Genomic DNA, 57,671 nt, shown 5'->3' on the forward strand with positions numbered 1-57,671 from the left:
ATAGATTTATTTACTGTGCTTGGTGGTGCTCCTGAAACTGGTGGAACATGGTCGCCTGCGCTTACTAGTGGCTCTGGAATTTTTGATCCTGCGCTAGATGCAGCTGGTGTATATACTTACACACTAATTGGTACAGCGCCTTGTGATGACCAATCGGCAACAGTAACTATTACTTTTATTCCAACGGCTAATGCTGGAACTGATGGTGCTATTGATTTATGCTTAGATAATGACCCAATAGATTTATTTACTATTCTTGGTGGTGCTCCTGAAACTGGTGGAACGTGGTCGCCTGCGCTTGCAAGTGGATCTGGAATTTTTGATCCTACTATAGATACTGCTGGTGTGTACACTTATACGATTGATTCAAATCCGCCTTGTGAAGATTCAACGGCAACGGTTACGGTGACTACAAATATCCCTCCAGACCCTGGAACCGATGCTACTGTCGATTTATGTAATAACGATGGGCAAATAGATTTATTTACTGTGCTTGGTGGTGCTCCTGAAACTGGTGGAACATGGTCGCCTGCGCTTACTAGTGGTTCTGGAATTTTTGATCCTGCGCTAGATGCAGCTGGTGTATATACTTACACACTAATTGGTACTGCACCTTGTGATGACCAATCAGCAACTGTATCTGTTATTGTTATACCTCCTCCTAGCGCTGGAGATGATAGCAACGCTATAATTTGTAGTGATGATGGTGCTCAAGACCTATTTAATTATATCAACGGAACTCCAGATGCTGGTGGAACTTGGAGTCCAACGCTCACTAGCGGAACGGGTGTTTTTGATCCTGCTGTGGATACTGCTGGAGTATATACATATACCGTTACTGGTCCAATAGCTTGTAACCAATCTGACAGCTCCTTAATTACAGTAACAATAGAAACTAATCCTGACGCAACAGGGTTAGAAATTTCATCTGAAGATATCTGTTTGGGACTTTCTAATGATATATCTATTACAAATGCGACCCTTTTAACTGATGGCTCATATACTGTGAGTTATAATATTTCCGGAGCAAATCAATCTGATAACACCATTACAATTACTATGCTCAATGGTATTTCGGTATTTAATATTCCTGCTGATCTATTAACAAACACAGGAATAACTACTGTAACATTAACTTCAATTACAATGGTAGGCTCAATTTGCAGTGCAGATGTTTCTGCAATTTTGCCAACTAGTTTTAATGTTCTTAATAGCCTAACACCTGAACTTATTGAAAATGGTCATATTTTTTGTCTCCAAGATGAACCAACAATAGAAGATTTATCAAACAACATTACAAATACAGAACCTATTACTTGGTATGATGCTTTAACTAATGGTAATAGTTATGACACTACAGATGCATTAATAGATGGTCAAACATATTACGCATCGGTTTTGTCTGATGATGGTTGTGAAAGTACTATTAGACTAGAAGTTACTGTTCTGATTGAGGATTGCCCTTTAGATATTGAAATACCTGACGGATTTTCACCTAATGACGATGGCATAAATGATGTATTTGAAATCGAAAATATAAGAGAATTATATCCTGATTTTACATTAGAAATTTATAATCGCTACGGAAATATTTTATACAAAGGTGGCACTAATACTCCAGATTGGGATGGCACTTCAGATAAAGGAGTAACCCTTGGAGATTCTAGATTACCAGTTGGAGTATATTTCTTTATTTTAGAATTTAATGATGGTATTAGAAACCCAATTCAAGGTAGGGTGTATTTAAGTAGATAGTAATGACTAATTATGATGATTAAAAAACTCTTAACATATAGCATAAACATTATACCTCTATTAATTGGTGTTTTGGCTTTTGCTCAACAAGATGCTCAATACACTCATTATATGTATAATATGAGTGTCATTAATCCTGGCTACGCAACTAATGATCCTGATGTCATTAACCTTGGGTTGTTACATCGTGCACAGTGGGTAGGATCTGTAGGAGGTCCAACAACTAGTACCTTCTTTGCTCACACAACATTAGGTAATAGAATGGAAGGCGGTATCTCTGCAATACATGATCAAATTGGAGATGTTGTAAAAGAAACTAATGTCTTTGCAGATTTTGCATATGCCATCCCTTTAAGTGAAAACACAAAACTTTCGTTTGGTGTAAAAGCTGGAGCCACGTTTTTTAGTACGAACTTTAATGGGTTTGTTTACTCTGATGATTTACCCGATCCTGCCTTTGCAGAAAATATAAGCAAAACATCTCCTAATATTGGTGTTGGTGCTTTTTACTTCGGAAAACAATTTTACGTAGGACTATCTGCACCTAATTTATTGGCATCTGAGCATCTAGATAACGATAGTGGTATTGTGACCTCAAGAAAGGAAGAAACGCATTTGTTTTTCACAACAGGTTATGTTTTCAATATAAATGAAAAACTAAAAATTAAACCCGCTTTAATGGCAAAAGCTGTTACTGGTGCTCCAATATCTTTAGACCTTACCACCAACGTTTTAATAAATGATACTTTGGAGTTTGGCGCTGGTTATAGGTTTGATGATTCTATAAGTGGTTTATTTAATATCAAAGTAATTGACTCACTACGCATTGGATATGCTTATGACTATACACTCTCAAACTTAGGTAAATTTAATTCTGGCTCACATGAAATTATTTTACTTTTTGACATTGGAAAATTAGGTAACGGATACGATAAATCTCCAAGATTTTTCTAAACTCATTATTATGAACAAAAATTACATTCTTATATATCTTTTATGTGTTTGCAGTTTGAGCTTTGGACAAAAGAAAAGTTTAAAACGAGCAAATAAATTGTTTGACAATAAAGCTTATGTTGAAGCTGCCGAAATCTACAAACAATTAGATGATAGTCAAGAATCACTTAAAAAGTTAGGAGATTCATATTACTATAATTTTGACATGAAAAAGGCAAGTGATGCCTATAAAAAATTATTAGCAAGTTATAAAGACAGTTTAAACCCTGAAGTTTATTTTAGATATGCTCATGCTTTAAAAGGAATTGAAGATTATGATACTGGAGATCAAATAATGAGCGAGTACTCAAAACTACTAGAAGATACACCTCAATTTATTGAAGACCTAACGTCATTGGTTCCTTATAATTATACCATTAAACAAGTTGAAAGTGGTTCTAATATTGGTGACTTCGGAATAAGTTACTACCAAGACAACGTGGTATTTGCATCTTTACGTAATACTAAAAACCCTAAATATGCTTGGAACGAAAATCCATATTTAGATTTATATAAAGCTTCTGTTTCTGAAGATAAAAACCTAGAAAATGTTGAGCCTTTTTCCGAAGATATAAATAGTAAAACTCATGAAAGCAATGCCACATTTAGTCGTGACGGAAAAACCATGTACTTTTCAAGAACTAGTAAAAAACGTATAAAAATAGAGAAAGAAAAAATTGCTGTGGTTAAAATCTATCGTGCAGAATTAATTGATAGTATTTGGACCAACATTACTGTGATGCCATTTTCTAGTGACTTATACTCTACTCAACATCCTGTATTAAATAAGGAAAATACCAAACTTTATTTCTCTAGTGATATGCCAGGATCTTTAGGATCATTTGACATTTATTATGTTGAAATTTTTAATGAGAGTTTTGGTAATCCTATAAATCTTGGTAATACTATAAACACTAAACATAGAGAGCAATTTCCATTTATAACTCAAGATAGTACATTATATTTTGCTTCAAATGGTCACAAAGGACTTGGTGGTTTAGATTTATATAGTAGTAAGTATAAAGACAATGCGTTTGAAGAGGCTTTAAACCTTGGAAACACCATTAACTCTAGTATGGACGATTTTGGTTTTGTTCTAAAAGATTCGCTACATGAAGGATTTTTATCATCAAATAGAAGTGGAAAAGACCGTTTATATTCATTTACCAGAGAACCCAATAGAAAAACGTACTTTGTAGAAGGAGAAGTGCGCGATAAAAACTCTAAAGAGATTTTACCTGGATCATTAGTCACGTTACTTGATGAAAACGGTACTATTGTGGACCAAATAATTGTTGGTGATGATGCAAAGTACAAATTTGAAACTGAACCAAATAAAAAGTATCAAATTGAAGGTTATAGAAGCTTTTATATACCTGCTACAGAAGACATCAATACCAATGATGAAGGTAAAATAGAATTTGATCTAGAACTAGAAATTGAATCTTATGATGATGCCGAAGAAATTGTTGTTACTAAAACAGACGGATATATTTATATAGAACTAGAAAACATCTATTTTGATTTAGACAAATGGGATATTAAACCTGAAGCATCAAAAACACTCGATGTGCTTGTAAATCTTTTAAAGAAATATCCTAGAATGGAAGTTCAATTAGGAGCGCATACCGATTCTCGTAGTAGTTATGATTATAACTTAGTACTTTCTAATAATCGTGCTAAAGCAACCTTAGACTATTTAGTAGCTAATGGTGTTGAAAAAATTCGTTTAAAATCTAAAGGTTTTGGTGAAACGCAACCCTTAGTTAATTGTGGTGATAATTGTACTGAAGTAGAACACTCTATCAATAGACGTTGTGAATTTATTATTCTTAAATAACATAAAAGTTAATTAGCTTAATTTAAGTGCATGTCTAAAACTTGAATTCCGTTATATTCAACAAGATACTCTTGGTTTAAATAAATTGGTAGCGACTCACCTTCTGGGTTACCCAAACCTACGCCTGCATACAAAACTTTTGCATCTTTTTCATAGGCATGTTTTTTAAATGTCTCCATCCAAATAACATCATAATTATTAGGGTTTTCAGGAAGTTTCACAGCTCTTACAATCACAAAAAAATACTGACTGTTTTTATCAATACACACAAACTGTGGATGCTTTTTAAGCTTGCTATTAATGGCTACAAATTCAAAACCACGTTTTTCTAAATCTTTACCAACTAGGTTCATGGCCAAGTTGTGAAGTTCCTGTTTTGTTAAAGGTTTACTCATGCTACAAAGATACAAAGTTGTACATAACCTAAGTGGTATTGGAGTTTTAAAGTTTCCGAAGAACACATGATGACCTTAAAAAAAAGTAACATGTCATTATCTCGTTACTACACAAAGCCACAATATTGCACCTCAATATTGGGCTGTATCAATGCATATTGGTACTCCAATTTTAATAGAATTAAATATCAACTACTCGCACTTTGCATTTGCCTAATCATTACAGCTGTTCTAGTGTTAATACTTGGTATCTTAAAATGAAAACAACGTAGCGTTTAAAAAAATAGAATTAAAATCGGTCAAAAAACCAATAGCTCTAAAACTGATTACTTTACATTAATAGTATCATAAAATATGAGCAGAAGTTTTCGAATTTATTTAAACCTAACAAACTTAGCACTTGCAAAGGTGTAATTAGAGACAGGAATCACAGCATCATTTTCTAATTGATACCAAGGTGAAATTTTAGTATCTTCTAGATTTTTAACTACATGTACAGATTGAGCAGGTGTATTACCTTGAAATAACAAATACAACTTATCTCCTCTCTCATTTATGACCTCGTCTGCGATCATAACAATATGACCTGGAGAACCGCCTTTAATAAGCATATCTCCAATTTGTAAATCTTTTGCATCAATAGATTCTAATTCATTGTACAATGATAAAGTCCCTGAGTACATATAGATTAGATTGAGGTATTTATAAAAGTTTTCTTCGGAAGGGTTAGCGCTTGCAGTTTTGTGAAAACTAACTTTATTGCCATTAATTTTAGGTCTGTAACCTTCGGCATATTTTTGCCAGGAACAGTAATGACCAGAGGTAAAGTTAAAGCCTATTTCATCTTTACGATTATGGTTCCATAAGTATTCACTTCTTATTCTAATGAGTGCATCTGCACATTGTTGGAGGCCGTTTTTTGGAACCGGAATGTCTAAAACACCAATATGTCCACCTTGCCAGAAGTATTCCGAATCATCATAATTGATAATCTTACTTCCAAATGGTTTTAGTTTATAATCCCTAAGGTACGCTTCATAGCTTCCTTCGTTATAGGATACGCGTTTATAACCTTCAGGACTATTCACTCTAGAGTGTATGGTTAAACTATCTTTATCAATAAGACTTGGAGTATCAATTGTTGCTTTAACCGTATTTACAACTTTTTTTACAGGTTTAAACTGAAATGCTAAAACTACAAGCGATGTTAAGATTAGAGTGATAAGTAGAACTTTTTTCATATTTTAAATAACGCAAAAAAAATATGATTTCGTATTTAAAAGAAGTAATTAAAACTCGCTATTGTAAGAGTTCTTAATCGATTCTGCTTTACTATTTATCTCTAAAACTTTGTAAACATTTTTAATATGACTTCGGGCTGTATCACATAACACGATCAAATATTAAAAATTATGTTGAAGTTTGTAGCTAGTCTAGCACTGTAAACATTCGAAGTTTTACGAAAAAACAATACATGTTCAACCTAATCTGGTAAGGTTACATTTCCGAAGAGCAAACTAAACCTTTTAAGTAAACAGGAAATCAATTATTAAATCCTGCTTGGTTCTACTTTAATAAGAACACTATCTTTAATAATTTAAAGCTGCTACTCATGAAATTATTATCTTGCTAGAAATTGATTGTAATGAAAATTAGCACTCTAATACTTTTAATATTACTTACAAGTTGCCATGAGAAAAGGACATTGCCAGATCCATTAGAAGCAGGTTGGAAAGGAGAAGCAGTTTGCGAAGTCTTAAAGGACAATGACGAACTAAGAGTCCTTAAATGTACTTTTAAACCTGGCGTAGGTCACGAAAAACATTATCACAATCCGCATGTTGGTTATACGTTAGTTGGCGGTAGATTTAGAATTACCGATGCTACAGGAACTCGCGAAGTCAATGTCCCTACAGGTTATACATTTAGCAAGGATTCCATCACCTCTCATGAGGTTTTAAATATTGGTGAGACCACTTCTGTGTATTTAATAATGGAATATAAATAAGCGTAATGGACGGGTTTAACGTTATCGTAGATATTGCTATTGTCCTTTTTGCTTGATTGGGAGTGAGACCTGTAGCAGGATATATTAAGATAAAAAAGGAAGACCAAGACGCCATTGAAGATGCCGATGACCTTGACACTACTCGTTCAACCATTTTAAAACTACATTAAAACAAAAAAACCAACTCAAATTGAGTTGGTTTTTTTTTATTATAAAGATTCACGTATTACATACGGAATGCTAAGTTTTGGACTTCTAATATTCTCTAGCCTCCAAAATCATCAAATCGAATGTGCTCATCTGGAATCCCGAAATCTTCACCCATTTTTTGAACAGCTTGGTTCATTAATGGAGGACCACAAAAGTATAATTCTATGTCTTCTGGAGCTTCATGCTTAGACAAGTATTGATCTATTACTACTTGGTGAATGAAACCTGTAAAGCCATCTCCTGCTTCATCATGGATATCTTCTTTAACTTTCCAGTTATCTTGTTCCATTGGCTCTGATAAAGCTAAATAGAATTTAAAGTTTGGAAAATCTTGTTCTAGGGCTCTAAAGTAATGAATATAGAATAATTCTGCTTTAGAACGTCCACCATACCAATAGGTTACTTTACGACCTGTTTTTAAGGTTCTAAATAATTGGTATAAATGAGAACGCATTGGAGCCATTCCTGCTCCACCACCAACGTATAACATTTCACTATCAGACTCGTTGATAAAGAATTCTCCATAAGGTCCAGAGATTGTTACTTTATCACCAATTTTCTGGTTAAAAATATAAGACGATGCAATACCTGGATTCACATCCATCCAGCCGCCTTTAGCGCGATCAAAAGGAGGTGTTGCTACACGTACGTTTAGCATAATTTTACGTCCTTCAGCAGGATAAGAAGCCATAGAATAAGCTCTTTCAACGAGTTCATCGTTTTTCATGACTAAAGGCCATAAACCAAATTTTTCCCAATCTGGTTTAAACTTATCTGGTTCACCTGGATGATCTTCTGGGTGAGCAGAAACATCCATATCTGAATATTTAATCTCACATTGAGGAATCTCAATTTGAATATATCCACCAGCTTTGTAGTTCATATCCTCTGGGATTTCGACTACAAATTCCTTAATAAAGGTTGCTACGTTATAATTTGACACTACCGTAGCCTCCCATTTTTTGATACCAAAAACTTCTTCAGGAATTGTAATTTCCATATCCTGTTTCACTTTCACTTGGCAAGATAAACGAGCACCATGTGCTAATTCTTTTCTACTGAAATGAGGCGTCTCTGTAGGTAATGCTTCACCACCTCCTGAAAGGACGTGACATTCACATTGTATACAGGTTCCACCACCACCACAAGCCGATGGTAAAAATATTTTCTCAGAACCTAAAGTACTTAATAAAGTACTACCAGATGCTACTTCTATTTCGCGTTCACCATTTATCTTAATCTTTACTGGACCAGATGGTGATAATTTTTGTTTTACAAACAATAACAAACTAACAAGTATCAATGTTACAAGTAAAAACGCTGCTACTGTGGCTAAAACTGTTCCTAAAGTTCCTGCTGCTAAAATCATACTACTCTTCTATTTTAGTGTTATTAGCTAATTCTGTATTTTCAGTTGGTGTGACTTGCACTTCAACTGTTTTTTCTTCTGCTGTGTCTTCATCACCTCCTGTTAACATACCACCAAAGCTCATAAACCCGATAGCCATTAAACCTGTAATGATAAACGTAATACCTAATCCTCTTAATGCAGGAGGCACATTAGAATATCTAATTTTTTCTCGTATCGCTGCAATAGCTAAAATAGCTAAGAACCATCCAATACCAGAACCTATACCATAGGTTGTTGCTAAACCTAAGGTTGCTATTTCACGAGATTGCATGAATAAAGAACCTCCAAGAATAGCACAGTTTACTGCAATTAAAGGTAAAAATATACCTAATGAGTTATATAATGAAGGAGAGAATTTCTCTACGACAATTTCTACTAATTGTACCATGGTTGCGATAGTTGCAATAAACATGATAAATGATAAGAAACTTAAATCATAATCTGCATAATCAGCTCCCATCCAAGATAAAGCTCCTGGCTGCAATACATATTGATCTAACAACCAGTTTAAAGGTACTGTGATTGCCAATACAAAAATTACAGCAGCACCAAGACCTACAGCTGTAGACACTTTTTTAGATACAGCAAGGTAAGAACACATTCCAAGGAACGTGGCAAATACCATGTTATCTATAAATATTGATTTGAAAAATAATTCTAAATGTTCCATATTTTAAAATTTTCAGTTGCGGTTTCAGTTAGCAGTTACGAGTCTCTACTGTAACTGTAAACTCTACACTGATTTTTAGTCTTCGATTAAGTCTTTATTTCTACTACGTTGTACCCAAATAATGATTCCAACTACTATTAATGCCATTGGAGATAATAACATAAATCCGTTATTTTCATATCCAAAGCCATATAATCCAGTTTTTTCAATAGGATCTCCTAAAACAGGTATACCTAATAATGTTCCTGAACCTAAAAGTTCTCTAAAGAAACCTACTATAATAAGTATTACTGCATAACCTAATGCATTTCCAATACCATCTAAAAATGATCTCCATGGTCCGTTTCCTAAAGCAAACGCTTCAAAACGTCCCATAATAATACAGTTGGTTATAATTAATCCAACAAAAACCGATAGTGTTTTACTCAACTCATAAGCAAAAGCTTTAAGGACTAAATCCACTATGATCACTAATGTTGCAACAACAATTAGTTGAACAATAATTCTAATTTTTGACGGAATGATATTTCTCATTAAAGAGATGACAACGTTACCAACACCTAGTACAAACAATACCGATATTGACATTACAATTGATGCTTCTAATTCAGCCGTAATTGCTAGAGCAGAACAAATTCCTAATACTTGAATAGTAATTGGGTTATTATCTGCTAAAGGATCTTTTATTAAAGCTGCGTCTTTTTTTGAAAGTAGTCCCATATTAGTTCGCTTGTTTTTTTAAATTATCAAAATAAGGCTTATATAGTTTCAAGTCGCTTTTAATCATTGCTGAAACTCCATCACCTGTAATAGTTGCTCCTGCAATAGCATCTACTTCGTTATCAGTTTTATCGTTATTTACTGGATCTGCATTTCCTTTTGCAACAGTAATTCCTTTAAAAACTCCTGATTCAGATAATAAATGCTCTCCATAAAAATCATCCATAAAATAGCGTTGCTTAATATTTGCACCAAGTCCTGGTGTTTCTCCTTTATGGTCAAAATAAGCTCCTTGAACTACCATGTTTTCATCTACTGCAACATATCCCCAAATAGCATCCCAAAGTCCTTTACCATATATAGGAGCCACATATACTGTTTTACCTTCTTCGTTTTTACCAACAAACAAAGGTAATTTTCTAGGCTCACCATTTTTAGCATTAGATTTTTGTTTCTTTATATCAATTAAATAAGGTTCTTGACCATTATTAGAATCCATATATTCTTGTCTCGTTTTCTGGCTAGTAATTTTACCTCCAGAAACTTCAAGTACTAATTGCTCACTCACCTTATCTTCAAATAATTTAGGTGCATCGACTGTAGATACGAAGTTTGCGCTAGTACCTTCATTTTCATTAACACCCATTGCATAGAGAATATTTTGTTGTTTCTCTAAACGTTGATTTTCTGAAATCATAGGTTTTAACGAAGATGCTAAATACGCTAGCAATGCTCCTACTACCAATACCATTATAATAGCAAATACTATGGTATACGAATTTTTATCTGTTCTCTTTTCCATCGTTAAGCAGTTTTAACTTTTAGACGTTTTAATCTTTTCTTTACATTTCCTTGAACCACGTAGTGATCAATAGTTGGTGCAAACACATTCATTAATAGAATAGCTAACATCACACCTTCTGGATATGCTGGATTAAACACACGAATCATTATAGATATGAAACCTACTAAAAATCCGTAAATCCATTTTCCTTTATTTGTTTGTGAAGCAGTTACAGGATCTGTCGCCATAAATACAGTACCAAAAGCAAATCCACCGATAAGTAGGTGATGCCAAAATGGAGTACTCATTAATCCATAGAACTTACTACTAGAGCTAATCCATTCAGAACTAACGACACCATTAAATATTAATCCCATGACTAGAGCTCCAATTGCTGAAGACAACATAATTCTCCAGCTTCCAATTTTAGTAAATACTAAAAACAATCCTGCTAAGAGTATTAATAATGTTGATGTCTCTCCTATTGATCCAGGAATGATACCATAAAAGGCATTCCATAAATCACCAGCAGAATCTAACATACTAGAATTATTTTGAGCAAGGCTTCCTAAGATAGTTTCACCAGAAATAGCATCTAAACCATCTAATGATGTTCCTGCTTCTTTTGCAACTGCAATGGCTTCATCTCTTCCTTTAGCTCCACTCACCCAAACTTTATCTCCAGACATCCATGTTGGATATGCAAAGAATAAAAAGGCTCTAATGGTTAATGCTGGATTTAAGATATTCATACCTGTACCTCCAAACACTTCTTTACCTATTACAACTCCAAAAGCTACTGCTACAGCAAGCATCCATAAAGGTGTATCAATTGGCACTATTAAAGGTACTAACATTCCTGTTACTAAGTAGCCTTCTTCTACTTCGTGCTTATTTTTCATTGCAAATAAAATCTCAATGAGTAATCCTACTCCATAAGATACAATGACTAAAGGAAGTACTTTCCAGAAACCAACCATGAAGTTATCCATAGTCCAAAATTGTGAACTAAAAAAACCTCCTGTAGCTTGTTGAATATCTCCAAATGCTAAATGATGTTGGTAACCAGCGTTAAACATACCAAAGAGTAAACAAGGCACCATTGCCATAATTACAATGTTCATGGTACGCTTTAAATCATCGGCAGCTTTAATATGAGTCCCATTATGGGTTGTCTCATTAGGCAAGTATAAAAACGTGTGTATTGCAGAAAATGCAGGTAACCACTTTTTGTCTTTATTCTTTTCTCTAAAATTATGTAAGTTACTTTTTAAACCCATTATCCTATCTCTTTAAGCATTAAGTCTAATCCTTTTCTAATAATATCTTGATGCGGTTGTTTAGACACACAAATAAATTCTGTTAAAGCGAAATCTTCAGGTGCAACTTCGTACATTCCTAGAGCTTCCATTTCATCTAGATCTTCATACTTACAAGCTTTTAATATTTGCATTGGATAAATATCTAACGGAAACACTTTTTCATAAGAACCTGTAACTACAAAAGCACGATGTTCACCATTGGTATTGGTATTAAGCTCATACTTTTTCTTAGGGTTTAACCAAGAAAATGTAAATGCTCTAGATGTCGAAATTTTATTAAAAACGGGCTTGTTCCATCCGAAAAACTCATAATCATCACCTTCTGGAATCACTGTAAGGACATTGTCATAAAAGCCTAAACTTCCATCTGGTTTTAACTGTTTTCCTGACAGCACATTTCCGGAGATAATACGATCATTACCACCTTTTTCTACACCATTATCGTAAATCATAGTAGCAACTTCACTACCTATAATTGTTTTAAAATATCTTGGTTTTTTTACTGACGAACCTGCAAGGGCAACAATACGCTCTGCATTAAATTTACCAGTAAGCAACAGTTCTCCAATAACCACTAGATCTTGTGCATTGACCGTCCAAACAGTTTCTCCTTTATTAACAGGATCTAATTTGTTGATATGCGTACCAACGTTTCCTGCTGGATGTGGACCAGACACATTATGAATTGTAGCGTCATTCATAGATGCTAACGGTGAGTTGTTAGACCCAACACCAATATGAACTTGGCCTTCTGTTAATTTTGATAATGCAGATACGGCAGCTTGTAAAGCCTCCTCTTTGCCTGCAAGTACAAAATCTAAATCTGCAGCTAATGGAGCCGTAGATAATCCAGAAATAAAAATCGATTTTGGCGATTTCTCTGGGTTTGCTATGACATCATAAGGTCTTTGCTTAATAAAGGCCCAACATCCTGAAGCTAATAAATGAGCTTTAGTTGATGCGGCATCAGAATTCATGTTAAACTTACCAAAATCTTTATGAGATTGTGGCTTGTCTGCTTGAATTTTAATAGCATCAATACGACGTCTTGGTCCTCTTTCTATTTCAACTATTTCTCCAGAAACAGGTGAAACAAATTTCATAGCTTCTATATCCTTATTATAAAAAAGAACGTCTCCCGCTTTTACACGAGTACCCTCTTTGGCTATAAGTTTTGGAATAACGCTATGAAAATCTTCAGGTCTTATCGTGCAGAAATTACTTACAATGGCTTGTTCTACTGTTTTATCAGCTTCGCCTACAAGTTTTATATCCAGACCTTTTTTAATCTTAATGTCTTTTGACATACGCTTTATATTGAAATTAGTTGTCTAAAAATCGGTGCAAAAATACGAATTAATTGAGTAATATTATAGTGTGGTTTTTGAAGTTTATTATTTTTAAGGATTCTAAATAAGCGAAACAATATTAAGGCACAGAATTTGTTTATCTTTACGAAACAAACCATTATTAATGATTAAGATTCTATCAATTTTTGTTTTCGCATTATGTATTTCTATAAACGGGTTTTCTCAAACCGAAGAAATCAATCCGCCAGAATATATCAAAACAGTCACTTTTAAAAGCCGAACATACTCTCAAGGTCAATTACCTATAATTCGATTAGGCGAAGCTTTTAATTTAGAATTTGATGTGCTCACCACAGATGAACCTGATTTCTATTACACTATCGAGCATTATAATTATGATTGGACACAATCAAACCTCGTTAAAATGGAATACATGAAAGGTTTTGATAATTATAGAATTGTCAATTACGAAAACTCGTTTAACGCCTATCAACTCTATTCGCATTACGATTTGCAAATCCCAAATGAACAAACGCGCGGATTAACAAAATCTGGCAATTACATCATTTCAATATATAACGAAGATGAAGACATTGTTTTTACTAGAAAGTTTATGATCTATAAAGAGCAAGTTACTGTAGGTGTTTCTGTAAAACGACTTAGAGATGTAAAATATATTGAAAGCAAACAAAGTATAGATATAGAAATAAACTCAGGAAGTTTAAACTTAAACAATCCTAAACAAAATATCAAAACACTAATCATTCAAAATAACAACCTCAGCACAGCAATTACAAACGTAAAACCTCAATACACCATTGGAAAAGAACTTATCTATAAATACACCAACGAAACGGCTTTTTGGGCAAGTAATGAATACCGATTTTTTGAAACTAAAGATGTGAGAGGCGCAAATGTTGGCGTTCAATTCATTGACTTAAAAGACATTTATGAAAGCTACCTATATATTAACAACCCTAGAGACAAAAGACCTTACACCTATAACCCAGACATTAACGGTAATTTTTTGATTACGGCATTAGACACAGACAATGTAGACATCGAAGCAGACTATACTAATGTACATTTTGCATTACAATATCCAGAATTAACAGATGGCAGCTCTATTTATGTCTACGGAAATTTTAACAACTACGCACTAAACAACCAAAACAAACTCACATTTAACAAGGCTGAAGGACGCTACCAAACCAAAATAAAACTAAAACAAGGATTTTACAACTACAAATATGTGGTTGTTGACGCCAAAGGTCAGCTAGAAGAAGGAAAAATTAGCGGCAATTTTTGGCAAACAGAAAACAACTATAAAGTACTTGTTTATTACAGAGATTTAGGAGCGCGTTACGATGCTCTTATAGGTTTTGGAGAAGCGTCATCGGTAGATATTTCTAATTAAACTTATTACGACAACTTTACAAACACGTTTTTAACTACTTAACGTACTCAAAGTGCGTATCATAACTTAATTTTTTCTCTACAAACGTTTGAGACACCTCATCATAAGACACACAATTCTCAATAGGTTTTGCGTAAAGATGTAAACTCATGGATTTACCTTTACAACTGTTTTTTAATTTATGAAAACCAATCTTGTCATTCATAAAAGTAACCTGATTAGATTTTATGGTGCGCGCACCAACTTCAATTAAACTTTGATGATCATTTAGCTTAAAGTACACCTCTTGCATTTCTCCTTGAAGCAAATACACCCAACAATCTTCACCATCATGACCATGAATAGTCGTTTGTTGGCCTTGTTGCCAACACAATAAAATGAGTTCAAATTGCGCATCACGATACAAACAGTTTCTCGTATATTTTTTATTAGACCAATTCTCAAAAGGAGAAAAATCTATAATCCCAAAATCAAAAGTTTTAAAAATCGTATTGTAATCTGCAATAGAAGATTGCGACAATAACTTGATTAATTCATAAATAGTCTCAGAAGATTTCAATAGATGTATTTGATTTTTAAAGGGATTTTAACAATTTGTCGAGAAAATAGGAATAAATTTACAAAAAGCCAAAATTAAAGAACAACGATAACACATGACTAAAGACCTTACATTGTTTACAGAACTTGTGGACTATCTCATTTCCGAAGAAAAAAACAATCCAGTAGCCACTCCAATTGATTCCTCATTACTTTATGACACGTTGGATCTTAGTTTCAACGAAGACCCAATGATTGATGAAGATTTTACAAAAACATTAAAATCGATTATAAAGAGCACGCCAAAAACGGCTTCTACCTCTTTTTTTAATCAGCTTTTTGGTGGTAGAATTAACCGAGCAACACTTGGAGACTTATTAGCTGTGATGCTTAACAACAGTATGTATACTTACAAAGTTGCAGGTCCGCAGGTTGGCATAGAAAAAACCATTCTCAAAACCATATGCAATAGCATTGGTTACCCTAATACTGCAGATGGTACTTTTGCTCCTGGAGGATCTATGAGCAATTACATGGCAGTTTTAATGGCTAGAGATCGCTATAATCCTGCAGCAAAAACACAAGGTATCACGCATAAAATGACACTTTACACCTCAAAAGCGTCACACTATTCTATAGCAAAAAACGCCTCTTTTATTGGTGTAGGAAGAGACCAAGTACGAGCCATAAAAACTAACGATAAAGGCGAAATGCTAGCTTCAGATCTAGATGCGCAAATTGCAAAAGATTTAGAACAAGGTTATCAGCCATTTTTTGTGAACGCTACAGCAGGAACCACCGTTTTGGGTGCTTTTGATGATGTTACAAGCATTAGCAAAGTATGCAAAAAGCATGACATTTGGCTGCATTTAGATGGTGCTTATTGCGGTTCGGTGATTTTTAGCGATGACTATAAACACTTAGTAAAAGGGATTGAGCACACCAATTCGTTTAGCGTTAACGCTCACAAAATGCTAGGCACACCTCTTAGCTGCTCCATAATTGTCACTAAAGACAAAAAACACTTATACCAATCATTTTCTAACGAAGCAGAATACCTATATCAAACCAATGATGATGATTTTAATCTAGGAAAAACCTCTTTACAATGTGGTCGAAGAAATGACGCTTTAAAACTATGGACATTATGGAAATCTGTTGGCAATAAAGGCATAAAAAATATTGTAAATCATCAATTTCATCTAGCAGATATCGCCAGAGATTACATCAAAAAACATCCAGACTATACCTTATATAGTTTTGACAACTCCATTTCTGTGTGTTTTAATTATAAAGATATTCCTGCAAATAAATTATGTACAGCACTTTATAACGATGCAGAATTGATGGTTGGCTTCGGAAATTTTAATAATCAAGAATTTGTGAGAATGGTGACCATAAATAGCTGTTTACAAGAAAAAGACATTATCAATTTCTTTAACAATATCGAAAAATTTGTAAGCTCAACCGATTTTTAAAACAATTAATCGATACTAGATTAGTAAAGTGTTAAAAATTTGCATTATTCTAAAAAAGTAACCATTTTAGTAGAAAAAATAGGCTATTTTTGTAGACTATTGCATAAATTGAATGGTACAACAAGTTACAAGTGGAATTAAAATTTCTGTCGAAACTTCTTTCGAAGGCACATTTTATAAAAATTATAAAGTGCACTTTGCTTTTGGATATAAAGTAACAATTGAAAACCAAAGTAAAGATTCTGTTCAATTAAACTCAAGACACTGGAAAATTCTTGACGCATTGAACAATGAAGAAATTGTTGATGGTGAAGGTGTTATTGGCAAAAAACCAGTTTTAAAACCTGGCGAATCTCATACCTATAATTCTGGTTGTTTATTAACATCTCCATTTGGTGCCATGCAAGGACATTATAATATGATCAACTTCACCAATACTAATAAATTTAAAGTGATTATCCCTTCGTTTAAATTGAGTGCTCCTTTTGCGCTTAATTAGATTTTTCAGTAACTAACCAACTTAATGTGCTATCATCTCAACACGTTTCACTCTGTTACACCATAAGCTTTTAAGTAATTAAATGTATAGATTTCACCTTGTTGCTCTACTTTAAAGCTTAAACAGTTAGAGTCATGACAAAATCGATAATAGTGTTGAGAATCAAATCCTGAGGTCGATATCTCATACAAACCATCAACATCTATAGTTCCGTAGGGAGAAATTCGTCGGCATCGAAATTGAGACGCATGATTTATAGAGTACAACTCAAACCAAGCTCCTGACCCAATTCCCGGTAACCATTGGGCTTTAGAACTTAATAGGTCTAAAAATTTAGGCTCTAAACTACCAACCAAATTAGGTTGGTAGTTTTTTAAACGATCTAAGAAGCAACGTAAATTTTCAGATTTTGGTGAGCCTTTAAATTTTGATATTTCACCTTTGTCACTAACGCAGAACGCCTGCTTTTCAGTATTAGAAAGTAACACATTACCAACTGTACTTGGTGTAAACCATTTCGATTTAATGAGCTTTTTCCGTATACCATCATTTGTCACAGATGCAATTAATGTTTCTGTTACAAAACGCGAGCAATTACTAGCCGCTTTTTGAAACACGGCATACTTTACAAAATATTGCTGTTGCAAAGCATCAATATAAGTTTTTGCTTTATTGTAATCCACGGCTTTACAAACAGAAGCAACTAATTTACCTTCACCATGTGTTAACCTAGGATTTGTGGCTAAAAATCTAAGTATTTCATCAAGATTTACAATCGTATTATTTTTAATTTGAGCACGAATAGAAAAATTCAACTCAAAATCTGTGTCTTTACTCCTCACTCTACCGCTAGACATTGGCGTGACATAACGTCCAAAATCAAAATATTCTAACTCACCAGTAGCCTTATTAATAAGTACTAAAGCTGCATGACCTGCTCGTACATAGCCTTTTTTACCAATACCAATAAACCTTAAATACGATAAAAATCGTTCATCAGGAATTTTAACAATAGTGTCAGGATAAGCTAAGCTAATTATAATACCGTTATTCATACTAGGTTTAAAGTTGAGTAGGTCTAAAACACATGGAGCAACTTACAAAAAATTACTCATTTTTTTTAACCTTGTTTTAATACTTGTCAATCTATAAGTCGTCAAAAAATCGTAACTTTGCAGCTTCAAAATAATAACCAAATTATAAATATATATTAAGATGGGAAAAGGATTTTTCAACGTACCAGTAGCTATAAATGAGCCTGTTAAATCGTATGCTCCAGGATCTCCTGAGCGTGATGCAGTTTTAGAGGCTTATAAAAAAATGTTTAATGAAACTATTGATGTACCAATGTACATTGACGGTAAAGATGTTAAGACAGGAAACACTAAAACCATGTCTGCACCTCACGATCATCAACATGTTGTTGGCACGTATCATGTAGCCGAAAAATCAAATATTGATGATGCTATTGCGACAGCTTTAGAAGCTAGAAAAGAATGGTCTCAATTACCTTGGGAACAACGTGCTGGTATTTTTTTAAAAGCTGCTGAATTAATCGCAGGACCTTACAGAGCAAAAATAAATGCTGCAACTATGATTGCACAGTCTAAAACAGTGCACCAAGCAGAAATTGATGCCGCTTGTGAATTGATAGATTTTTTAAGATTCAATGTACAATTCATGACAGATATTTATCATGAACAACCAGAAAGCACAAGTGATGCTTGGAATCGATTAGAATACCGTCCGCTTGAAGGTTTCGTATACGCTGTCACACCTTTTAACTTTACTGCTATTGCTGGAAACTTACCAGCTTGTATGGCCATGATGGGTAATGTAGTGGTTTGGAAACCTAGTGATAGTCAAATCTATTCTGCAAAAATCATTATGGATGTGTTTAAAGAAGCTGGAGTTCCTGCTGGTGTTATAAATGTTGTATTTGGTGATCCTGTAATGATTACAGATACTGTGATGGATAGTCCTGATTTTTCTGGATTACATTTCACAGGTTCTACTTATATCTTTAAAGAACTTTGGAAAAAAATAGGAAACAATATCCACAATTATAAAACATACCCAAGAATTGTTGGTGAAACTGGCGGTAAGGATTTTATTGTGGCTCACAAAAGCGCAAACCCAATTCAAGTAGCTACTGCAATTTCTAGAGGTGCTTTTGAATTTCAAGGTCAAAAATGTAGTGCTGCCTCAAGAGCTTATGTCCCTTCAAATATGTGGGACACAGTTAAAGAACGTGTGATTGCAGATGTAAAATCTTTTAAAATGGGTTCTCCTGAAGATTTAAGCAACTTTATTACAGCTGTAATTCATGAAGGATCTTTTGATAAGCTAGCAAAATTTATAGATCAGGCTAAGTCTGATGCAGATGCCGAAATCATCGTTGGTGGAAACTACGATAAGAGTAAAGGCTACTTTATAGAGCCAACTGTTATTGTTACAAGTAACCCAAAGTATACTACGATGTGTACTGAGCTCTTTGGACCAGTAATCACAATTTACGTTTATGATGAAAACCAATATACCGAAACTTTAAAACTTGTTGACGAAACAAGTGAATACGCATTAACAGGCGCTATTTTATCTACAGATAGATACGCTATTCAAGAAGCTACAAACGCCTTACAAAATTGTGCAGGTAACTTCTATATCAATGACAAACCTACAGGTGCAGTTGTTGGCCAGCAACCATTTGGAGGTGCTAGAGCATCTGGAACAAATGATAAAGCAGGTAGCGCATTAAACTTATTGCGCTGGGTATCTCCTAGAATGATTAAAGAAACATTTGTAACTCCTACAGATTATCGTTATCCTTTTTTAGGTTAAAAACCACTGTCAAATTCATAAAAAATCCTCAAGCCTAACGGTTTGAGGATTTTTTTTGCCTTTCAACCTAAAACATTAGACAACATCTAATTAACTAAATCAAACTTTGTATATTGGTATCCAATATTATATAAATTGATCCACTATGAAAAAACATTACTTTTTACTTTTATTCCTATTCCCTCTGTTAGGTTTAGCTCAAACCATTGAGTTTGAATCTACGCTGACTTCAGATTTATCAGGCTACTCTGGAGTTACTGAATTTGCAGGTTTAGGTGAATACGAAATATTTTTAGACACAGACACTGGTGTTTTAGACAAGCCAATAATCTTGCTAGATGGTTTTGACCCTGGAGACACTAGAACAATACCTGGCATCTATAGCTTACTAGATTTCACAGGTTCTCAAGGAAATCAAAATTTAGCAGACCTAGTTAGAACAGAAGGCTTTGATGTTGTGATATTAAACTTTCCGCAGTATTTCAAATTGGCAGATAACTCAGTATTAAATATGGATGATGCTACAGATGTTAATGCTGATATGGTAATTGATGAATTAGATTATCCTGGAAGTACCTTAGTTGATGGTGGTGCAGATTTTATGGAGCGTAACGCGATGCTTTTAGTTGATTTAATTAATACGCTTAATACGGATAAAGTTGGAGATGAAGATCTTGTTATAATTGGCCCAAGTATGGGAGGATTGATTTCTAGATTTGCTTTAAATTATATGGAAAGTAACGCTATAGATCATGAAACAAGATTATGGATTTCTTTTGATGCACCTCATAATGGAGCTAATGTACCTTTAGGGTTTCAACATCAGTTTAATTTTTTAGCTAATGGTTTAGGTGACGACTTAAATATTGTAGAATTACAACCTATAGTAAACGGACTTTTAAAATCTCCAGCAGCTAGACAATTGTTGGTAGATCATTTTGAAGCTCATTTGCTAAACGGAAGTGATGTAGAATTTGACCCTACAAAATTATTACCAGATGCGCATCCTTATAGAGACGTTTTTCTGAGTAACATAGGCGGTTATCCTCAAAATACGCGTAATGTATCAATGATTAATGGTAGTGGTATTGGTACACCTTATCAATCTACTTCTAACACTCCTGTAACTCCAGGTTTCACAGTAATTAATGACACATTCGATGTTCCTGATTCTCCATTGCCTACGACAGCACAAATAGGCATTAACCTAACACCTGCCACTCTTGATAATAGTCAATTGATAAGTAAAATATTAGTACAAGTTAATTTTATAGGAACTATAGACCTTGTTGACGTTGAAATTAATGCGCAAGCACCAACTTTTTCTGATGGTGTTGATGCTGCTTCGGGAGGTCTTTTTGATTTAAGTGGTTTCACAGCAGACTTAGGATCTGAAGGTTTAATTGGCGACTTCTTAACTTCTTTACAACTTGATAAATTTAGTTTTATCCCTTCTGTAAGCGGTATGGCTCTACAAATTACTAATGATGAAATAGATTGGTACCATGATATTAATTTAGGAACTCCTGAAAGTTCTGGAGACACAACCAATAATACGCCTTTTGTAAACTGGTATATGCCAGACAATAATGAAAATCACGTGGAATTAACTGAGCAAAATGTAACTTTCGCGCTTAGTGAAATTATGCCAGAAACATTATCAAACGTCGATTTTGAAAACTTTGCAACACTTAAAATTGAGAAAAACCCTATAGATTCTCAATTAACAATTTTAAGTAACACGGTTGTTGATAATGCTAGAATATCATTAGTTGACATCACAGGCAAAATAGTTCATCAATCTATCCAAACTTTAGATAGACGATTAACTATACCATTACATTTAGATTCTGGAATGTACATTCTTAATATAGAAACACAGCACAATCTCAAGTATAGAACTAAGGTTATAGTAAAGTAAATTATAATCTATTTACAACACAAAAAAGAGACTGGAATTATACTAGTCTCTTTTTTTTGTGCTCTATACTATTTTATACTGAAATGTGCCAACTCCAAAACCGTCAAGGCAATAACTATAGTGATGCACATACCAAAACCATCACAATAGCCACTTTCAGCCTTAGCATTTACAAATTATCAGTATTCAAAAAACAGACGTCGTCTAACACTAAACCCACGCAACACAAAAACGAATTATAGACATCCTACTACACTTCCATTATATAATGATGATCTTGAACGAGATATTTCAGCAAAACTTATAAATAAAAAAACCTGAACACTATAAATAATGTTCAGGTTTTAATTTTATTTAAAATTCTAATATAACCGCATTCGATTATATTAAGATAAGAGATTAGTCAAAATCTTTATTCTCTCCTAAATCTGCTTTTTGAACATTTAACACAGTATTATCTGGTCCAACAACAAAAGCAACAAGCTCTAAATTAGCTGTGTTTTGAACACTTGCAGGCACTGTTAAGGTATAATTCCCTGTAAACGTACTATCCGTATCAGAATCTTCATAAGGGATCGCATCACCATAAACATCAGTAAACGTTGCTCTAGCCGTATGATTATGTACAAAATCTTGGATAGGATTTCCTTGTTGGTAATAAGGGCTAGAAGGATCTCCATTGTAAAAATTAACCTGAGGATACACTAAACCATTTTCTAATAAATACACTACTATTCTGTTTTCAGACGTTGTTTTTAAGTCATAATGCACTCTTACTTCCGCAGTAATTGTATTACCCGAAATTGAAGAGTTGATTGCTAATCCCATTTTTTGTCTTGCACTCAAAAGTCCAACAGGCTGGCTAGTTGATTCATTCCAATTCATCGTTCTATTAACTCTTCCTGAAGGGAAACCTGTAATACCATAAGTATTTAACATCGAAATTACTGGAGTAAAATGCAATGAATAACCTGGATCTCCAGCATATTCTCTATGTAAAGCGACAGGAATAATATTATCATCTGTTGCAACGGCTTGTTCTAAAGCATAAGCTAATCTTGGGCAATATTGACACCAAGAACCTGTATAATCTTCTACCATCACCTTAGTTGTATGTGTAGACTCAACAGCTTTTAACTCTAAAGTATTAGAAGTCAATACACTACCATCTTCTAAAGTATATGTTGCTACAACATTATAAGTACCAGGATTTGCAAACGCAACAGGATTAGTTACTACACCTGTATCTGCAGTTAATGTTGAATTTATTGTTACTTCATTACCTAAATCTGTAACCACCAATAATAAGGTTTGACCATCATCATACCAAAAAGAATCTGTAGCCGTAGATAGTGTAATTGCTGTTGGCACTGGTATAGGTTGCACAGTGATCGTTGTAGTGCTTGTTAACCCACCATTAGTAGCTGTAACCTCAAAGCTACCTGCTGCACTAAATGCATAAGGATTAGAAATTACGACACCACCAACTGTTAATTCAGAACTGGTTGTAACATTAGTCCCTAAATTATTTGTCACTGTGAACGACACAGATTCTCCAACAAAAACAGTAGAGGAGTCTCCCGACACTGTAATTGAAGATGCTGCTGCTCCATCATCAGAGCTACTACATGCAAAAGCAAAAACCACAAAGGTTACTACTGCTAATTGTTTTAAAATACTTTTAATTTTCATTTCGGAATGTTTTTTGATTTAGTTAATTTAAAGTCAGACTGTCTAACCTTTTTTTGTCAATAAGCAGCGATTTATGATTTTATTCTTAAAATTTTTAAGAATAAAACACTAATTTTAACAAAAAATTAAAAATTTACCTAATGAAACAACTTATCTATTTATTATTACTTACTTTGAGTTTTAATCTTTCAGCTCAAGACAATTTACCAACCGCAGAAATTAAAACTTTAGACGGTGATACTACTACATTAGAAAAAATAAGCCAAGATAACGACCTTATTATAGTCTCACTTTGGGCAACTTGGTGTGTGCCTTGCAAAAATGAATTAGATGCTATTAACGAAGTTTACGTGGATTGGCAAGACGAAACAGATGTGAAATTATATGCAATTTCTGTTGATGATTCAAGAACCGTAAGTCGCGTAAAACCTTTAGTTAATGGAAAAGCTTGGGATTTCAACATTTTATTAGATACTAATAATGATTTGAAAAGAGAATTAGGTGCAGCTACAGTTCCACTCACATTAATAATTAAAAACGGCAAAATTGTTTATAGACACTCTGGATACACACCTGGTGCTGAAGACGAGCTTTTTGAAGAAATCAAGAAACACTCTTAACCCTACATTTTTATTTAAACCAATCAACCTCTTTAACATGAAAAAAACTACGGTTTTATTTTTGCTAATACTTCCTATATTAAGTTTTGCACAAGAAACAGAAGACGATAAAAACACAACCTTTGATCAATTTTTAAACAATTTAACTGGTAGCTTTGAGACCAATGCGCAATGGTACGTTAATGATAATGTATTAGGTGAATTTAGTGATCCCATACCTGAGTTTGATTTAGAAAACAAACATGTAAGAGCAAATAGCTATTTGCGATTAGATTATAATTTTCTAGAACACTTTACTGTTGGTTTACAAGTAGAAAGCTATGAACCGTTACCTCTATTAAGTTTCTATCCAGAGTATAAAGGCACCGAACTTTCTAACTACTACATCAATTTTAGAAATAAAAAACTAGATATCACAGCAGGTCATTACTATGAACAATTTGGAAGTGGACTGTTATTAAGGGCTTTTGAAGAACGACAACTAGGTTTAAATAATGCTTTAAGAGGTGGACGCATAAAATACATGCCTACAAATTATTTAAATTTCACTGCCTTATACGGAAAAAATAGAATTGGTTTTGAGCATTCTGAAGGAGAAGTTTTTGGCTTAGATGCTAATGTAGATTTAAAAGATGTATTAGGTATTGAAAGCGTATCTAGATTTAATTTTGGTGCGAGTTACGTTGGTAAAAGTGAAGATTTCACAGCTCCTATTGATGAGTTTGATCCAGAAAACACTTTTGATGACACAGATTTCCCAGAATTAATCAATTCATTTGCATTTAGATTTGATGTTGACTTTGGTAAATTCTTTGTAAACTCAGAGTATTCTCTAAAAGGTAAAGATATTTCGTATACTTCTGCTTCTGTAGGTCAACCAGAAATCATTGAAGGCAAATATTTTGATGGTAGTGCACTTTTGTTCACAACAGGTTATACTGTTAAAGGCTTTGGAGTTTCAAGTACGTTTAGACGTCTAGAGAATATGGCATTTTTCTCTGATAGAGATTTAATAAAACCAGGCAACAACCCATTTGGAATGGGCAGCATCAACTATACTCCTGCATTAACAAAACAACAAGATTACTCGTTATCAAATATTTATTTATACCAAGCGCAATCACCATTGATTATTCAAAATTATGGAGGTCAAGCTGGAGAAATAGGAGGACAAATAGACATGTACTATACCTTTAAAAGAGGCTCATCTATTGGAGGTAAATATGGTACAAAACTTACGATGAACATGTCATATTGGTCACTTTTAGATGCTACGTTTGATCAAGACAATTCATCTTATGAAACCGAAATGTTCAAATTTGGTGAAAAGCTCTATAAAGATATCAACTTTGAAGTTAAGAAAAAGTGGTCTAAAGATTGGAGCAGTGTGTTATTCTACCAAAACTTATCGATCAATAAAAACTTAGCAATTGAAGGGTCTTACATACCAGATGACGAACATATAAACTCTAATATTATCGTTGCAGAAACGACTAGAAAATTTAGCAAAGGACGTTCTATACGTTTAGAATTACAACACCTATCAACCAAAGAAGATAGAAAAAATTGGGCTGGAGGTACATTAGAATATGTTGTGAATCGCAACCTAGCTTTTTATGTTGCAGACATTTATAATTACGGTAATGATATTGACGAGGAGCAACTGCACTACTATAATTTTGGAGGTAGTTACACAAAAGGAGCAACTAGAGTGGCTTTAAATTATGGACGACAACGTGGCGGATTATTTTGCGTAGGAGGTGTATGTAGAATTGTACCAGAAAATGTTGGGTTATCTTTAAACTTAACAACAGCATTCTAATTAACCACACTATATATAATCAAAAAAGCTTCATGACAATCATGAAGCTTTTTTTCGTTATCCACGCCATTTTATGGGCAAGTGCACTACTTTTTTTGTTTCAAAGAAATCCTCTTTAAAATAATCTTCTAATTGATATAGCGTTGTCGTTTGATACGATTGTAATTCTTCACTAAGGTCTCCTCCTTTTAAGTATAAAATTCCATTCTTGAGATCGTGTTTTTGTTCTTTTGCAATTTTACCTTTCACCCAATGTACAAATGTTGGCATTGCTGCCACTGCTCTACTTACAATAAAATCAAACTGCTCATCTATCTCCTCAACTCTACTATGGGTTGTTTTAACATTGGTTAAACCTAAACCTTCAACAACTTCATTAACCACCTTTAATTTTTTAGCAATACTATCCACCAAATGAAATTGACTTTCTGGATGTAAAATAGCTAAAGGTATTCCTGGAAAACCTCCTCCTGTACCAACATCTAATATGTTAGAATTAGGCTTAAACCTTATAACTTTGGCAATCCCTAATGAATGTAGTACATGACGTAAATACAACTCGTCGATATCCTTACGCGACACTACATTTATTTTCAAATTCCAGTCCTTATATAGTTCCTCTAATTTTTTAAACTGAAGAATTTGTTCTTCGGTTAAATCAGGAAAATAATATTGAATGAGCTCCATTTTTTAAAATTTTGACAAAAGTATGTATTTTTATGTGGATATTTTTAAGATTTTATTATCCCTATCACAGCATTTATTAATTATCTTTGCTTTTCATACAAAAACGAGATTTTTCACGTTATATTGAAAATTAATAGCATGAGTAAACAAACATTAACCTTCTCACGAACAGATTCTGCAAAATTTTTCAGAACGCTTAACAAGCGAGTTAATAATTATTTCAAAGAAAACAACATTAAAAAAACAGGAAACTGGAAGCTTTATATTAAAGCTATAGTCATGTTCACATTATTACTTGGACCTTTAGTATTACTGCTAACAGTTGAGTTACCAATTTGGCTACAAATTATTAGCATGATGGTTATAGGTATTGGTATGGCAGGTGTTGGCATGAATGTGATGCACGATGCCAATCATGGTTCTTTTTCTAGTAAAAAGTGGGTCAATAAACTTATGGGAAGCAGTATCCACATATTAGCTGGTAACGATTACAATTGGAAAGTACAACACAATGTATTACATCATACGTATACAAACATTCAAGGACATGATGAAGATATTGATGCAGGACGAATTATTCGTTTTTCTAAGCATTCTAAATGGTTAAAAATTCATCAATACCAAAAATATTATGCCTTTTTACTATACGGTTTATTAACTGTTAACTGGGCGATTACAACCGATTTTAAACAAACCTATGTTTACCTTAAAAGAAAATTATCATATGGTGATTTTCCTAATCCAGCAACACAATGGACCAAGTTAATTATTGGTAAAATCATCTATTACTCTATTTGGGTTGTATTACCAATGGCTTTAGGTTACGCTTGGTGGCAAGTTTTAATTGGGTTTTTAATTATGCATTATACAGCAGGTATAATTTTAAGTGTAATTTTTCAATTAGCACATGTTATGCCAAATACAGAAATGCCTTTACCAGATGAAAATGGAACCATGAAAAACACATGGGCTATACATCAATTATTTACAACTTCTAACTTCTCACCTAAAAGCTGGATGGTAGAATTTTACACTGGAGGTTTAAATAGACAAGTAGAACACCATTTGTTTTCTAATATAAGTCATGTACATTATAAACACATAGCTAATATAGTTAGAGAAACTGCACATGAATTTAGCTTACCTTATAACGAATACAATTCTATTTGGACAGCCATTTCAGAACATTATCAACAACTAAAAGAATTAGGTAAAAATCCTAGTTTGGCTTAATTTATTGTAAAGTTTAACAGCAACCAACCTCACACAATGACACAACTTTCAAATAGAGTTCTTAATATGGCAACATCTGCCACACTAGCAATGGCAGCCAAAGCAAGAGAACTAAAAGCAGAAGGCAAAGATATAATTGGTTTAAGTTTGGGAGAACCAGACTTTAATACACCAGATTTTATAAAAGACGCAGCAATACAAGCTGTTAATGACAACTATAATTCATACACTCCTGTTGATGGATACGTAGAGTTAAAAGATGCCATAATAACAAAATTTAAAAGAGATAACAATCTCACATATAAACACTCTCAAATAGTCGTATCTACAGGTGCAAAACAAGCTTTAGCTAATATTGCCGCAGTAATGCTAAACAAAGGAGATGAAGTAATTTTACCTTGCCCTTATTGGGTTAGTTACAGTGACATTGTAAAACTTAATGAAGGTGTACCTGTTGAAGTAAAAACATCAATAGATAACGATTTTAAACTTACACCTCAACAATTAGAAGCGGCTATTACACCAAAAACAAAAATGATTTGGTACAGTTCGCCTTGCAATCCAAGCGGATCTGTTTACAGTAAAGACGAATTGAGAGCATTGGCAGATGTACTTCAAAAACACCCAAACATTACCGTTGTTTCAGATGAGATATACGAACACATCAATTTTATTGGTGGTCATGCAAGTATGGCTCAGTTTGACGATATGTTTGAGCGCACAATAACCGTTAACGGTGTTTCAAAAGCCTTTGCCATGACAGGTTGGAGAATTGGATATATTGGAGCTCCAGAAACCATTGCAAGAGCATGTAACAAAATGCAAGGGCAAATCACAAGTGGTGCTAATTGTATTGCACAACGTGCTGTGATTACTGCGCTAAATGAGTCACCATCTCGCGTACAATATATGGTAGATGAGTTTAAAGTAAGACGAGAATTAATTCTTGGTTTATTAAATGACATTGAAGGATTTAAAACCAATGTACCTGAAGGTGCTTTTTATGTATTTCCTGATATTTCTTTTTTCTTCGGAAAAACCCTAAAAGGACAAAACATTGAAAACGCAACCGATTTTTCACTCTTCTTATTAGAACACGCCAATGTAGCAACTGTAACTGGTGTTGCTTTTGGTAATCCAGGCTGTATTCGTATTTCTTATGCTGCTTCTCAAGAGCAAATCATTGAAGCTATTAAGCGAATAAAGGAAGCGGTTAGCTAAACCTATAACAACAAAAATTAAAAAGACCTTTTAGTAACATTGCTGAAAGGTCTTTTCTTTTTAACCATATTGAAGTCTATAAAACCAATACAAAACAATTGATCCCACTATAGTCCCAATAATAAGCTGCTTTATAAGTAAACGTTTTTGCTCTCGTTTTGTTTTCATCCTAATACGTCTCAACACATGAGGTGATACTTTAGGCATTACATAAGGTTTATAACCTAATGGACGATTTGAGCCACCATTCATTTTTGTAAATGGTATGCGTTTACCGTTTTTTAATAATCTTCTATTATTATTAATTGTAGTATTCATTGATCCAATTGAGCTCATAATATCTTTTTTTATACTGAAATATCTTCCAGCAGTCCAACCGTTAAAATTGAAGTATATCAAACCTTTCGAGATCATTAAACGATGCCGAAAACGTATTGAATAAAAGTGTAAAAGATAGTTTTAGGTGCGCCCTAATCGTACCAGTTAAAAAGGTCGTTTATAATATAAAGCCAAGAACGATGGCAAAAACAGACAATTTTAAAAGTGTTTCGATACTTGAAGTAAATTGATATTGTCTGCCTTTTAAGCGTTGCTTAATACCAAAAATTGATTTAGAATTTGTGTGTTGTAAATTACAGTTTACAATAGACTTATAATTTGAATTTAATAACCCTTGAGGTCTAACAAATGTTGTCTCTAATCTAGGTTTGGGTGAAGGCTCTAATTTTTGTGATGCTAATACTAATTCCATGATTGATTGATTTAATTGATTATACTAGTAAGACGTACTTATCTAATAATTGTTACAAAAAATCGCAACCATAACTCGTTAGTAACCAAGATGAAATTCTCGAAATACCTATGGATATTAATATTTCCGAAGAAAAAATATTTTGAAATTATTTTTAAAATCTATCTATTTCTCCAGAAAAAAGGAGTCAATAATATTAAAACTGTGAAGAGTTCTAATCGGCCAATAAGCATCAAAAATGCCGACCACCATTTTCCTAGAGCAGGCAATTCTGCATAGTTATTTACTGGTCCGTAATTACCCAACGCAGGACCAACATTTCCTAAACTAGAAGCCGATAAACCTATGGCAGACTCAAAATCTATGTGCATCATAGAAAACACTAAAGCACCAACAATAAACGATAACATGTATAGGATAAAGAATCCTAATATGTTAAAAACAATAGTACCTGTAACCGCTTTCTTGTTATAGCGCACAGGCAAAATTGCATTAGGATGTAATGCACGTTTAAACTCTAGAAATCCGTTTTTAATCATAATCATGTGCCTTACTACCTTAACACCTCCTGAGGTACTTCCTGCCGAACCACCTAAAAACATAAGACCAAAAAAGAACACCACCAAAAATGGTGTCCACAAGGTATAATCTGCCGTTACAAAACCGGTTGTTGTTATGATGGCTATTACCTGAAAAAGTGCATGTCTAAATGAGGCTTCGGCTTTTCCAAAAACCATGGGATGATCAATAGATGAGATTGAAAAATCTGCTCTAAAATAGATGATTACAGCCGCTATAATTGTAAATAAGGCTACGAATTTAAAATACAATTTAAACTCTTCATCTTGGATGGCCTTTTGCACTTTACCCTTAAATGCAAAGTAACTTAGTACAAAGTTTGCACCTGCCAAAAACATAAAAACAATGATAATATATTGTATTACAGGTTGCCCATTCCAATAGGCAACACTTGCATTTTTTGTTGAAAACCCACCTGTAGACAACGTACATAGCGAATGGTTTATGGCATCAAAAAATGTCATTCCTGCCACTTGAAGTAAAATGGTTTCGGCAGCAGTATAACCAAAATAGATAAGCCATAGTCGTTTTGCTGTATCTGTAATTCTTGGGTGTAATTTATCGGCATTAGGTCCTGGAGCTTCTGCGGCAAAAAGCTGCATACCTCCAATTCCTAACAAAGGTAAAATAGCAATAGCGAGAACGATAATTCCCATACCACCAATCCAATGTGTCATACTTCTCCAAAATAATATCCCTTTTGGAACGGCTTCAATATCATTTAAAATACTAGCTCCTGTGGTTGTATAGCCTGACATGGTTTCAAAAAAGGCATCTGTAAAACTAGGTATGGCTCCAGATATTAGATAAGGAATTGTTCCGGTAAGCGCCATGACAATCCAACCAAAGGCTACCACAATATAACCATCTCTTTTATTGAGTTCTTTTTTATGCTCTTTAGTAGTTATCATTAAAACACCTCCCAATAAAAGCACTATAAGACCAGAAGACAAAAGCTCTAAGGTTACACCATCCTCATAAACAAGACTTATAACTGTTGATAGTAACATAAAACCTCCATTAAAAAGGCATAATAACCCGAAAAAATGACAAATGATTTTGTAGTTAAGTTTCATAGATGAGATTAGAAAAAGAAACGTTCTACTTGAGTGATTGATCTAGGTAATGAGCATACAACAACCTTATCTCCTAATTGGATTTGAAAATCTCCTAACGGAATAACACCTACATCATCTCTAATAACACCTCCAATTATCGCAGATCTAGGAAAATCTAAATCTTTAATTTTCTTTTTAGTGATTTTAGAATTCGAATTAACCTCAAACTCTAATAACTCGGCATTCATATTAGTTAATTTGGTCATCGCCACAACTTCACCACGACGTATATATCTAAAAATATTATTCGCAGCCAATAGCTTTTTATTGATTAAGGTATCAATACCAATAGATTGAGACAATTGGTAGTAATCCATATTCTCAACTAATGCAATCGTTTTTTTAACGCCTTTTGATTTTGCTACAAGGCAGGACATAATATTGGTTTCAGAATTACCAGTAACCGAAATAAATGCATCCATGTCACTAATATTTTCTTCATCTAGCAATTCTACATTTCTTCCATCTCCATTAATAACTAGAGCTTTTGCTAAGTCATCGGCACATTCAAAAGCAATTTCGCTATCTTTTTCAATGAGTTTTACTCTAAATTTACTTTCACAAAGATCTTTGGCTGTTTTATAACCAATTTTACTTCCGCCTAAAATCATAATGTTTTTAAGCTCTGTTTTTACTTTTCCAGATAATTGAAATAGCTCTTCATCACCACCTTTTGAGGTCATAAACACAACTTTATCACCTTCTTTAAATTCAGTATCTCCTCTAGGGATTATTGTATATTGCGTTCCAAAACGTTGTATTGCGATGGGAACAAAGTGTAATTCTGGAAACACTTCAGCAGCTTCTCTCACGGTTTTACCAACAAAGCTAGCTGTTCTTGACAATCGTAAACTAAGCATGGTTAGTTTCCCTTCTTCAAACTCATACGTATCATTAAAACCGTACTGATTAAGAAGTAATTCTATTTCTGAGGCTGCTAAGTTTTCTGGTGAGATTAATTCGTCAATACCAAATTTTGCAAATCCTATATCGTCCGTTTCATCTAAAAACTCTGAATTGGATATTCTAGCAATTGTTTGTTTGGCACCTAATTGCTTAGCAAGCACACACGCTGTAATGTTGGTAGTTTCCGAAGATGTTACAGCAATAAATAATGCGGCTCTATTAATTCTTGCATCTCTTAAAATTGAAATCGATGTAACATCACCCTTAATTACTCTAATATCTAAATGATCACTAGCATAAGCCAAACTATTTTTGTCTGTATCAATTAATGTGATCTCTTGAGACTCGTATGATAAAAGCTTGGCGAGATGAAATCCTACTTCTCCAGCACCTGCTATAATTATTTTCATAGAAATTTTTGTTCGAAATAACATGCAAATATACTATATTATTATGTGATAAAGCTATTTACAAATAAGAGCTACTATTATTTAATGCTATTAGAATTAAGTATATTTGCAAAAAAAGAAATGTCCTCAAAAGTTACTCCATACAAGGATAGTGATTTGAACAAAAAGCAACAAGTCGCTCAAATGTTTGATAATATATCAAAAGAATACGATGGTTTAAATCGTGTTATTTCTTTTGGCATTGATATCAAATGGCGAAATAAAGTGGTTGATATTGTTACTAAAACCAATCCGCAACGTATTTTAGACATCGCTACCGGAACCGGTGATTTAGCTATTAGTTTAGCCAAAACTAATGCTAAAGAAATTATAGGTTTAGATATTAGTGACGGCATGTTAGAAGTAGGTCGGCAAAAAATAAAACATAAAAATTTAGACAACCTCATCTCTATGGTTGTTGGAGACTCTGAAGATTTACCCTTTGAAGATGATAGTTTTGATGCTATTACGGTTGCTTTTGGTGTTAGAAATTTTGAAACCCTTGAAAAAGGATTGGCCGAAATACTTAGAGTTTTAAAACCTAATGGCACATTTGTAATTTTAGAAACCTCTGTGCCTACAAAAACACCTTTTAAGCAAGGCTATAAATTCTACACCAAATACGTTATGTCAACGATTGGAAAACTGTTTTCGAAAGATCAATCTGCATACAGTTATTTACAAGAATCTGCATCTGTTTTTCCTTATGGTGAGGTTTTAAACAATATTTTACGTAAAATTGGGTTTATTAACGTGCAAGACAAACCTCAAACTTTAGGCGTTGCTACAATTTATATAGCATCTAAGGCTTAAAGCTTTATAGTCATTATCGTAATTTATGAAGAGAATACTTATAATTTTAATTTTATTAATAGCTACACAAACTGTATCTGCTCAACTATTTAGTAAGGAAAAAATAAAAAACATAGAGAATTTTGATAAGCAACGAGTGTCTTGGGGATTTTACTTAGGGCTAAACAGTTACGATTATCAGTTTACCTATGAAGAAGATCAACCCGATATATTGGTAGAAACCAACATGGGTTTTAGTGTTGGTTTGGTATCCAACCTTAGACTTAACGATTATTTTGATTTACGTTTTGAACCTGGCTTATTTATAACCACTAGAAATATACAATACGACCCTTCATATTTTAATGGTACCGATCCTACCAGTTCAGATTTAATGCGTGAAGTTAAATCTACTTATGTACATTTTCCATTATTGCTAAAAGTATCAACCAAACGATTTAATAATATCAAACCTTTTATTATTGGCGGATTTTCTACAGCCTTAAACTTATCAAGCAATCAAGAAAACCCAGATGATAATGCTGCTGGACAATTTAGAACAAAGAAAAGCGTATTATTTTACGAGTTAGGATTTGGTATCGATTTTTATAATCAATGGTTTAAATTTACGCCTTCTATTCGTGGCGTTTTTGCACTAAATGATGAATTAGTAAGAGATGAAGATCCTAATAGTCCTTGGACGAGTAACGTATCTACAATGAAAACTAGAGGCGTGTTTTTAAATTTTACATTTCAGTAGTAAACGTATTTAGCAACACCTTTTTTCTTCGGAAATTTGAACAACTAACCTCAATCTCAACCATTAAAACGTTTAAACTCGCTCAACACAATTGACGTTGCTGTAGCCACATTTAAACTCTCTGTAGCTTGTACATCTCCAAACCTTGGAATACTTATTTTTTTAGTAACCCGTTTTTCAATCGTTTTAGAAATCCCATTAGCTTCGTTACCCATAACAATGATTCCGCTGTTAGGTAATGTTTCCAAATAGATATTGTTTCCATCCATAAACGTCCCGAAGACATCCTCTTGATAGGCTTTTAAATAGGCTTCTAAATCTACATACTGAATATCAATTCTTGCCAATGAACCCATAGTAGCTTGGACAACTTTAGAGTTATAACAATCTACAGTCGCATTACTACACACCAACTGTTTAATTCCAAACCAATCACATAACCTAATAATGGTCCCTAAATTACCTGGATCTCGAACATCATCTAAAGCTAAAACTAATCCTTGAGCGATAGTGTTGGTTCTCTTCGGAATTTTAAAAATAGCAACAGCTGTATTTGGAGACTTTAAACTACTAATTTTTTGAAGTTCCTTATCTGAAATCAAGATCATTTCAGCATTAAAAATAGTTTCCGTAGAAAACAATATATGGAGCTCAAAACTTGAATTCAAAAACTCGTTGATACCTTTTATACCTTCTACTACAAATAATTGCTCCTGCTGTCTAAACTTTTTTTGTTTTAGGCTCGTAATTAATTTTATATGACTCTTGGTTAGCATTAATTTAAAGGTAATAATGTAAAATTGTAATAAAAATACAAAGTAATACTTTTTTGGTCTTATAATTGTTATGATAAGAAGATAATAAAACTGTAAATTTGGATAGATTTTAAATGCAAACATCCTCACTTTTGAAATATACCGTTTTAAGACTATTAATCGTTAGTTTGATATGCTCTACATTCTCATGTGATGTAATGAAGCGCGTAAAAAAAGACGAGCACTTATTAGTAAATAACACGGTTTTAGTTAATGATAAAACCACGTCTACTGAAACGATTGAAAACTTACAGTATCAAAAGCCTAACGGTACACTTTTGGGTATTCCTCTTCGCATTCATATTTACAATTTGGCGAGACCTAATATAGACTCCATTTTACAAGCTAAAGTTTTAGACAACCCGAGAAAAGTAGCTTGGAAAACAAAATTACTGTCTAAAAAACAATTTTATAAAGAACTACAATCTAGAAAAAACTTTAATAATTGGCTAAAAAAAACGGGGGAAGCACCAACCATATACAACGAAAAAAAAGCAGAAAGAACAGCTCTAGCTTTAAAAAAATATTATTTCAGTAAGGGATGGTTTGATGTAAAAACCTCTTTTGACACTAAAAAGGATAGCACCCAAAAAGCAAGAGTTACTTATAATGTAAAAACAGGACAACCCTATATTTTAGACTCGATTACCTCTACTATTAAAACACCTGCTATTGATACACTTTACAATTCGAGCTTAAAAAAAAGATCGCTAATAGCTAAAGGACAGCAGTACGATGAAGAAAATTACGCTAACGAACGCGACCGATTAACAACACAACTTAGAAATTCTGGGTTTTATTATTTTGGCCAAGATTATATCACCTATGACATTGATACAGTGCGTACAAACAAAAAAGTAAATACAAATTTAATTATTGCGAATAGAACCATTAGAAATGAAGACTCTGTAGCTAGAGTACCTTTTAAGGTCTACAAAATTAAGGATGTCAATATTTATACCGATTATAAAAATGAATATCGAGATTCTACCATTACAGATTCGGTCACCTTTAAAAATTACAACCTATACAGCTATAATAAACTAAAATACAGGCCAAGTGCCATTACAGATGCCGTATTTATCACCAAAGGTGATGTGTTTAAAGACATCGCAAGAACCAGAACATATCGCTATTTAAGTGAACTCAAAGCATTTAGATATCCAAGAATTGATTACATCCCAAATGAGCAAGATTCTACTTTAACCGCTAATGTGTACCTTATTCCGAAGAAAAAATTTGAACTCACTAGTAGCTTTGAAGTATCTCAAAGTAACATCCAAACCGTAGGATTTGGGTTTAATGCCGGACTAAAAATTAGAAACATTTTTAGAGGTGCAGAAACTTTAGAAATTTCAGGACTTGGCTCTATAGGATCATCTAAAGAAGCCTCAAGTAGTACCGATCAATTTTTTGATATTAATGAAGTTGGAGGTAATATTAGATTAAACATCCCAAGATTTTTTCTTCCTTTTAAAACCGAAAAAATCGTCCCAAAATACATGTCACCAAGCACAAGTATAAATTTAAGTGCAACTAGTCAACGAAACATAGGCTTAGACAAACAAGCATTTACAGGAGCACTAAACTATAATTGGTATCCTACTAATAAAGTTACCAATAGTTTTGATTTACTTAATGTACAATATGTAAAAAACCTAAATATTGGTAATTATTTTGGCGTTTATGAAAACTCGTTTTCTAGCTTAAACTCCATAGCACAAGATCTTGGCATTATTGATGAAAATGAAGTGCTACGAGACCCACCAGATTTAGGAAGTTCATTTGCTCCTGCAGATCAATTTATTAATGACGTTGTAAATGGAAATACGACACTAGATACAACAGATGACGATTATATAACCGTAAGTAACATCAAGCAACGTAAAGATCGACTTACAGAAGACAACCTTATTTTTTCATCGAGCTTTAATTATGTAAAAAACAGAAGAGAAAACTTATTTGATAAAAACTTCTCTATTGTAAGATTACGATTAGAACTTGCCGGAAATATGCTATCCAACCTGTCTAATGTTTTAGGTCTTGAAAAAAACACCGATGATAAGTACGAAGTATTTGGCGTTCCATTTTCTCAGTATGCCAAAGCCGAAATTGATTATGTTAAGCATTGGGATTTAGGTCGAAAAAATGAATTTGCTGTACGTAGTTATTTTGGTATTGCCATTCCTTATGGTAACTCTGACAACATCCCATTTGCAAAAAGTTTCTTCGCAGGAGGACCTAATGATATTAGAGCTTGGACAGCCTATAATTTAGGACCAGGACGCACAGTCTCAACAAATGAGTTTAATGAAGCAAATTTAAAAATTACATTGAGTGCAGAACAACGTTTTAATTTATTAGGACGTTTTAATGGTGCCGTATTTGTAGATGCTGGTAATATTTGGAATGTCTTTGATAATGTTGAAGACGAAGCAGCCACCTTTGATGGGTTGAGCTCATTAAAAGATATTGCTGTAGGTTCTGGCTTTGGTCTCAGATACGACTTTAGTTTCTTTGTATTAAGAGGTGATATTGGCTTTAAAACCTATGATCCTTCAAGAACTTTAGGCGAGCGTTGGTTTAAAGATTACAACTTTGGAAATGCCGTTTATAATATTGGTGTTAACTATCCTTTTTAACCCATAATAGCACTATTTTTTTCGCTAAAACCGATAACGTTTGCGTAAAAATCTATCTTATGAAACTCTTAAAATCTACTCAAATTATTCAAAATTTACGTATTTTTGAAACTTAACATTCAACAAAAAAAATCATGGGTCACAACATAAAACCAGGAGTAGCTACAGGAAAAGAAGTTCAAGCAATTTTTAATCTTGCTAAAGAAAAAGGATTCGCTTTACCAGCAGTTAACGTTATTGGTTCTAATACAATTAATGGAGTTTTAGAAACTGCAAAAGAATTAAATGCACCAGTAATTATTCAGTTTTCAAATGGTGGTGCTCAATTTAATGCAGGTAAAGGTTTAAGCAACGAAGATCAAAAAGCTGCAATTGCAGGTTCTATTGCTGGCGCAAAACATGTGCACCTAATGGCAGAAGCATACGGAGTACCTGTAATTTTACATACAGACCATTGTGCAAAAAAATTACTACCTTGGATTGACGGTTTATTAGATGCAAGTGAAGAACATTTTGCCGCAACTGGCAAATCACTTTACAGTTCTCACATGATAGATCTTTCCGAAGAACCTATTGAAGAAAATATAGAAATTTGCAAAACATACCTAGAGCGTATGAGCAAAATGGGAATGACCTTAGAAATAGAATTAGGTATTACAGGAGGTGAAGAAGATGGTGTAGATAATAGTGATGTTGATGAATCAAAATTATACACACAACCAGAAGAAGTAGCTTACGCTTATGAAGAGCTAAGCAAGATAAGTGACCAGTTTACCATTGCTGCTGCATTTGGAAACGTACATGGCGTTTACAAACCAGGTAATGTGAAATTAACACCAAAAATTCTTAAAAATTCTCAAGAGTTTTTATCTAAAAAACACAATTTACCTCACAACCATATCGATTTTGTATTTCACGGTGGATCAGGTTCTACAGAAGAAGAAATTCAAGAAGCTATTGGGTACGGTGTCATTAAAATGAATATTGATACAGACATGCAATACGCATTTATGAGTGGTGTACGAGATTATATGGGAGAAAAAAGTGACTACCTAAAAACACAATTAGGCTCTCCAGACGGTCCAGCATCACCAAACAAGAAATATTACGATCCTCGCGTTTGGTTACGTAAAGGAGAAAATGCATTTGTTGAGCGCCTTAAAAAAGCATTTGAAGACCTTAACAATGTAAACACATTGTAACAAACTCATTTAGTGATTTGTAACACACTAAATTTCACTGAATTTAATATTTTTTTGGGCGTTACGACAAAATTAAACTTTTTGTGTTTAATTTTGTCGTCAGGCTTTCAGCTATATCTTTTTTTAAAGCAGGTTTTTAACATAAAACCCACTTCAAAAAAAGGATGCCGCTTTAATCCTTAACGCAATTCCGATTTAGAACACTTCTAATTTCGTATATTTAATATCGAAAATTAAAAATATGTCTTGGTTTAAAAGAAAAGAAAAAGGGATAACAACCTCTACCGAAGAGAAAAAAGACACACCTAAAGGGCTGTGGTACAAATCTCCTACCGGTAAAATAATAGATACAGAAGAACTTGAAAAAAATTTCTACGTAAGTCCAGAAGATGGTTATCACGTAAGAATTGGTAGTAGAGAATACTTTGGAATTCTATTTGATGACAATAAATATAAAGAGTTAGATGTAAATCTAACCTCTAAAGATCCATTAAAATTTGAGGATACTAAAAAATATCCAGATCGTTTAAAAGCCGCTCAAGAAAAAACAAAACTTAAAGACGCTGTAAGAACAGCTGTTGGTAAATCTAAAGGCGAAGATTTAGTTATTGCTTGTATGGATTTTTCTTTTATTGGAGGATCAATGGGAAGTGTTGTTGGAGAAAAAATAGCAAGAGCAGCCGAATATTCACTTAAAAATAATATCCCTTTTATGATCATTTCCAAATCTGGAGGTGCTCGTATGATGGAAGCAGCTTTATCTTTAATGCAACTCGCAAAAACATCGGTTAGACTTGCACAATTAGCCGATGCAGGAATTCCGTATATTTCGTTATGTACAGATCCAACAACAGGAGGAACAACAGCCTCATTTGCAATGCTAGGCGATATTAATATTGCAGAGCCTGGAGCACTTATTGGTTTTGCTGGCCCTAGAATTGTAAGAGACACTACAGGACAAGAATTACCAGAAGGTTTTCAAACATCCGAATTTCTACTAGACCATGGGTTTTTAGATTTTATAACGCATAGAAGAGATTTAAAAAACAGAGTTAACCAGTATATAGACCTAGTAATGAATAAGCCCTTAAGAGCATAAATTCATTCTATACTTACAACTAAAAAAAACCTCACCATTTATTTTGGTGAGGTTTTTTTTGGTTCCTCATTTTTAATCATTAGCAACAACAAAAACTCACCACAAACCGCCACAATATATAGCACACTGTATATTAATGGTTTATAATTGTTTTTTCTAAATAAAATTACTATTTTCGTTTTGATATAAAATTCTCCCTAAGAATTTACTGTTGCAACATTGAATAACCCAAATCTCATTCATAACAACAAATTGAAAATAGAAGTAACTTCACTTAAAACGACATTGCAATGTATGACAACGTCGTTCCAATTTAACCCATTGTATTTTTATGTGTTTTAAACATCCACATTTTATCAAAAAATTCAATATGTCTTTGAAGTTATCTAAACATATAAACTCACTAAATGTTGTGGTTTAATCAACTTCAAATAATGATTTACCCTAAAACAAAAATAAATGTGACGATTAATAAACTTTAAATACAGAATATATGAATTCAAAACTTAAAGAATTTAATGTTGTTGGTATCGGTGCTTCTGCTGGAGGACTAAAAGCGCTTCAAAACTTATTTCGATACATACCCGATGACACAGGTATGTCGTTTATTATTGTACAACATTTATCTCCAGACTTTAAAAGTTTAATGCCTGAACTACTTAGTAAGTTCACTAATATGACCATTCATACCGCAAAAGACAAATTACCTATTAAACCAAACTGTATTTATTTAAATCAAAGAAATAAAAATTTACATATTAAAGGTTCTAAAATTTATCTATTAGAAAAAGGTCCAAAAAACAATCTCAACTTACCCATAGATATTTTTTTCCATACACTGGGTGAAGAATTTAAAGAAAAGTCCATAGCCATAATTCTTTCTGGAACAGGATCAGATGGTTCTAGAGGTATCACAACCGTAAAAGAAAAAGGAGGTATTACAATAGCTCAAAACCCAGAAGAAGCCGAGTTTGATGGAATGCCAAATGCAGCTATAAATACTAATGCAGTAGACTATATAAAAAGCACTCAACAAATTGCCAAAATTTTAACCTCTAAAAATATAGAATTAAAAATCCTAAATGCCTTAGATTTAAACACACAAAAGCTAGAAACTGAGTTTAAAGGAATTCTTGTTGAAATTTATAAACATTGTGGCGTAGATTTTAGAGAATACAAAAAAAATACAATCATACGTAGAATGGAAAAACGTATGGGGATTAATAACATTAACAACATTAAAAGTTATAGTGAGTTTGTAAAAAAAACGACAAAGAAAAAGAAGCACTCAGAGATGATTTTTTAATAGGTGTTACTCGATTTTTTAGAGATGAAGAAGCCTTTGTTGAGCTAAACAAACAGGTAATACCAAAAATTTGCGATTCCAAAAAAATAGGAGAAACTATTAGGATTTGGATTGCAGGTTGTTCAACTGGAGAAGAGGTATATACCATAGCAATGCTATTTAACGACTATATTACAAAAAACAAATTAGGGATAGAATTTAAAATATTTGCTACAGATATAGATACAAATGCATTGGAAGTAGCTAGTATGGGTATTTATAATATAAATATTATTAATGAAATTAATAAAGAATTTTTAGAAACCTATTTTATAAAATCTGAAAACAGACTTCAAATAATAAAAACGATAAGAGAAAAAATTGTCTTTTCAAATCACAATTTATTGAAATCGCCTCCTTTTATTAATTTAGACTTAGCATCTTGCAGAAACCTACTCATATACTTTGACAAAAAAATACAGAGAAAAGTAATGCGTAATTTTCAGTTTTCGTTAAACATTTTTGGATATTTATTTCTTGGTAATAGCGAATCTTTAGGTGAAATAGAGCCTTACTTTAAAACTATTAACAGTAAATGGAAAATTTTTCAAAATATTGTAAAAACTAAATATATACCAGAATCCCATTCACTATCTAGTATAAATTCTATTCCAAGAACAAAAACAATATTGTATCCTATTAACAAAAAAAACTATTTACATACTGAAGATTATCCATTTAATAAATACTTAAGTAGTCGTTTTAGTCCAGACGCTATATTTATAGATCATAGTTTTAATATTTTATTTATAAAAGGAAATGTTGGAAAAAAACTACACCATAAAGAAGGTGTTTTCCATAACAACCTTTTAAAAATAGTGAATGAAGATATTGCTCTTCTATTAAAAAAAGGCATAAGAGAACTAGAAAAAACTAAAAAGGATGTACTTATTAATAACATTATTAATAACGCAGAGGGCACATCTTATACATTTAATCTTAAAATACATAAACCTACATCAAGCAAAAATTTAGACGATTGTTATTTGATAGAATTTAGTCAAGACATAATAGTAGAAAACCTTGAAGAACTAAATATATCTACATCTCTTCCTAGCGAAGCTACAATAGAACAAATTGAAGACTTAGAATATGAAATAAAAACTTTAAAATTAGAACTTCAAAATACCATAGAAGAGTTAGAGACAACTAATGAAGAATTACAGTCATCCAACGAAGAGTTAATGGCTACTAATGAAGAACTACAAAGCACTAATGAAGAGTTACAGTCTGTAAATGAAGAATTATATACTGTTAACACTGAAATGCAAGAAAAAAACAAGGAGTTAACAAATTTAAGCAACGACGTTATAAACCTTTTAGACAATACCGAAATCGCTACTTTATTTTTAGATGCAGAATTACGTATTAGAAAATTTACACCAGCAATTAAACAGATATTTAAATTACAAGAAGAAGATATTGGCAGAAAACTATCTAATTTCACCTCTAATTTTAACACAAAAACAACAGCTAAATTAATTTCAGACGCAAAACACTCCATAACAAAACTAAATATTACGGAGAGTCAAATACGAGATAAACAGGGCAACTTTTACTTGCAACGCATTAGCCCTTTTGTAACATCTAGCAAAGTATTAGACGGTGTGGTTATTACTATAAATAATATTAACAAAATAAAAGAAGTAGAACTAGAATTAGAAGAAGTCGATTATAAATACCATAAATTGTTCAAAAATTTAACTGAAGGCTTTATTCATGCTAAAATAATAACGAACAGTAAAGGAGATGCAATAGACTGGGAATATATTGATGTCAATCCAGCTTATGCTAAAATGTTAGGATTAAAAACAGACGAAATTATTGGTAAAAAAGTTTCAGAAATAGTTCCTCAATTAAAAGACGATCCAAATCAATGGATTAAAAAATATGCTAAAACAGCTTTTTTAGAAAAAAACCAAACTATAGAGGGTTATGTCGAAGCGTTAAACAAATATTTCCTTGTTAACACTTTTTGTCCTAAAAAAGGAGAATTTGCTGGTACAATCTCAGATTTCACAGAGTTAAAGAAAAAAGAAGAAGCTTTAATTACTAGTAAATATGAGTTAGACCGCATACAAAGTATAACACATGTAGGGAGTTGGACCATGGATATTCTTACAGGAAACTTGACTTGGAGTGATGAACTATTCCGAATCTTTAAATTAGATTTAAACCAAGACCCTCCTAATTACAACTTGCATAAAGACTTATTTACCAATGAAAGTTGGGAAAACTTATCGAAGGCCGTAAATCTAGCACAAAGCAAGGGGAAACCTTACGAACTAGAACTCAAAATGATTAGAACCGATGGTGAAATTGGTTGGATGTGGGCAAAAGGTGAGGCTGTAAAAGAAAAAGGTGAAATAGTAAAACTAAGAGGCTCTGCCCAAGATATAACCAAAATTAAAGAGAACGAAAAAGCTTTGATTATTGCTAAAAAACAAGCCGAAGATGCCGTACTAGCTAATAAACATAAAAATTTCTTTTTAGCTAATATGAGTCATGAAATTAGAACTCCAATATCTAGCGTACTCGGTTTTGCAGATCTTTTAAGAAGCGACGATCTAACCAAGAAAAACAAGCTCCAATACATCGAAATAATAGACAACAACTCTAAACAACTACTCAATTTAATAGACGATATTATTGACGTTTCTAAAATAGAATCAGACCAATTAAAAATATTGTATAAAAACTGTAATATAAGTGAGTTGTTAGAAAATGTAGCTCTAAATTTTGAACAAATTAAAGCTCAAAAAGAAAAAAAACACCTTAAACTTGAGGTGATTATACCCAAAGATCTCAAAAACTTAATTATAAACACAGATCCAAGAAGGTTAGAGCAAGTACTCTCCAACTTAATAAATAATGCTATAAAATTTTCTGATAAGGGAACAATTAGCTTCGGTTTAAAAAAGGAAGAAAACTACTTATCATTCTTTGTAAAAGATGAAGGTATTGGCATTGCAAAAAGCAAACAACAAGAAATTTTCGAACGTTTCAAACAAGTTAATTACAAAGATAGCGCTAAATATGGAGGCACTGGATTAGGCTTATCCATTTGTCAAGCAATTATAACACTTTTAGGAGGAGAAATTTCAGTAGAATCAAAAAGATATAAAGGAACCACCTTTAACTTTAAAATCCCCATAAAACCAGCAACAGCTCCCATTGAAAATACTGTAAAAACACGTGTTCAAAATGATGATTTTCTTAAAGACAAAACCATTTTAATCGCAGAAGACAACACGCTAATTAGAATGTTATTAGGAGTGATTCTAAAAAAGACTGGAGCTCAAATCATATTTGCCAACAATGGCAAGATTGCTGTGCATTTATATAAAGAAAATCCAAATATAGATTTAGTCCTTTTAGACATTAGAATGCCAAAAATGAGTGGTATAGAGGCTATGGATTTAATTTTAAAAACTAATCCAAAGGCTAAAATAATAATGCAAACTGCACATGCAATGGAAGAAGAAAAAACGATGTGCTATGAAAAAGGATGTGTCGATTTTTTAACAAAACCAATTATAAAAGAGCATTTACTACAAACCATAGCAAAATGGATAGAGAATTAAGAAAACAAATAATAATTTTCTATTCTATTTAAATTAATAGACGACTATTTAATTTTATAAAAAGCAATTAGCTATTAAATAAAAATAACTATATTTGCCGCTCGAAAGAAGAGCTTTCGTATACATAAAAATCATTTACAACAATATTAGCATGTATTTAGATCAAAAAGAAAAAGAAGCCATCTTTAAAAAACATGGCAAAAATGCACAAGACACTGGAACTGCAGAAGGTCAAATCGCATTATTTACTTACAGAATTAACCACTTAACAGAGCACTTAAAAAACAATCGTAAAGATTATAATACTGAGCGTTCATTAGTAAAGTTAGTAGGTAAAAGAAGAAGCTTACTAGATTACTTAACTAAGAAAGATATTTTAAGATATCGTGCAATAGTTAAAGAATTGAATTTAAGAAAATAATATTAAAGAGGCTTCGTGCCTCTTTTTTTTATACAAATAACTCTTACGATAGAGTATAACAATCGTAAATAAGAAGCTTGATCCCGAAAAAAAGTTCAGGACAAATAGTTTTTCATTGGTCACGACATTTATGTCACACAACAACTACAACAACACAACGACCATTGTTTAACAATATTCTAACGAGCAATAATGCGTTAGAATTTAGAATTAAAAAAATTTATGATTCCAAAGGTATTTAGAGAGGTCATAGACCTTGGTGACGGTAGAGAGATTTCTATCGAAACTGGAAAATTAGCAAAACAAGCACATGGTAGCGTTGTTGTGCAATCTGGAAAATGTATGTTATTATGTACAGCTGTTTCCAATTATGAACAAAAAGACGTCAACTTCCTTCCACTAACAGTAGATTACAGAGAGAAATTTGCAGCAGCAGGACGTTATCCTGGTGGTTTCTTTAAAAGAGAAGCCAGACCTAGTGATGGTGAAGTATTAACAATGCGTTTAGTGGATAGAGTTTTACGTCCATTATTCCCAAAAGATTACCATTCTGAAACTCAGGTAATGATACAATTAATGTCTCATGATCCTGAAGTTATGCCAGATGCAATGGCAGGTTTAGCCGCTTCCGCAGCTATTCAATTATCAGATTTCCCTTTTGAATGTCCAATTTCAGAAGCGAGAGTTGGTCGTATTAATGGAGAATTCGTAATCAACCCAACATTTGCGCAATTAGAAGAGTCTGACATCGATATGATGATTGGTGCTTCAGCTGATTCTGTAATGATGGTTGAAGGTGAAATGGATGAAATTTCTGAAGAAGAAATGGCAGACGCTATTAAGTTTGCTCATGAGCATATTAAAGTACAATGTGCTGCTCAAGTAAAATTAGCAGAAGCATTTGGTAAAAAAGAAACTCGTGAGTATGAGCCAGAACGCGAAGATGACGATTTAGCGAAAAAAATTCATGATTTAGCTTACGATAAAGTATATGCTATTGCTAAGGCAGGATCTTCTAAACATGAAAGAAGCGCAGCTTTTAGTGATATTAAAGAAGAAGTTAAAGCAACATTTTCTGAAGAAGAATTAGAAGATTACGGTGGATTAGTTTCTAAATATTATGCTAAAGCAGAAAAAGCAGCAATTAGAGATTTAACATTAGACGAAGGTTTACGTTTAGATGGTCGTAAAACTACAGATATTAGACCAATATGGTGTGAAGTAGATTACTTACCTTCAACACACGGTTCTTCTGTATTTACACGTGGAGAAACGCAAGCATTAGCAACAGTAACGTTAGGTACATCTAGAGATGCCAACCAAATAGATATGCCATCTCAAGAAGGTGAAGAGCGTTTCTATTTACATTATAACTTCCCTCCTTTTTGTACAGGTGAAGCTAGACCAATTCGTGGAACCTCTCGTAGAGAAGTAGGTCACGGTAACTTAGCACAACGTGCGTTAAAAGGAATGGTACCAGATGATTGTCCGTACACAGTACGTGTTGTATCTGAAGTATTAGAATCTAACGGTTCGTCTTCTATGGCAACTGTTTGTGCTGGTACAATGGCAATGATGGATGCTGGTGTACAAATGACAAAACCAGTTTCTGGTATTGCAATGGGATTAATCTCTGATGCCGATTCTGGAAAATATGCTGTATTATCCGATATCTTAGGAGATGAAGATCACCTTGGTGATATGGATTTTAAAGTAACTGGTACTGCAGATGGTATTACAGCTTGTCAAATGGATATTAAAGTAAAAGGTTTATCATACGAGATTTTAGTTAACGCACTACAACAAGCTCGTGACGGTCGTTTACATATCTTAGAAAAATTGACTGATACAATTGCTACACCAAATGCAGATGTAAAAGACCATGCACCAACAATGATTACAAGACGTGTTCCTAACGAATTTATTGGAGCGTTAATTGGTCCTGGTGGAAAAGTAATACAAGAAATGCAAAAAGAAACTGAGACAACTATCGTTATCAACGAAGATCCAGTGACTGAAGAAGGTATTGTAGAAATTTTAGGAGTTGGTAAAAAAGGTATTGATGCTGTTATGGCAAAAATTGATGCTATTTTATTTAAACCTGAAGTGGGTAGCGTATACGAAGTTAAAGTTATTAAAATGTTAGATTTTGGTGCTGTTGTAGAATATATGGAAGCTCCAGGAAACGAAGTTTTATTACACGTTAGTGAATTAGCTTGGGAACGTACTGAAAATGTTAGCGATGTTGTTAATATGGGAGACGTTTTTGATGTAAAATACTTTGGTATAGACAAACGTACGCGTAAAGAAAAAGTATCTCGCAAGGCTATTTTACCAAAACCAGAAGGTTTTGTAGAAAGACCTCCAAGAGATAATAATAGATCTGGTGGACGTGACAATAAAGGTAGAGATAATCGCGGACGAGATAATCGTCGTGATGACCGCAAACCAAGAGAAGATAAAAAAGGAGATTAATTTCTTTTAACTCAAATACAAAACCTCAAACGGAATTAAGTCTGTTTGAGGTTTTTTTTGTTTTTCTTCGGAAATGTTAAATTTCATTCTTTAATCATAAATAAATGCTAAAAAAAATCTAAAAGCCAAATCCTCGCGTAAATCTAGAAACACAACCATAAACATCTAGATCACTTCATGAAAACTAAAAACTCTACTCTTGTCACAGTAAAATCAACAACTGACAATAAAAACAGCAAACTCTTAAATCAAATAAAATCATTTTTCAACCATTTCAATGTTGACATCAATGATCCCGAAACACGACGAAATTTAACGGTCCTCTTTAGTTCTTTTCTACTAATGGCTATTGGAATTTATTTTTTTAGCGTATTTAGTGGTGATCTTGATATTATCAATACTGAGCGTTTAACTTCGTTTTGGGGAACTGTATTTATAACCATTACAACTGCCTTAGTGGTATTTAAAGGCGCTTTATTTCTCTTCATGCTTTATAAATATTTTAGATATAAACCAATAGCTCCAGTTTCTAATGATGAACTACCAACGGTTACAGTTATAGTTCCTGCCTATAATGAAGGTAAACAAGTATGGGATACACTAATGAGTTTGGCAGCTAGTGATTATCCACAACACAAATTAGAATTATTATCTATAGATGATGGCAGTAAAGATGATACTTGGATTTGGATGCAAGATGCCAAAAAGAAATTAGGTGATCGTTTAACCATTTTACAACAACCAGAAAACCAAGGTAAACGCCATGCGCTTTATAGAGGATTTAATTTAGGTATAGGTGATATTTTTGTTACCGTAGATAGTGATTCAATTGTTAATAAAGACACGTTGAAGCATTTGGTAAGTCCGTTTGTAAACAATGAAGATTGTGGCGCTGTTGCTGGTAATATTCGTGTTTTAAATAATAAAAAAGCCATGCTTCCTAAAATGCTAGACGTAAGTTTTGTTTTAAGTTTTGAATTTGTACGCTCTGCCGAGAGTAGTTTAAATACAGTTTTATGTACACCTGGAGCTCTAGCTGCTTATCGTAGTACAGCTGTTCATAATTGCTTACCTGAATGGATTAACCAAACTTTTATGGGTAAACCTTCAGATATCGGAGAAGATCGCGCCATGACTAATATGATTTTAAAACAAGGAAAGCATGTACTTTTTCAAAAAAATGCAGTGGCTTATACCAACGTTCCAGAAGAGTACACAGGACTTTATAAAATGTTTATAAGATGGGGACGTAGTAATGTTCGTGAAAACTTATCTATGGCAAAATATGTTTTTACTAATTTTAGAGAGGGTAAAAAATCTGGAGCAAGATTATTATTTGTGAGTCAGTTTTTAGAAATGATATTGAGCTATCCTTTTTTGATTATCATGTTAGTTTTTGTAGCCACACATCCGTTGTTATTTCTAGGAGCTACATTGATGAGCATTTTGGTTCTGTCTAGTTTTTCTGTAATTTTTTATTCTAATCGTTATAAAATTTCAGAATCTATTTGGGCCTACTCATATAGCATTCTCTATACATTTGGTTTATTTTGGATTACGCCTTATGCTATAGCAACGGCAAGCAGACGTGGTTGGTTAACTCGAGAATTAACATAAAACAATAATACTATTTACCCGTTAAAATGAACTAACATGATTTAAGAGTTCACTACAACTAATTAATTGGCAGTTATTTATTTGCAAATCTCAATCTTTTTAAGTATACTAATAGCTATGATACATGCAGACAAAGAAAAATATAAGGACATTTTAGAAGATTCGGTAACCTATTTGGAGCAACACGGTTTTGAAAATATCAAGGTTGATAGTGAAGGCTATGAAACACCAAAATCCTATTCAAAAAAAGGAAGTGACATATCAATAACACCAGATATTGTAGCTACAAAGGAAGGCAAAAAACACTATTTTGATATCAGTTTAAAGAGCGCAGCTCCAAAACTACTTAAATCTAAATGGCTTTTCCTTAACACGTTAACAGCTTTAAAGTCATCACATTTCAGATTAATCACTACAAGAGGACATTATAAATTCACAGCCGAAATGCTAGACGACATCAACCTCAATAACAAGAAACTAATCAAAATTTAATTTATTTTATTTTTTTTGTAACATTTTATGTACTTGTTACGTATAACTATATACAACATTAGGGTTACCCAAATTTAAAAGCACATAATCAAATGAGACAACTTAAGATTACAAAGCAGGTTACTAACAGAGAAACCGCGTCTTTAGATAAATATTTACAAGAAATTGGTAAGGTTGATTTAATTACTGCAGATGAAGAAGTTGAATTAGCACAACGCATTAAAGCAGGAGATCAAATAGCATTAGAAAAATTAACTAAAGCAAATTTGCGTTTCGTAGTTTCTGTTGCAAAACAATATCAAAATCAAGGTTTAACATTACCAGATTTAATTAATGAAGGAAACTTAGGTTTAATTAAAGCAGCACAGCGCTTTGATGAAACTCGAGGGTTTAAATTCATTTCATATGCTGTATGGTGGATTCGACAGTCCATACTTCAAGCCTTAGCAGAACAATCTCGTATTGTAAGATTGCCATTAAATAAAATTGGAGCTATTAATAAAATTAATAAGACGTTTGCTTTTTTAGAGCAAAGTCATGAGCGTCCGCCTAGTCCAGAAGAGATTGCCAAAGAATTAGACATGACTATCAACGATGTTAAGGAGTCATTAAAAAATTCTGGTCGTCACGTCTCAATGGATGCACCTTTAGTACAAGGAGAAGACTCCAACCTTTATGATGTATTACGTAGTGGTGAATCTCCAAATCCTGATAGAGAACTACTACACGAATCTTTACGTACAGAAATCGAACGTGCTTTAGAAACATTAACACCTCGAGAAGCCGATGTGATTAGATTATACTTTGGCCTTGGCAATCAACACCCTATGACGTTAGAAGAAATAGGTGAAACATTTGAATTAACTCGTGAGCGTGTTAGACAAATAAAAGAAAAAGCGATTCGTAGATTAAAACATACATCTCGTAGTAAAATATTAAAAACTTATTTAGGTTAATATCTATAAACTCAGTTACCGAGTATTACTAGTAGAATTTAATTTAAATCCATATATTTGGTATGTAATTTTTGATTGAAATTACGACTAAATAACGACAACAACAGTTACAAAACATAACTGTTCGTTTTTTGATTGATGAAAGAACCCAGAGCTGATTACTCTGGGTTCACTCATTTTATAATAGTTTGTATTTTTTCTTCGGAAATTCGCCAACTACAATATATCAACTATTAGTAATCTACTAGAAGAAACTTTATTTTTTGAGTATCTTTGAAACTTAATCATAGTAACTTTTATACAATGGCTCAAAAATTAATTGCACCTTCAATGTTAGCTGCCGATTTTGGCAATCTTCAACGTGATGTAGAAATGGTAAATAACAGTGATGCAGACTGGTTTCATATTGATGTTATGGATGGACACTTCGTACCAAACATCTCCTATGGCATGCCAGTTATTGCAGCCATGAAAAAGCATGCTACTAAACCATTAGATGTTCATTTAATGATTGAAAAGCCTGAACGTTATATCGAAGATTTTGCAAAAGTTGGAGCCGATATAATTACAGTACACCATGAATCAACAGTGCATCTACATAGAACCTTGAGACAAATTAAAGATGCTGGTTGTAAAGCTGGTATTGTGCTTAATTTAACCACTCCAGTTTCTGTTTTAGAAGACATATTACCAGAGTGCTACATGATACTATTAATGTCAATCAATCCTGGTTTTGGCGGACAAAAATTTGAAGACATCACTTACAATCGTGTAAAAAAGTTACGCGCAATGATTGATGAACAAGGTTTAAATACTAAAATAGAAATTGATGGAGGCGTCACAGATAAAAACATTAAACAACTTGTAGAGGCAGGTGCTGATGTATTTGTAGCAGGTAGCCACGTTTTTAAAAGTGACAACCAAACAGACACCATTAAGCGTTTAAAAGATCTCGCTAACAGTTAAATTAGACTATTATTTATCAGAACTCCCATAACCATAGCCATAGCCATAGTTATATGAGTACCCATAAGATCTGCTAGCTCCTACTCCATTTATAACATATGCCATATTCTGTATCTTACCAGTATCAGATAGATTCTTAGAGAACTCTAATAAATTTTTCTCAGTATGCTCTGCTCTTAACAAATAGATAGTTGCATCAGCATGCTTAGAAATCAAGAGCGTATCTGTTACCAGAATAGTTGGAGCTGTATCAATTATAATATAATCATAATGGTTTTTAGCTTCATTTAATAATTTCTCAAATCTACCATTGGTAAGTAGTTGAGTTGGATTTGGAGGTATATCTCCTGATAATAGGATTTCATGATTCACATGCTTATCAAAACCTTTGATTACAAGTTGTTTCCAATCTATAGATTCATCATGTAGATAATTAGATAATCCTTCAAGGTTTTTATCTCTAGAAATATAAGTATGTATCTGAGGGTTTCTTAAATCTGCACCAATAAGCAACACTTTTTTATTGATACTTGATAATGCTAATGACAAATTGATTCCAACATAGGTTTTCCCTTCACCTTTAATAGTAGATGTACAATAGATTACCTTACCTAAATCATCTTTACCAGATGGTATAATATAATTTACATTTGCGCTTAATATTCTAAATGCTTCAGATTGCACTGAGCGATCGGTAGGATTATCAAAAACTAGATTTTTATCCTTCTTAATCTTAGGTAGTTCTGCTAGAATTGGGATGTTACCCACTCTAATCGTGACATCATCTTTTCCTTTTATTTTTGTATCTAAAAGATTACTAGTATAAATGGCTCCAAATGGTAAAAATAAACCTGCTACTAAAGCAAATAAATAGATATTCTTAGAATTTGGTGAAATAGGTGCACCACTTGTTAAGGCATATTCTACCACCTTGATCGAAGGTTCTGTAATAGCTAAATTAATTGCAGATTCCTCTCGCTTTTGTAATAAGAATAAATACAACGTTTGTTTTATTGCCTGTTGACGCTCACGTGATCTTAATAATTTTTCTTTTTGGGGCAAGCTTGATACTTGATACGCATATTTTTGATTTTTTCTTACTAATTGGGATTTTGTAGCTTTCAATTGCGATTGATAAGCATCCATTGATAAGTTAATATTATCTTTAACACTAGATATCTTTTCATTTAGAATTTGCACTGTAGGATTATTATCACCTGCACTCACTGCAAATTTGTCGCGCTCAGCGACAAGATCATTAAATTGACTAATTAATGTATTGACGTTAGAATTGTTTAAGCCAATATTTTGTGGTAATAAATCAGATTCAGTATTTGTTTCATTGATAGTTTCATCAAGCATTGAGGTTAAGGTCAATTGGTTTTCTATATCAAACACTTGATTTTCAGAAATGATTTTTTCCCCAATTCCTGAAGCTGCATCAGATTCTATATCTATAAAATTATTAGTCGTTTTAAAATCTTTAATATCAACTTCTATAGAATCTAATTCTTTAGCCAAAAACTTAAAACGCTCATCTATAAAATCTATAGTTCTCTCAGACACTTGTTTTCTATCTGACACACCATCTTGATTGAAAACTTCAACTACATTGTTTACAATATGGCTAGCTAAAGCCTTACTTTGACTAGAATAACTCAATGTTAGTAGGTCACTATCTTTACCTAGTTTTCCAACATTAACCATCCCTTTTAATTTTCTCGTCGCGCTAGAAACAGGCATCAACTTAAGTATATAAGTTTTTCCAAAAGAAGATGATAGATTCGTTTTATTTTCAAATTTAATCTCAAATGGGAGATTATGATTTACGTTATATGAGTTATACTCAGGTATAAAAACACTTTTTTCAGATTGCCCTTTGAATACTTTAAACCCATTGTTCTCTATAAAAATCCTATAGCTAGAAAAATTTGTAATACTGTCATTAGCAATAGTTTTTACAAGTTTAAAAGGAAATCGATCTATTTGTGTCGTTAATACATTTCCTTCCTCGTAATATTCTACTGTAAGGTCTAGAGATTTGACAACCTCTTCAATAATACGATATGACTTTATAATTTCAATCTCATTATCTAAATTAATATTAGACCTATTGAATATAAAAGCAGACGATGGTAATTCTAAGCCTTTCGTTTTGTTTAGAATTTTAATTTTAGCTGATGACGAATAAATCTTTGGTGTATATCTTAGATAAAGATAGGCTCCAATTAATGCTAATAAAACACCTAATGCAAACCAATACCAATACCGAAAATACTTTCTAATTTCGAATTTAATAGTTTCGCCTTGGTCATTCCTTTTTGGGATAATCGTATTTGAATCTTGATTCATAATTTTATCTAGTAATAAGGACAACTGTAGTAAGCAAAATTGACACAACAGAAATAACGGTAGCTGTATTTCCAACAAATCCCGCACTTTTCACTTTTGGGCTGTTAGGGTTCACCACAATGACATCATTTGGCTTAATTTGATAAAAGTCACTGTTTAAAAATTCGGCAGAGGTAAGATCTACAGTTGAAATCAATCTATTACCATCTACTTCTCGAATTATTTTTACATCTTCTCGTTTACCATTTATAGTTAAATCACCTGCATAACCTAAGGCTTGTAGAAAAGTAACACTAGACTCCGTAAAATCGTAAACACCAGGAGCATTTACTTCCCCTAGAATTGTCACCTTAGCATTTAGTAATCTTACGTTTACTGTAGGTTTTTTTAAATGGCCTCCTTTTTCTAACATAGACTTTATAGTCTCTTCTAATTCAAACACTGTTTTATTCTCTGTAGAAATTGACCCAAGTTCTGGGAAATTTATAGTATTATGTTCGGTCACCAAATAACCATCAAATTTCATCAATTCAAGAGTAGTACCTGTAGCAACCGTTTTATTATAAGGTTTAGCCGTCTCTTCTATTAAAGCACCAACTGTAATCTTCAAAATATCGTTAGCTTGTATTTTAGGACTAGAGAAAACTATAGACGAATTATTAAAGTCTTCTAAATCTTGTAAATACAAGACTTCTTTTTTAGATGCACAAGAACTAAAAAGCATCATAATTACACTAAGACCAACTATATACTTCATTACTATAAAAATTTTATACAAGTGCAAATATAGGTTCTAATAAAGGATTTGCAAAAGTTAGCAAATAATTAGTTAAACTTGCTTATTCTTTGAGGATTCTGGTATCCATTTTTTCATTACTAGCCAATTGTATATAAAAAGTGAAGAGTATAAAAACGTACCAACCAAAACCATCAACAAAAATTGATAGATCGTATCAAGATGCCCTATATGGTAAACAAAAGCAGTTAATAACAAGTTTAAAATCACAATATAAATGGTAGTTTGAGCGTGAGAAAATCCTAATTTTAAAAATCTATGATGAATATGATTTTGGTCTGCTGAAAAAGGGCTTTTATTCAATAATACTGGTCGTATAATAAATACTCTCAAAGTATCTAAAAGCGGAAAAAAAGCAATAGCAAGTGCTAGTACAGGTGCAGATTCAAAAAAGATGGACTTAGGGTTTAGTTCTGTTGTATTTATAAAGCGTACTGAACAAAATGCAATCAAAAATCCAACAATCATTGATCCTGTATCTCCCATAAATATTTTTTTACGCTTAGAAAAATTTAAACGTAGAAAAGGAATTATAGCACCAATACCACCAACGGTTAGAGTAGACATCGTCACATCTCCCGTTTTAACAAATAAATATGCAAACGATGCGAAACCTGCTACAGCAAGACAACCAGCCAATCCGTCAACACCATCAATCAGATTATAAGCATTAATAATTAAAACGTATACAAACAATGTAAACAATACAGATAGCCAATACGGCAAAATGGTAATCCCAAAAACACCTGACAAACCTAAAATTCGTGTATCTGTGAATAATATTAACAATGATGCGGCCATTATTTGACCTATAAACTTTTTTCGAGGTGACAGAATTAATAAGTCATCTTTTAAACCTAAAAAGAATAAGATGGTCATACTACCCAATACCAACAATAAGATTTTGGTATCTAACAAGGCTCCTATTGTGGTAATGACGACAGCCAAACTTATAAAAATACCAACACCTCCAAGAGTCGCAGTTTTTCTATCATGGACACTTCTATGATCTGGCTCATCCATTAATTCCTTTGCAATTGCTACATTAAAAATAGCAGGAAAACTAGTAAGTGATACTATAAAAGCGATCAAAAAAGCTAATAGAAGCCAGAGCTCTAAATAGTCTATTGGATTAAAATGCTTGAGTAATTCTTGAATCATATTTTAATTATAACCTCAATTCTATTAAATGGCAACCAAGTTTGATAGCGTGCAAATATACATTTTACTAGTTATTTAATTGTAGAAAAACCGCAAAAACCTAAAAACAGGTAACAACAGAAACATAAAGACAGCAACATGATTAATAAGATTTATCTTACATAAAAGACACTTACTTGCTAAACCATTGTGGGATTTTTGATAAATTTTTCATCACTATAACTCCGAAAGGGAAAGATAATTTATTAGTTTTTGCTGCAGTCATATCTTCTTTTGTTTTCCTAATTAAGTTTTTAAGACTTTTATTACTAGCACCTCCAACTCTCATTTTTACAATTGTTTTTGGTAAGTAATGAAATGTATATTTAGAACTATTAAAAATTCTAAGTATAAAATCATAATCTGCTGCTATTTTATAAGCTAAATTAAAGCCGCCTTGAGTTTCATAAACTTTACGTTTCAAAAATAAAGTAGGGTGCGCAGGCATCCATCCACGTTTTAAAAGTTTTGAATGAAACGTTTGACTCGTCCAATTTCTAATTACTACTTCTGGGTTCTCAAAAGACACATAATGCAAATTTCCGTAGACACCGTCAACATTGTTAACCATAAATGCGTCTACAATTTGTGAAATACATTCATCATCTGCTAGAAAATCATCTGAATGCACAAAGCCCACAATATCACCTGTCGCTTTTTCAATGCCCTTATTTAAGGCATCATAAATCCCTTTATCTTGTTCTGATGTCCATTTAATGTTAGGAAACTCTTTAGCTTTTGATGTAATAAGATCAACCGATTTATCACTAGAATTCCCGTCTACAACAATATACTCTATATCTGTATACGTTTGGTTTAACACAGAGTTCATACAAAACTCTAACGTTTTTTCACTATTATAAGTTGCAGTAATTATAGATACTTTCATTTGTTTTGTAATCGTTTTAACTCCTTAAACTTTGTATCAATCATCCATTCATACGTTTTCCTTAGTTTACAAAACGTAT

At 32.9% G+C, this 57,671-nt stretch carries 48 protein-coding genes (1 of these 48 running past the window's edge); 26 read left to right on the top strand and 22 right to left on the bottom strand.

The genetic code is table 11. From position 1 onward, the window contains the following. The 3 genes from TD29_RS13665 to TD29_RS13675 all read left to right on the top strand — a co-directional run. Positions 1-1,755 (top strand): gliding motility-associated C-terminal domain-containing protein (locus TD29_RS13665; RefSeq protein WP_040281321.1); only part of this gene is annotated, 1,755 nt, incomplete at its 5' end. A 12-nt stretch (positions 1,756-1,767) separates the two neighbouring features. Further along, positions 1,768-2,709 carry a PorP/SprF family type IX secretion system membrane protein gene (locus TD29_RS13670; RefSeq protein ID WP_040281323.1) on the top strand — a complete coding sequence of 314 codons (942 nt, stop codon included), beginning with the start codon at positions 1,768-1,770 and terminating at the stop codon, positions 2,707-2,709. Positions 2,710-2,719: 10 nt separating this feature from the next. Continuing rightward, positions 2,720-4,588, top strand: coding sequence for an OmpA family protein (locus TD29_RS13675; RefSeq protein WP_040281324.1), 1,869 nt, complete (start codon positions 2,720-2,722; stop codon positions 4,586-4,588). 17 nt (positions 4,589-4,605) lie between these two features. On the opposite strand, the gene TD29_RS13680 is transcribed toward TD29_RS13675, so the two are convergent. Continuing rightward, positions 4,606-4,983 carry a hypothetical protein gene (locus TD29_RS13680; protein WP_040281326.1) on the bottom strand — a complete coding sequence of 126 codons (378 nt, stop codon included), beginning with the start codon at positions 4,981-4,983 and terminating at the stop codon, positions 4,606-4,608. A gap of 374 nt (positions 4,984-5,357) precedes the next feature. Further along, positions 5,358-6,224: a DUF4846 domain-containing protein gene (locus TD29_RS13685; protein WP_040281328.1), complete on the bottom strand. Its 867-nt coding sequence runs from the start codon at positions 6,222-6,224 to the stop codon at positions 5,358-5,360. 404 nt (positions 6,225-6,628) lie between these two features. On the opposite strand from TD29_RS13685, the gene TD29_RS13690 reads away from it, so the two are divergent. Continuing rightward, positions 6,629-6,991 (top strand): cupin domain-containing protein, encoded by a 363-nt coding sequence (locus tag TD29_RS13690; RefSeq protein ID WP_040281329.1) that lies wholly within the window; start codon positions 6,629-6,631, stop codon positions 6,989-6,991. A 265-nt stretch (positions 6,992-7,256) separates the two neighbouring features. Here TD29_RS13690 and nqrF read toward each other — a convergent pair whose 3' ends face one another. The 6 genes from nqrF to TD29_RS13720 all read right to left on the bottom strand — a co-directional run bounded on the left by nqrF (position 7,257) and on the right by TD29_RS13720 (position 13,415). Next, entirely contained in the window at positions 7,257-8,570 is a 1,314-nt protein-coding gene (nqrF, locus tag TD29_RS13695; protein WP_040281330.1) for an NADH:ubiquinone reductase (Na(+)-transporting) subunit F, read from the bottom strand. 1 nt (position 8,571) lies between these two features. Beyond that, on the bottom strand, positions 8,572-9,282 hold the full coding sequence (gene nqrE, locus TD29_RS13700) for an NADH:ubiquinone reductase (Na(+)-transporting) subunit E (protein ID WP_040281335.1): 711 nt from the start codon (positions 9,280-9,282) through the stop codon (positions 8,572-8,574). Between the two features lie 75 nt (positions 9,283-9,357). Then, on the bottom strand, positions 9,358-10,002 hold the full coding sequence (locus tag TD29_RS13705) for an NADH:ubiquinone reductase (Na(+)-transporting) subunit D (RefSeq protein ID WP_040281336.1): 645 nt from the start codon (positions 10,000-10,002) through the stop codon (positions 9,358-9,360). A 1-nt stretch (position 10,003) separates the two neighbouring features. Beyond that, positions 10,004-10,804: a Na(+)-translocating NADH-quinone reductase subunit C gene (locus TD29_RS13710; protein WP_040281338.1), complete on the bottom strand. Its 801-nt coding sequence runs from the start codon at positions 10,802-10,804 to the stop codon at positions 10,004-10,006. A 2-nt stretch (positions 10,805-10,806) separates the two neighbouring features. Next, positions 10,807-12,066 carry an NADH:ubiquinone reductase (Na(+)-transporting) subunit B gene (locus tag TD29_RS13715; protein ID WP_040281340.1) on the bottom strand — a complete coding sequence of 420 codons (1,260 nt, stop codon included), beginning with the start codon at positions 12,064-12,066 and terminating at the stop codon, positions 10,807-10,809. Further along, entirely contained in the window at positions 12,066-13,415 is a 1,350-nt protein-coding gene (locus TD29_RS13720; protein ID WP_040281342.1) for a Na(+)-translocating NADH-quinone reductase subunit A, read from the bottom strand. Before TD29_RS13720 ends, TD29_RS13715 begins: the two co-directional genes overlap by 1 nt. Positions 13,416-13,581: 166 nt before the next feature. Here TD29_RS13720 and TD29_RS13725 point away from each other — a divergent pair, with 166 nt between their 5' ends. Continuing rightward, on the top strand, positions 13,582-14,835 hold the full coding sequence (locus tag TD29_RS13725) for a type IX secretion system plug protein (protein WP_040281344.1): 1,254 nt from the start codon (positions 13,582-13,584) through the stop codon (positions 14,833-14,835). A 34-nt stretch (positions 14,836-14,869) separates the two neighbouring features. Here TD29_RS13725 and TD29_RS13730 read toward each other — a convergent pair whose 3' ends face one another. After that, complete coding sequence (locus TD29_RS13730) at positions 14,870-15,394, bottom strand: cysteine dioxygenase (RefSeq protein WP_052467117.1); 525 nt, start codon at positions 15,392-15,394, stop codon at positions 14,870-14,872. Between the two features lie 94 nt (positions 15,395-15,488). Between TD29_RS13730 and TD29_RS13735 the strand changes: the two genes are divergently transcribed. Both TD29_RS13735 and apaG read left to right on the top strand, forming a co-directional pair. Then, positions 15,489-16,850, top strand: coding sequence for a pyridoxal phosphate-dependent decarboxylase family protein (locus TD29_RS13735; protein ID WP_040281348.1), 1,362 nt, complete (start codon positions 15,489-15,491; stop codon positions 16,848-16,850). Positions 16,851-16,962: 112 nt separating this feature from the next. Then, a complete protein-coding gene (gene apaG / locus TD29_RS13740) occupies positions 16,963-17,349 on the top strand; it encodes a Co2+/Mg2+ efflux protein ApaG (RefSeq protein ID WP_040281349.1) in 387 nt (128 codons plus the stop codon). 47 nt (positions 17,350-17,396) lie between these two features. On the opposite strand, the gene TD29_RS13745 is transcribed toward apaG, so the two are convergent. Continuing rightward, positions 17,397-18,404 carry a DUF6695 family protein gene (locus TD29_RS13745; protein ID WP_040281351.1) on the bottom strand — a complete coding sequence of 336 codons (1,008 nt, stop codon included), beginning with the start codon at positions 18,402-18,404 and terminating at the stop codon, positions 17,397-17,399. 160 nt (positions 18,405-18,564) lie between these two features. Between TD29_RS13745 and pruA the strand changes: the two genes are divergently transcribed. Together pruA and TD29_RS13755 are read left to right on the top strand one after the other, a co-directional pair. Continuing rightward, positions 18,565-20,190: an L-glutamate gamma-semialdehyde dehydrogenase gene (gene pruA, locus TD29_RS13750; protein ID WP_040281352.1), complete on the top strand. Its 1,626-nt coding sequence runs from the start codon at positions 18,565-18,567 to the stop codon at positions 20,188-20,190. 145 nt (positions 20,191-20,335) lie between these two features. Next, on the top strand, positions 20,336-22,111 hold the full coding sequence (locus tag TD29_RS13755) for a T9SS type A sorting domain-containing protein (protein ID WP_040281353.1): 1,776 nt from the start codon (positions 20,336-20,338) through the stop codon (positions 22,109-22,111). A gap of 399 nt (positions 22,112-22,510) precedes the next feature. Here TD29_RS13755 and TD29_RS13760 read toward each other — a convergent pair whose 3' ends face one another. Further along, positions 22,511-23,803 carry an Omp28-related outer membrane protein gene (locus tag TD29_RS13760; RefSeq protein WP_040281355.1) on the bottom strand — a complete coding sequence of 431 codons (1,293 nt, stop codon included), beginning with the start codon at positions 23,801-23,803 and terminating at the stop codon, positions 22,511-22,513. Positions 23,804-23,943: 140 nt separating this feature from the next. Between TD29_RS13760 and TD29_RS13765 the strand changes: the two genes are divergently transcribed. Both TD29_RS13765 and TD29_RS13770 read left to right on the top strand, forming a co-directional pair. Next, positions 23,944-24,423 carry a TlpA family protein disulfide reductase gene (locus tag TD29_RS13765; RefSeq protein ID WP_040281356.1) on the top strand — a complete coding sequence of 160 codons (480 nt, stop codon included), beginning with the start codon at positions 23,944-23,946 and terminating at the stop codon, positions 24,421-24,423. Between the two features lie 37 nt (positions 24,424-24,460). Then, complete coding sequence (locus TD29_RS13770) at positions 24,461-26,245, top strand: DUF6029 family protein (RefSeq protein WP_040281357.1); 1,785 nt, start codon at positions 24,461-24,463, stop codon at positions 26,243-26,245. Positions 26,246-26,302: 57 nt separating this feature from the next. Here the strand turns inward: TD29_RS13770 and rsmG are convergent, their stop codons facing one another. Further along, positions 26,303-26,932 (bottom strand): 16S rRNA (guanine(527)-N(7))-methyltransferase RsmG, encoded by a 630-nt coding sequence (rsmG, locus tag TD29_RS13775; RefSeq protein WP_040281359.1) that lies wholly within the window; start codon positions 26,930-26,932, stop codon positions 26,303-26,305. Positions 26,933-27,070: 138 nt separating this feature from the next. Between rsmG and TD29_RS13780 the strand changes: the two genes are divergently transcribed. Continuing rightward, positions 27,071-28,165, top strand: a complete 1,095-nt coding sequence (locus TD29_RS13780) for a fatty acid desaturase family protein (protein WP_040281360.1) — start codon at positions 27,071-27,073, stop codon at positions 28,163-28,165. A 36-nt stretch (positions 28,166-28,201) separates the two neighbouring features. After that, positions 28,202-29,386 carry a pyridoxal phosphate-dependent aminotransferase gene (locus TD29_RS13785; RefSeq protein ID WP_040281362.1) on the top strand — a complete coding sequence of 395 codons (1,185 nt, stop codon included), beginning with the start codon at positions 28,202-28,204 and terminating at the stop codon, positions 29,384-29,386. 60 nt (positions 29,387-29,446) lie between these two features. On the opposite strand, the gene TD29_RS13790 is transcribed toward TD29_RS13785, so the two are convergent. The 4 genes from TD29_RS13790 to trkA form a co-directional block, all read right to left on the bottom strand. After that, positions 29,447-29,722 carry a hypothetical protein gene (locus TD29_RS13790; protein ID WP_152611525.1) on the bottom strand — a complete coding sequence of 92 codons (276 nt, stop codon included), beginning with the start codon at positions 29,720-29,722 and terminating at the stop codon, positions 29,447-29,449. Between the two features lie 160 nt (positions 29,723-29,882). Continuing rightward, positions 29,883-30,137, bottom strand: coding sequence for a hypothetical protein (locus tag TD29_RS13795; RefSeq protein WP_040281366.1), 255 nt, complete (start codon positions 30,135-30,137; stop codon positions 29,883-29,885). Positions 30,138-30,298: 161 nt separating this feature from the next. Further along, a complete protein-coding gene (locus TD29_RS13800) occupies positions 30,299-31,792 on the bottom strand; it encodes a TrkH family potassium uptake protein (RefSeq protein ID WP_040281368.1) in 1,494 nt (497 codons plus the stop codon). Between the two features lie 8 nt (positions 31,793-31,800). Continuing rightward, positions 31,801-33,150 carry a Trk system potassium transporter TrkA gene (gene trkA, locus TD29_RS13805; protein ID WP_040281370.1) on the bottom strand — a complete coding sequence of 450 codons (1,350 nt, stop codon included), beginning with the start codon at positions 33,148-33,150 and terminating at the stop codon, positions 31,801-31,803. 120 nt (positions 33,151-33,270) lie between these two features. On the opposite strand from trkA, the gene ubiE reads away from it, so the two are divergent. Both ubiE and porT read left to right on the top strand, forming a co-directional pair. Continuing rightward, entirely contained in the window at positions 33,271-34,002 is a 732-nt protein-coding gene (gene ubiE, locus TD29_RS13810; protein ID WP_040281514.1) for a bifunctional demethylmenaquinone methyltransferase/2-methoxy-6-polyprenyl-1,4-benzoquinol methylase UbiE, read from the top strand. A 25-nt stretch (positions 34,003-34,027) separates the two neighbouring features. Continuing rightward, positions 34,028-34,741 (top strand): type IX secretion/gliding motility protein PorT/SprT, encoded by a 714-nt coding sequence (gene porT, locus TD29_RS13815; RefSeq protein WP_040281371.1) that lies wholly within the window; start codon positions 34,028-34,030, stop codon positions 34,739-34,741. Between the two features lie 56 nt (positions 34,742-34,797). Here the strand turns inward: porT and TD29_RS13820 are convergent, their stop codons facing one another. After that, positions 34,798-35,517, bottom strand: coding sequence for a TrmH family RNA methyltransferase (locus TD29_RS13820; RefSeq protein WP_040281516.1), 720 nt, complete (start codon positions 35,515-35,517; stop codon positions 34,798-34,800). 113 nt (positions 35,518-35,630) lie between these two features. Between TD29_RS13820 and tamL the strand changes: the two genes are divergently transcribed. The 11 genes from tamL (at position 35,631) to rpe (ending at position 52,355) form a co-directional block, all read left to right on the top strand. Continuing rightward, positions 35,631-38,198: a translocation and assembly module lipoprotein TamL gene (gene tamL / locus TD29_RS13825; RefSeq protein ID WP_052467118.1), complete on the top strand. Its 2,568-nt coding sequence runs from the start codon at positions 35,631-35,633 to the stop codon at positions 38,196-38,198. A 134-nt stretch (positions 38,199-38,332) separates the two neighbouring features. Next, positions 38,333-39,400, top strand: coding sequence for a class II fructose-bisphosphate aldolase (fbaA, locus tag TD29_RS13830; RefSeq protein WP_040281372.1), 1,068 nt, complete (start codon positions 38,333-38,335; stop codon positions 39,398-39,400). 241 nt (positions 39,401-39,641) lie between these two features. Next, on the top strand, positions 39,642-40,499 hold the full coding sequence (gene accD / locus TD29_RS13835) for an acetyl-CoA carboxylase, carboxyltransferase subunit beta (protein WP_040281374.1): 858 nt from the start codon (positions 39,642-39,644) through the stop codon (positions 40,497-40,499). Positions 40,500-40,992: 493 nt separating this feature from the next. Then, complete coding sequence (locus TD29_RS18780; protein ID WP_052467119.1) at positions 40,993-41,805, top strand: chemotaxis protein CheB; 813 nt, start codon at positions 40,993-40,995, stop codon at positions 41,803-41,805. Between the two features lie 59 nt (positions 41,806-41,864). Beyond that, a complete protein-coding gene (locus TD29_RS13840) occupies positions 41,865-45,428 on the top strand; it encodes a CheR family methyltransferase (protein WP_241485284.1) in 3,564 nt (1,187 codons plus the stop codon). Positions 45,429-45,579: 151 nt separating this feature from the next. Further along, the gene (rpsO, locus tag TD29_RS13845) at positions 45,580-45,849 is read left to right on the top strand and encodes a 30S ribosomal protein S15 (RefSeq protein WP_040281376.1); all 270 of its coding nucleotides are present in this window, start codon (positions 45,580-45,582) and stop codon (positions 45,847-45,849) included. Between the two features lie 222 nt (positions 45,850-46,071). After that, on the top strand, positions 46,072-48,324 hold the full coding sequence (locus TD29_RS13850; RefSeq protein WP_040281378.1) for a polyribonucleotide nucleotidyltransferase: 2,253 nt from the start codon (positions 46,072-46,074) through the stop codon (positions 48,322-48,324). Between the two features lie 177 nt (positions 48,325-48,501). Beyond that, entirely contained in the window at positions 48,502-49,941 is a 1,440-nt protein-coding gene (locus TD29_RS13855) for a glycosyltransferase (protein WP_040281380.1), read from the top strand. Between the two features lie 117 nt (positions 49,942-50,058). After that, entirely contained in the window at positions 50,059-50,433 is a 375-nt protein-coding gene (locus tag TD29_RS13860; protein ID WP_040281382.1) for a hypothetical protein, read from the top strand. Positions 50,434-50,525: 92 nt separating this feature from the next. After that, a complete protein-coding gene (locus TD29_RS13865; RefSeq protein WP_040281384.1) occupies positions 50,526-51,389 on the top strand; it encodes a sigma-70 family RNA polymerase sigma factor in 864 nt (287 codons plus the stop codon). Between the two features lie 303 nt (positions 51,390-51,692). After that, positions 51,693-52,355, top strand: a complete 663-nt coding sequence (gene rpe / locus TD29_RS13870; protein ID WP_040281386.1) for a ribulose-phosphate 3-epimerase — start codon at positions 51,693-51,695, stop codon at positions 52,353-52,355. A 9-nt stretch (positions 52,356-52,364) separates the two neighbouring features. On the opposite strand, the gene TD29_RS13875 is transcribed toward rpe, so the two are convergent. From TD29_RS13875 to TD29_RS13895, 5 genes are all read right to left on the bottom strand, one after another. Next, positions 52,365-54,707, bottom strand: coding sequence for a GumC family protein (locus TD29_RS13875; protein ID WP_040281388.1), 2,343 nt, complete (start codon positions 54,705-54,707; stop codon positions 52,365-52,367). A gap of 4 nt (positions 54,708-54,711) precedes the next feature. Continuing rightward, complete coding sequence (locus tag TD29_RS13880) at positions 54,712-55,464, bottom strand: polysaccharide biosynthesis/export family protein (protein WP_040281390.1); 753 nt, start codon at positions 55,462-55,464, stop codon at positions 54,712-54,714. Between the two features lie 72 nt (positions 55,465-55,536). After that, positions 55,537-56,664, bottom strand: coding sequence for a glycosyltransferase family 4 protein (locus tag TD29_RS13885; protein WP_052467121.1), 1,128 nt, complete (start codon positions 56,662-56,664; stop codon positions 55,537-55,539). Positions 56,665-56,836: 172 nt separating this feature from the next. Then, complete coding sequence (locus TD29_RS13890; protein WP_040281391.1) at positions 56,837-57,592, bottom strand: glycosyltransferase family 2 protein; 756 nt, start codon at positions 57,590-57,592, stop codon at positions 56,837-56,839. Further along, on the bottom strand, positions 57,589-57,671 hold the final stretch of the coding sequence (locus tag TD29_RS13895; protein ID WP_040281392.1) for a glycosyltransferase family 2 protein. It continues 733 nt past the right edge of the window; 83 of the gene's 816 nt are visible here — the last part of the coding sequence; its start codon lies beyond the right edge, outside the window — the gene reads right to left on this strand; it ends in the stop codon at positions 57,589-57,591. The genes TD29_RS13890 and TD29_RS13895 overlap by 4 nt, the downstream gene beginning before the upstream one ends.

Origin of the sequence: Psychroserpens damuponensis (assembly GCF_000826655.1) — a bacterium.
Taxonomy (GTDB): Bacteria; Bacteroidota; Bacteroidia; order Flavobacteriales; family Flavobacteriaceae; genus Psychroserpens; species Psychroserpens damuponensis.

What these genes read in the sequence shown, in the direction of transcription:
- TD29_RS13670 (WP_040281323.1), top strand. Translation starts at nt 1,768, where the DNA reads ATGATGATTAAAAAACTCTTAACATATAGCATAAACATTATACCTCTA.
- TD29_RS13675 (WP_040281324.1), top strand. Translation starts at nt 2,720, where the DNA reads ATGAACAAAAATTACATTCTTATATATCTTTTATGTGTTTGCAGTTTG.
- TD29_RS13680 (WP_040281326.1), bottom strand. Translation starts at nt 4,983, where the DNA reads ATGAGTAAACCTTTAACAAAACAGGAACTTCACAACTTGGCCATGAAC.
- TD29_RS13685 (WP_040281328.1), bottom strand. Translation starts at nt 6,224, where the DNA reads ATGAAAAAAGTTCTACTTATCACTCTAATCTTAACATCGCTTGTAGTT.
- TD29_RS13690 (WP_040281329.1), top strand. Translation starts at nt 6,629, where the DNA reads ATGAAAATTAGCACTCTAATACTTTTAATATTACTTACAAGTTGCCAT.
- nqrF (WP_040281330.1), bottom strand. Translation starts at nt 8,570, where the DNA reads ATGATTTTAGCAGCAGGAACTTTAGGAACAGTTTTAGCCACAGTAGCA.
- nqrE (WP_040281335.1), bottom strand. Translation starts at nt 9,282, where the DNA reads ATGGAACATTTAGAATTATTTTTCAAATCAATATTTATAGATAACATG.
- TD29_RS13705 (WP_040281336.1), bottom strand. Translation starts at nt 10,002, where the DNA reads ATGGGACTACTTTCAAAAAAAGACGCAGCTTTAATAAAAGATCCTTTA.
- TD29_RS13710 (WP_040281338.1), bottom strand. Translation starts at nt 10,804, where the DNA reads ATGGAAAAGAGAACAGATAAAAATTCGTATACCATAGTATTTGCTATT.
- TD29_RS13715 (WP_040281340.1), bottom strand. Translation starts at nt 12,066, where the DNA reads ATGGGTTTAAAAAGTAACTTACATAATTTTAGAGAAAAGAATAAAGAC.
- TD29_RS13720 (WP_040281342.1), bottom strand. Translation starts at nt 13,415, where the DNA reads ATGTCAAAAGACATTAAGATTAAAAAAGGTCTGGATATAAAACTTGTA.
- TD29_RS13725 (WP_040281344.1), top strand. Translation starts at nt 13,582, where the DNA reads ATGATTAAGATTCTATCAATTTTTGTTTTCGCATTATGTATTTCTATA.
- TD29_RS13735 (WP_040281348.1), top strand. Translation starts at nt 15,489, where the DNA reads ATGACTAAAGACCTTACATTGTTTACAGAACTTGTGGACTATCTCATT.
- apaG (WP_040281349.1), top strand. Translation starts at nt 16,963, where the DNA reads ATGGTACAACAAGTTACAAGTGGAATTAAAATTTCTGTCGAAACTTCT.
- TD29_RS13745 (WP_040281351.1), bottom strand. Translation starts at nt 18,404, where the DNA reads ATGAATAACGGTATTATAATTAGCTTAGCTTATCCTGACACTATTGTT.
- pruA (WP_040281352.1), top strand. Translation starts at nt 18,565, where the DNA reads ATGGGAAAAGGATTTTTCAACGTACCAGTAGCTATAAATGAGCCTGTT.
- TD29_RS13755 (WP_040281353.1), top strand. Translation starts at nt 20,336, where the DNA reads ATGAAAAAACATTACTTTTTACTTTTATTCCTATTCCCTCTGTTAGGT.
- TD29_RS13760 (WP_040281355.1), bottom strand. Translation starts at nt 23,803, where the DNA reads ATGAAAATTAAAAGTATTTTAAAACAATTAGCAGTAGTAACCTTTGTG.
- TD29_RS13765 (WP_040281356.1), top strand. Translation starts at nt 23,944, where the DNA reads ATGAAACAACTTATCTATTTATTATTACTTACTTTGAGTTTTAATCTT.
- TD29_RS13770 (WP_040281357.1), top strand. Translation starts at nt 24,461, where the DNA reads ATGAAAAAAACTACGGTTTTATTTTTGCTAATACTTCCTATATTAAGT.
- rsmG (WP_040281359.1), bottom strand. Translation starts at nt 26,932, where the DNA reads ATGGAGCTCATTCAATATTATTTTCCTGATTTAACCGAAGAACAAATT.
- TD29_RS13780 (WP_040281360.1), top strand. Translation starts at nt 27,071, where the DNA reads ATGAGTAAACAAACATTAACCTTCTCACGAACAGATTCTGCAAAATTT.
- TD29_RS13785 (WP_040281362.1), top strand. Translation starts at nt 28,202, where the DNA reads ATGACACAACTTTCAAATAGAGTTCTTAATATGGCAACATCTGCCACA.
- TD29_RS13790 (WP_152611525.1), bottom strand. Translation starts at nt 29,722, where the DNA reads ATGAGCTCAATTGGATCAATGAATACTACAATTAATAATAATAGAAGA.
- TD29_RS13795 (WP_040281366.1), bottom strand. Translation starts at nt 30,137, where the DNA reads ATGGAATTAGTATTAGCATCACAAAAATTAGAGCCTTCACCCAAACCT.
- TD29_RS13800 (WP_040281368.1), bottom strand. Translation starts at nt 31,792, where the DNA reads ATGAAACTTAACTACAAAATCATTTGTCATTTTTTCGGGTTATTATGC.
- trkA (WP_040281370.1), bottom strand. Translation starts at nt 33,150, where the DNA reads ATGAAAATAATTATAGCAGGTGCTGGAGAAGTAGGATTTCATCTCGCC.
- ubiE (WP_040281514.1), top strand. Translation starts at nt 33,271, where the DNA reads ATGTCCTCAAAAGTTACTCCATACAAGGATAGTGATTTGAACAAAAAG.
- porT (WP_040281371.1), top strand. Translation starts at nt 34,028, where the DNA reads ATGAAGAGAATACTTATAATTTTAATTTTATTAATAGCTACACAAACT.
- TD29_RS13820 (WP_040281516.1), bottom strand. Translation starts at nt 35,517, where the DNA reads ATGCTAACCAAGAGTCATATAAAATTAATTACGAGCCTAAAACAAAAA.
- tamL (WP_052467118.1), top strand. Translation starts at nt 35,631, where the DNA reads ATGCAAACATCCTCACTTTTGAAATATACCGTTTTAAGACTATTAATC.
- fbaA (WP_040281372.1), top strand. Translation starts at nt 38,333, where the DNA reads ATGGGTCACAACATAAAACCAGGAGTAGCTACAGGAAAAGAAGTTCAA.
- accD (WP_040281374.1), top strand. Translation starts at nt 39,642, where the DNA reads ATGTCTTGGTTTAAAAGAAAAGAAAAAGGGATAACAACCTCTACCGAA.
- TD29_RS18780 (WP_052467119.1), top strand. Translation starts at nt 40,993, where the DNA reads ATGAATTCAAAACTTAAAGAATTTAATGTTGTTGGTATCGGTGCTTCT.
- rpsO (WP_040281376.1), top strand. Translation starts at nt 45,580, where the DNA reads ATGTATTTAGATCAAAAAGAAAAAGAAGCCATCTTTAAAAAACATGGC.
- TD29_RS13850 (WP_040281378.1), top strand. Translation starts at nt 46,072, where the DNA reads ATGATTCCAAAGGTATTTAGAGAGGTCATAGACCTTGGTGACGGTAGA.
- TD29_RS13855 (WP_040281380.1), top strand. Translation starts at nt 48,502, where the DNA reads ATGAAAACTAAAAACTCTACTCTTGTCACAGTAAAATCAACAACTGAC.
- TD29_RS13860 (WP_040281382.1), top strand. Translation starts at nt 50,059, where the DNA reads ATGATACATGCAGACAAAGAAAAATATAAGGACATTTTAGAAGATTCG.
- TD29_RS13865 (WP_040281384.1), top strand. Translation starts at nt 50,526, where the DNA reads ATGAGACAACTTAAGATTACAAAGCAGGTTACTAACAGAGAAACCGCG.
- rpe (WP_040281386.1), top strand. Translation starts at nt 51,693, where the DNA reads ATGGCTCAAAAATTAATTGCACCTTCAATGTTAGCTGCCGATTTTGGC.
- TD29_RS13875 (WP_040281388.1), bottom strand. Translation starts at nt 54,707, where the DNA reads ATGAATCAAGATTCAAATACGATTATCCCAAAAAGGAATGACCAAGGC.
- TD29_RS13880 (WP_040281390.1), bottom strand. Translation starts at nt 55,464, where the DNA reads ATGAAGTATATAGTTGGTCTTAGTGTAATTATGATGCTTTTTAGTTCT.
- TD29_RS13885 (WP_052467121.1), bottom strand. Translation starts at nt 56,664, where the DNA reads ATGATTCAAGAATTACTCAAGCATTTTAATCCAATAGACTATTTAGAG.
- TD29_RS13890 (WP_040281391.1), bottom strand. Translation starts at nt 57,592, where the DNA reads ATGAAAGTATCTATAATTACTGCAACTTATAATAGTGAAAAAACGTTA.